At 65.6% G+C, this 56,136-nt stretch carries 54 protein-coding genes and 1 tRNA gene (2 of these 55 only partly in view); 28 read left to right on the plus strand and 27 right to left on the minus strand.

Going from position 1 to position 56,136, the window contains the following annotated elements:
* The 3 genes from ACE10W_RS41445 to ACE10W_RS41455 all read right to left on the minus strand — a co-directional run.
* Window positions 1–373, minus strand: the 5' portion of a protein-coding gene (locus ACE10W_RS41445; protein WP_304549657.1) for a cytochrome b/b6 domain-containing protein. Its footprint begins 257 nt before the window's first position; the window shows 373 of its 630 coding nt (coding positions 1–373); it begins with the start codon at window positions 371–373; the stop codon falls past the left edge of the window.
* A 182-nt stretch (window positions 374–555) separates the two neighbouring features.
* Entirely contained in the window at window positions 556–1,110 is a 555-nt protein-coding gene (locus ACE10W_RS41450; RefSeq protein ID WP_011083338.1) for a fasciclin domain-containing protein, read from the minus strand.
* Window positions 1,111–1,426: 316 nt separating this feature from the next.
* Window positions 1,427–2,188, minus strand: coding sequence for an SDR family oxidoreductase (locus ACE10W_RS41455; protein ID WP_304549661.1), 762 nt, complete (start codon window positions 2,186–2,188; stop codon window positions 1,427–1,429).
* Window positions 2,189–2,288: 100 nt separating this feature from the next.
* Between ACE10W_RS41455 and ACE10W_RS41460 the strand changes: the two genes are divergently transcribed.
* A complete protein-coding gene (locus tag ACE10W_RS41460; RefSeq protein WP_304549662.1) occupies window positions 2,289–3,818 on the plus strand; it encodes a malonyl-CoA synthase in 1,530 nt (509 codons plus the stop codon).
* Between the two features lie 303 nt (window positions 3,819–4,121).
* Here the strand turns inward: ACE10W_RS41460 and ACE10W_RS41465 are convergent, their stop codons facing one another.
* On the minus strand, window positions 4,122–4,982 hold the full coding sequence (locus ACE10W_RS41465) for a sulfite exporter TauE/SafE family protein (protein ID WP_304553941.1): 861 nt from the start codon (window positions 4,980–4,982) through the stop codon (window positions 4,122–4,124).
* 102 nt (window positions 4,983–5,084) lie between these two features.
* Between ACE10W_RS41465 and ACE10W_RS41470 the strand changes: the two genes are divergently transcribed.
* The 11 genes from ACE10W_RS41470 (at window position 5,085) to ACE10W_RS41520 (ending at window position 18,507) form a co-directional block, all read left to right on the plus strand.
* Complete coding sequence (locus tag ACE10W_RS41470) at window positions 5,085–5,990, plus strand: LysR family transcriptional regulator (RefSeq protein WP_304549664.1); 906 nt, start codon at window positions 5,085–5,087, stop codon at window positions 5,988–5,990.
* Window positions 5,991–6,407: 417 nt separating this feature from the next.
* Window positions 6,408–6,806, plus strand: a complete 399-nt coding sequence (sdhC, locus tag ACE10W_RS41475) for a succinate dehydrogenase, cytochrome b556 subunit (RefSeq protein ID WP_011083343.1) — start codon at window positions 6,408–6,410, stop codon at window positions 6,804–6,806.
* Window positions 6,803–7,207, plus strand: coding sequence for a succinate dehydrogenase, hydrophobic membrane anchor protein (gene sdhD, locus ACE10W_RS41480; RefSeq protein ID WP_011083344.1), 405 nt, complete (start codon window positions 6,803–6,805; stop codon window positions 7,205–7,207). Before sdhC ends, sdhD begins: the two co-directional genes overlap by 4 nt.
* A gap of 3 nt (window positions 7,208–7,210) precedes the next feature.
* Window positions 7,211–9,046, plus strand: coding sequence for a succinate dehydrogenase flavoprotein subunit (gene sdhA, locus ACE10W_RS41485; protein WP_011083345.1), 1,836 nt, complete (start codon window positions 7,211–7,213; stop codon window positions 9,044–9,046).
* A gap of 102 nt (window positions 9,047–9,148) precedes the next feature.
* A complete protein-coding gene (locus tag ACE10W_RS41490; protein ID WP_011083346.1) occupies window positions 9,149–9,931 on the plus strand; it encodes a succinate dehydrogenase iron-sulfur subunit in 783 nt (260 codons plus the stop codon).
* A gap of 191 nt (window positions 9,932–10,122) precedes the next feature.
* Window positions 10,123–12,276 carry a hybrid sensor histidine kinase/response regulator gene (locus ACE10W_RS41495; RefSeq protein ID WP_304549667.1) on the plus strand — a complete coding sequence of 718 codons (2,154 nt, stop codon included), beginning with the start codon at window positions 10,123–10,125 and terminating at the stop codon, window positions 12,274–12,276.
* 52 nt (window positions 12,277–12,328) lie between these two features.
* Window positions 12,329–14,287: an ABC transporter ATP-binding protein/permease gene (locus ACE10W_RS41500; protein WP_028174915.1), complete on the plus strand. Its 1,959-nt coding sequence runs from the start codon at window positions 12,329–12,331 to the stop codon at window positions 14,285–14,287.
* 240 nt (window positions 14,288–14,527) lie between these two features.
* Entirely contained in the window at window positions 14,528–15,352 is an 825-nt protein-coding gene (locus ACE10W_RS41505; RefSeq protein ID WP_038965090.1) for an FkbM family methyltransferase, read from the plus strand.
* A gap of 24 nt (window positions 15,353–15,376) precedes the next feature.
* Window positions 15,377–15,763, plus strand: coding sequence for a VOC family protein (locus ACE10W_RS41510; protein WP_304549669.1), 387 nt, complete (start codon window positions 15,377–15,379; stop codon window positions 15,761–15,763).
* 83 nt (window positions 15,764–15,846) lie between these two features.
* The gene (locus ACE10W_RS41515; protein ID WP_162494189.1) at window positions 15,847–16,089 is read left to right on the plus strand and encodes a hypothetical protein; all 243 of its coding nucleotides are present in this window, start codon (window positions 15,847–15,849) and stop codon (window positions 16,087–16,089) included.
* Between the two features lie 186 nt (window positions 16,090–16,275).
* Complete coding sequence (locus ACE10W_RS41520; protein ID WP_304549672.1) at window positions 16,276–18,507, plus strand: OmpA family protein; 2,232 nt, start codon at window positions 16,276–16,278, stop codon at window positions 18,505–18,507.
* A 191-nt stretch (window positions 18,508–18,698) separates the two neighbouring features.
* Here ACE10W_RS41520 and argG read toward each other — a convergent pair whose 3' ends face one another.
* The 6 genes from argG to ACE10W_RS41550 form a co-directional block, all read right to left on the minus strand.
* A complete protein-coding gene (gene argG / locus ACE10W_RS41525; protein ID WP_304549673.1) occupies window positions 18,699–20,036 on the minus strand; it encodes an argininosuccinate synthase in 1,338 nt (445 codons plus the stop codon).
* A gap of 94 nt (window positions 20,037–20,130) precedes the next feature.
* Window positions 20,131–20,907, minus strand: a complete 777-nt coding sequence (locus ACE10W_RS41530; protein ID WP_304549675.1) for a phosphatase PAP2 family protein — start codon at window positions 20,905–20,907, stop codon at window positions 20,131–20,133.
* 156 nt (window positions 20,908–21,063) lie between these two features.
* Window positions 21,064–21,558 (minus strand): hypothetical protein, encoded by a 495-nt coding sequence (locus ACE10W_RS41535; RefSeq protein ID WP_011083355.1) that lies wholly within the window; start codon window positions 21,556–21,558, stop codon window positions 21,064–21,066.
* 166 nt (window positions 21,559–21,724) lie between these two features.
* Window positions 21,725–22,927, minus strand: a complete 1,203-nt coding sequence (gene rlmN / locus ACE10W_RS41540; RefSeq protein ID WP_304549677.1) for a 23S rRNA (adenine(2503)-C(2))-methyltransferase RlmN — start codon at window positions 22,925–22,927, stop codon at window positions 21,725–21,727.
* A 165-nt stretch (window positions 22,928–23,092) separates the two neighbouring features.
* The gene (locus ACE10W_RS41545; protein WP_011083357.1) at window positions 23,093–23,755 is read right to left on the minus strand and encodes an invasion associated locus B family protein; all 663 of its coding nucleotides are present in this window, start codon (window positions 23,753–23,755) and stop codon (window positions 23,093–23,095) included.
* A 116-nt stretch (window positions 23,756–23,871) separates the two neighbouring features.
* The gene (locus ACE10W_RS41550; RefSeq protein WP_011083358.1) at window positions 23,872–24,711 is read right to left on the minus strand and encodes an SDR family oxidoreductase; all 840 of its coding nucleotides are present in this window, start codon (window positions 24,709–24,711) and stop codon (window positions 23,872–23,874) included.
* Window positions 24,712–24,952: 241 nt separating this feature from the next.
* Between ACE10W_RS41550 and ACE10W_RS41555 the strand changes: the two genes are divergently transcribed.
* From ACE10W_RS41555 to ACE10W_RS41565, 3 genes are all read left to right on the plus strand, one after another.
* Window positions 24,953–25,927, plus strand: a complete 975-nt coding sequence (locus ACE10W_RS41555) for an NADPH:quinone oxidoreductase family protein (RefSeq protein ID WP_028174923.1) — start codon at window positions 24,953–24,955, stop codon at window positions 25,925–25,927.
* Window positions 25,928–26,558: 631 nt separating this feature from the next.
* Window positions 26,559–27,281, plus strand: coding sequence for a hypothetical protein (locus ACE10W_RS41560; RefSeq protein WP_304549681.1), 723 nt, complete (start codon window positions 26,559–26,561; stop codon window positions 27,279–27,281).
* Between the two features lie 18 nt (window positions 27,282–27,299).
* Complete coding sequence (locus ACE10W_RS41565) at window positions 27,300–28,460, plus strand: TAXI family TRAP transporter solute-binding subunit (protein ID WP_011083361.1); 1,161 nt, start codon at window positions 27,300–27,302, stop codon at window positions 28,458–28,460.
* Between the two features lie 69 nt (window positions 28,461–28,529).
* Here the strand turns inward: ACE10W_RS41565 and ACE10W_RS41570 are convergent, their stop codons facing one another.
* Window positions 28,530–28,913, minus strand: coding sequence for a YkvA family protein (locus ACE10W_RS41570; RefSeq protein ID WP_092189425.1), 384 nt, complete (start codon window positions 28,911–28,913; stop codon window positions 28,530–28,532).
* 96 nt (window positions 28,914–29,009) lie between these two features.
* Window positions 29,010–29,312, minus strand: coding sequence for a 4a-hydroxytetrahydrobiopterin dehydratase (locus ACE10W_RS41575; protein WP_011083363.1), 303 nt, complete (start codon window positions 29,310–29,312; stop codon window positions 29,010–29,012).
* A gap of 151 nt (window positions 29,313–29,463) precedes the next feature.
* Here ACE10W_RS41575 and ACE10W_RS41580 point away from each other — a divergent pair, with 151 nt between their 5' ends.
* Both ACE10W_RS41580 and ACE10W_RS41585 read left to right on the plus strand, forming a co-directional pair.
* On the plus strand, window positions 29,464–30,909 hold the full coding sequence (locus ACE10W_RS41580; protein WP_304549689.1) for a TAXI family TRAP transporter solute-binding subunit: 1,446 nt from the start codon (window positions 29,464–29,466) through the stop codon (window positions 30,907–30,909).
* 166 nt (window positions 30,910–31,075) lie between these two features.
* Entirely contained in the window at window positions 31,076–32,617 is a 1,542-nt protein-coding gene (locus ACE10W_RS41585; protein ID WP_304549691.1) for an alkaline phosphatase, read from the plus strand.
* A 23-nt stretch (window positions 32,618–32,640) separates the two neighbouring features.
* Here the strand turns inward: ACE10W_RS41585 and ACE10W_RS41590 are convergent, their stop codons facing one another.
* Window positions 32,641–33,024, minus strand: a complete 384-nt coding sequence (locus ACE10W_RS41590; protein WP_171901168.1) for a response regulator — start codon at window positions 33,022–33,024, stop codon at window positions 32,641–32,643.
* A 186-nt stretch (window positions 33,025–33,210) separates the two neighbouring features.
* Here ACE10W_RS41590 and ACE10W_RS41595 point away from each other — a divergent pair, with 186 nt between their 5' ends.
* The 7 genes from ACE10W_RS41595 to ACE10W_RS41625 all read left to right on the plus strand — a co-directional run bounded on the left by ACE10W_RS41595 (window position 33,211) and on the right by ACE10W_RS41625 (window position 40,574).
* The gene (locus ACE10W_RS41595) at window positions 33,211–33,978 is read left to right on the plus strand and encodes a Crp/Fnr family transcriptional regulator (RefSeq protein WP_161532755.1); all 768 of its coding nucleotides are present in this window, start codon (window positions 33,211–33,213) and stop codon (window positions 33,976–33,978) included.
* A 369-nt stretch (window positions 33,979–34,347) separates the two neighbouring features.
* A complete protein-coding gene (locus ACE10W_RS41600) occupies window positions 34,348–35,064 on the plus strand; it encodes a prolipoprotein diacylglyceryl transferase (RefSeq protein WP_060912813.1) in 717 nt (238 codons plus the stop codon).
* Entirely contained in the window at window positions 35,045–36,490 is a 1,446-nt protein-coding gene (locus tag ACE10W_RS41605) for a radical SAM protein (RefSeq protein WP_304549695.1), read from the plus strand. The genes ACE10W_RS41600 and ACE10W_RS41605 overlap by 20 nt, the downstream gene beginning before the upstream one ends.
* Window positions 36,487–36,732 (plus strand): hypothetical protein, encoded by a 246-nt coding sequence (locus tag ACE10W_RS41610; protein WP_028174932.1) that lies wholly within the window; start codon window positions 36,487–36,489, stop codon window positions 36,730–36,732. The genes ACE10W_RS41605 and ACE10W_RS41610 overlap by 4 nt, the downstream gene beginning before the upstream one ends.
* An 18-nt stretch (window positions 36,733–36,750) precedes the next feature.
* On the plus strand, window positions 36,751–37,026 hold the full coding sequence (locus tag ACE10W_RS41615; RefSeq protein ID WP_304549696.1) for a hypothetical protein: 276 nt from the start codon (window positions 36,751–36,753) through the stop codon (window positions 37,024–37,026).
* 237 nt (window positions 37,027–37,263) lie between these two features.
* On the plus strand, window positions 37,264–39,090 hold the full coding sequence (gene typA / locus ACE10W_RS41620; protein WP_304549698.1) for a translational GTPase TypA: 1,827 nt from the start codon (window positions 37,264–37,266) through the stop codon (window positions 39,088–39,090).
* A gap of 236 nt (window positions 39,091–39,326) precedes the next feature.
* Window positions 39,327–40,574, plus strand: a complete 1,248-nt coding sequence (locus tag ACE10W_RS41625) for an NAD(P)/FAD-dependent oxidoreductase (protein WP_304549700.1) — start codon at window positions 39,327–39,329, stop codon at window positions 40,572–40,574.
* Between the two features lie 42 nt (window positions 40,575–40,616).
* Here the strand turns inward: ACE10W_RS41625 and ACE10W_RS41630 are convergent, their stop codons facing one another.
* Genes ACE10W_RS41630 through ACE10W_RS41645 form a run of 4 tightly spaced genes read right to left on the minus strand, consistent with a single transcriptional unit; the run spans window position 40,617 to window position 43,693 of the window.
* Window positions 40,617–41,024: a thiol-disulfide oxidoreductase DCC family protein gene (locus ACE10W_RS41630; protein WP_304549702.1), complete on the minus strand. Its 408-nt coding sequence runs from the start codon at window positions 41,022–41,024 to the stop codon at window positions 40,617–40,619.
* Window positions 41,024–42,343 (minus strand): SDR family oxidoreductase, encoded by a 1,320-nt coding sequence (locus ACE10W_RS41635; RefSeq protein WP_304549704.1) that lies wholly within the window; start codon window positions 42,341–42,343, stop codon window positions 41,024–41,026. The genes ACE10W_RS41630 and ACE10W_RS41635 overlap by 1 nt, the downstream gene beginning before the upstream one ends.
* A 7-nt stretch (window positions 42,344–42,350) precedes the next feature.
* A complete protein-coding gene (locus tag ACE10W_RS41640; RefSeq protein WP_304549706.1) occupies window positions 42,351–42,818 on the minus strand; it encodes a DUF2269 domain-containing protein in 468 nt (155 codons plus the stop codon).
* Window positions 42,815–43,693 (minus strand): S9 family peptidase, encoded by an 879-nt coding sequence (locus ACE10W_RS41645; protein WP_304549708.1) that lies wholly within the window; start codon window positions 43,691–43,693, stop codon window positions 42,815–42,817. Before ACE10W_RS41645 ends, ACE10W_RS41640 begins: the two co-directional genes overlap by 4 nt.
* Before the next feature lie 266 nt (window positions 43,694–43,959).
* Between ACE10W_RS41645 and ACE10W_RS41650 the strand changes: the two genes are divergently transcribed.
* Entirely contained in the window at window positions 43,960–44,469 is a 510-nt protein-coding gene (locus tag ACE10W_RS41650) for a GNAT family N-acetyltransferase (protein ID WP_008136728.1), read from the plus strand.
* A 179-nt stretch (window positions 44,470–44,648) separates the two neighbouring features.
* Window positions 44,649–45,185 (plus strand): inorganic diphosphatase, encoded by a 537-nt coding sequence (gene ppa / locus ACE10W_RS41655; RefSeq protein ID WP_011083378.1) that lies wholly within the window; start codon window positions 44,649–44,651, stop codon window positions 45,183–45,185.
* 133 nt (window positions 45,186–45,318) lie between these two features.
* Here ppa and ACE10W_RS41660 read toward each other — a convergent pair whose 3' ends face one another.
* From ACE10W_RS41660 to ACE10W_RS41670, 3 genes are read right to left on the minus strand one after another with little or no spacing between them, the layout of a single operon-like run.
* Window positions 45,319–46,203 (minus strand): bifunctional methylenetetrahydrofolate dehydrogenase/methenyltetrahydrofolate cyclohydrolase, encoded by an 885-nt coding sequence (locus ACE10W_RS41660; RefSeq protein WP_011083379.1) that lies wholly within the window; start codon window positions 46,201–46,203, stop codon window positions 45,319–45,321.
* A 1-nt stretch (window position 46,204) separates the two neighbouring features.
* Window positions 46,205–46,558 carry a DUF167 domain-containing protein gene (locus ACE10W_RS41665; protein ID WP_060909667.1) on the minus strand — a complete coding sequence of 118 codons (354 nt, stop codon included), beginning with the start codon at window positions 46,556–46,558 and terminating at the stop codon, window positions 46,205–46,207.
* A gap of 15 nt (window positions 46,559–46,573) precedes the next feature.
* Window positions 46,574–46,864 carry a YggT family protein gene (locus ACE10W_RS41670; protein ID WP_007598721.1) on the minus strand — a complete coding sequence of 97 codons (291 nt, stop codon included), beginning with the start codon at window positions 46,862–46,864 and terminating at the stop codon, window positions 46,574–46,576.
* A 206-nt stretch (window positions 46,865–47,070) separates the two neighbouring features.
* Between ACE10W_RS41670 and ACE10W_RS41675 the strand changes: the two genes are divergently transcribed.
* Window positions 47,071–47,146 (plus strand) — tRNA-Ala (locus ACE10W_RS41675).
* 108 nt (window positions 47,147–47,254) lie between these two features.
* Here the strand turns inward: ACE10W_RS41675 and ACE10W_RS41680 are convergent.
* The 7 genes from ACE10W_RS41680 to ACE10W_RS41710 all read right to left on the minus strand — a co-directional run bounded on the left by ACE10W_RS41680 (window position 47,255) and on the right by ACE10W_RS41710 (window position 55,051).
* Window positions 47,255–48,067, minus strand: a complete 813-nt coding sequence (locus ACE10W_RS41680) for an enoyl-CoA hydratase (protein ID WP_011083381.1) — start codon at window positions 48,065–48,067, stop codon at window positions 47,255–47,257.
* Between the two features lie 99 nt (window positions 48,068–48,166).
* Window positions 48,167–48,970 (minus strand): glutamine amidotransferase, encoded by an 804-nt coding sequence (locus tag ACE10W_RS41685; RefSeq protein WP_060909665.1) that lies wholly within the window; start codon window positions 48,968–48,970, stop codon window positions 48,167–48,169.
* Window positions 48,971–49,099: 129 nt separating this feature from the next.
* Entirely contained in the window at window positions 49,100–49,879 is a 780-nt protein-coding gene (locus ACE10W_RS41690) for an SDR family oxidoreductase (protein WP_304549735.1), read from the minus strand.
* Between the two features lie 227 nt (window positions 49,880–50,106).
* Window positions 50,107–50,595 (minus strand): TerB family tellurite resistance protein, encoded by a 489-nt coding sequence (locus tag ACE10W_RS41695; RefSeq protein ID WP_011083384.1) that lies wholly within the window; start codon window positions 50,593–50,595, stop codon window positions 50,107–50,109.
* 223 nt (window positions 50,596–50,818) lie between these two features.
* Window positions 50,819–52,228, minus strand: coding sequence for an adenylate/guanylate cyclase domain-containing protein (locus tag ACE10W_RS41700; RefSeq protein WP_304549738.1), 1,410 nt, complete (start codon window positions 52,226–52,228; stop codon window positions 50,819–50,821).
* A 50-nt stretch (window positions 52,229–52,278) separates the two neighbouring features.
* A complete protein-coding gene (locus ACE10W_RS41705; protein ID WP_304549740.1) occupies window positions 52,279–53,646 on the minus strand; it encodes a cytochrome P450 in 1,368 nt (455 codons plus the stop codon).
* Between the two features lie 34 nt (window positions 53,647–53,680).
* Complete coding sequence (locus ACE10W_RS41710) at window positions 53,681–55,051, minus strand: hydrolase (RefSeq protein WP_304549742.1); 1,371 nt, start codon at window positions 55,049–55,051, stop codon at window positions 53,681–53,683.
* Between the two features lie 137 nt (window positions 55,052–55,188).
* Here ACE10W_RS41710 and ACE10W_RS41715 point away from each other — a divergent pair, with 137 nt between their 5' ends.
* Window positions 55,189–56,136, plus strand: the 5' portion of a protein-coding gene (locus ACE10W_RS41715) for an MFS transporter (protein ID WP_011083388.1). 741 nt of this gene lie beyond the right edge of the window; the window shows 948 of its 1,689 coding nt (coding positions 1–948); its start codon is at window positions 55,189–55,191; its stop codon lies beyond the right edge, outside the window.

A 56,136-nucleotide genomic window follows, 5' to 3' on the forward strand; every position in this document is an offset into this window, starting at 1 on the left:
CGTCATGGCCGAGCTTGAAGGTCAGCGCCGCCCTGACGTCGTGGAGCACGCCGGACGGGGTGATCGGCAGCAGCTTTTTGCGGAATCGGCCGGTGGCGAAGCCGGTGACGAGATAGGCAAGGCCGTTGATCATCAACAGCCACATCGCCGCAAAATGCCAGAGCAGGCCGCCGCCGAGCCAGCCACCAAGCGTGTACTCGCGCGGAAAACTGAAACCGAACAGCGGCGAGGCGTTGTAGATCTGCCAGCCCGACAGGATCATCAGGATCATGGCAAGAGCGTTGATCCAATGCATGAGGCGGACCCAGGCCGGCTGGACCACTTTGGCCGGGCTGGACCGGACCTGCTCGTCGGTGACTGTAAGGCTCGCCATGGTGGTTCCGTCCTGAACGTCGTGTGACACCGAATATACGCCGATGCGTCCGCTTTCGTTACGCCTGCGCACGACATCGAGTCGATGCCGGCAGGCTATGCTGGTCACAAAAATGCGAGCCGGGTGCCCCCGGCTCGCCGTCTCAAAGCACCCTGTCGGGGATGAAACAGGACGCCGCGGTGTTACGTCGCCGGCATCAGCACCGTGTCGACCACATGGATGACGCCGTTCGACTGGTTGACGTTGGAGATCGTCACCATCGAGGTGCCGCCCTTGGCGTCGACGATCCAGGTCTTGCCGTCCATCTTCTTCACCGTCAGCTCCTCGCCTTCGGCGGTCTTCAGCTTCTTGCCGTCGGTGAGGTCGGAGGCCTCGAGCTTGCCGGGCACGACATGGTAGGTGAGGATCTTGGTCAGCGTCGCCTTGTTCTCGGGCTTGACCAGATTGTCGACGGTGCCGGCCGGCAGCTTGCCGAAGGCCGCGTTGGTCGGCGCGAACACCGTGAACGGACCCTTGCTTTCCAGCGTCGGCACGAGACCGGCCGCCTTCACGGCCGCCACCAGCGTGGTGTGGTCCTTGGAGTTGACCGCGTTCTGGACGATGTTCTTGGACGGGAACATTGCGGCGCCGCCGACCATGACGGTCTTCTCCTCGGCGCGAGCGGGCGCGACGACGGTCGCGGTGATGGCGAGGGCGCTGAAGGCGGCGGCAGCGAGATAGGCAATACGCTTCGACATGGAGGGTCTCCCGATTGAATTGAGACCGGCAATGGCCGGTGCTTGAGTTGGGGCAACGACGGCGGCTGCGGCAGTTTGTCGTGAAGCAGCAGCGCGTCGTTGGACCGAACTACGGGAGGGTTTGCAAAGTGGTTTCGAGGAAAAATTCTTTGTGATGCGTGAAACTATGTGGGGGCGTGTCCGTGTGATGCGCGAACGCGCCACACATCTCAGGAGCCGTAGGGTGGGCAAAGGCGCGCTTGCGCCGCGCCCACCCTCTCGCGCTCGATTGAGATAGGCATGGTGGGCACGCTTCGCTTGGCCCACCCTACAAGACTCAATCCCTGTTGTTCGGCGTCTGGATGAACCCGCGATTATACGTCGGGCTGATCAGGAGCTCGTTGATGCAGACTCGCGCCGGCATCGATGCGATGAAGGCGATGGTGCGGCCGAGGTCTTCGGATTGCAGCATCCTGGCCTGCTCCTCCTCGCTCGGCACCACCGGGCGCTGCTTTAGGATGGGCGTCGCGACCTCACCCGGCATCAGGCAACAGGCGCGCAGGCCGTTGACGCATTCGTCCATGTTGAAGGAATGGGTCAGCGCCAGCACCGCGTGCTTGGTCGTGGTGTAGGCAGGACCCGGCATCTTCGAAACGTGCCGGCCGGCCCAGGACGAGACGTTGATGATCGCGCCGTCCTGCTGCTTGCGCATCGTCGGCAGCACCGCGCGCATGCAATAGAGCACGCCGTTGAGGTTGACCTGGACCAGCTTGTCCCAGCCCTCCAGCTCCATGTCCTTCCAGCTTCGCTTCGGGACATTGATACCGGCATTGTTGACCAGGAGATCGATACGGCCGTGCCTGGCGACGATCTGATCGGCCGTCTTCTGGGCCTCGGCCGCGTTGGACACGTCCAGTGCGATGGCCTCGGCCGCCCCGCCCGCCCCGATGATCTTGGCAACTACGGTATCCAGGGCATCCTTGCGGCGGCCCGAGACCACCACCGTCCAGCCGTCGGCAGCTAACGCCTCGGCGCCGGCCTCCCCGATGCCGCTGCCGCCGCCCGTGACCCAGGCCACGCGTTTCCCATTTTTGGTCATGCAAACTGTCTCCGTTGCTTCATCGGGGCGGTTTTTGCTAATCCAGCCCTCGGTTTTGACCGACCTTGTCTTACAAGCCTTGCGGTCGAGGAAATCTTGCATGAACCGAGCTGCCAACGCCAACCTGTTTTCCCGCCTGTTCGATGGCCTGGACGATCCCAAACGCCTCGCGATCGAGACGCATGACGGCGCCCGTATCAGCTATGGCGATCTGATCGCGCGGGCCGGGCAAATGGCGAACGTGCTGGTCGCGCGCGGCGTGAAGCCTGGCGACCGCGTCGCGGTGCAGGTCGAGAAATCGGTCGCGAACATCGTGCTTTATCTCGCCACGGTGCGGGCCGGCGCGGTCTACCTGCCGCTCAACACCGCCTATACGCTGAACGAGCTCGATTACTTCATCGGCGACGCCGAGCCGTCGCTGGTGGTCTGCGATCCCTCCAAGGCGGAAGGCCTCGCCCCGATCGCCGCGAAGGTGAAGGCCGGGGTCGAGACGCTCGGCCCCGACGGCAAGGGCTCGCTGACGGAGGCCGCCGACAAGGCAAGCAGCGCGTTTACGACGGTGCCGCGCGAAAACGACGATCTGGCCGCGATCCTCTACACGTCGGGCACCACCGGCCGCTCCAAGGGGGCGATGCTCACCCACGACAATCTCGCGTCGAACTCGCTCTCGCTCGTCGGCTACTGGCACTTCACCGACAAGGACGTGCTGATCCACGCGCTGCCGATCTACCATACGCACGGTCTGTTCGTGGCGACCAACGTGACGCTGTTTTCGCGGGCGTCGATGATCTTCCTGCCGAAGCTCGACCCTGACCTGATCATCAAGCTGATGGCGCGCGCCACCGTGCTGATGGGCGTGCCGACCTTCTACACCCGCCTCCTGCAAAATGCCGCGCTGTCGCGCGAGACCACCAGGCACATGCGGCTGTTCATTTCGGGCTCGGCGCCGCTGCTCGCCGAAACCCACCGCGAATGGTCGGCGCGCACCGGCCATGCCGTGCTCGAGCGCTACGGCATGACCGAGACCAACATGAACACGTCGAACCCCTATGACGGCGAGCGCGTGCCCGGCGCGGTCGGTTTTCCCCTCCCCGGCGTCTCCCTGCGCGTGACCGACCCCGAGACCGGCAAGGAGCTGCCGCGCGAGGAGATCGGCATGATCGAGGTCAAGGGCCCGAACGTGTTCAAGGGCTACTGGCGCATGCCGGAGAAGACCAAGGCGGAATTCCGGCCCGACGGCTTCTTCATCACCGGCGACCTCGGCAAGATCGACGGCAAGGGCTACGTCCACATCCTCGGCCGCGGCAAGGATCTCGTGATCTCCGGCGGCTTCAACGTCTATCCGAAGGAAATCGAGAGCGAGATCGACGCGATGCCCGGCGTGGCCGAGTCCGCCGTGATCGGCGTGCCGCATGCCGATTTCGGCGAGGGCGTCACCGCCGTGCTGGTCTGCAACAAGGGTGCCGAGGTCAGCGAAGCCTCCGTGCTGAAAGCACTCGACGGCCGGCTCGCCAAATTCAAGATGCCGAAGCGCGTCTTCGTGGTCGACGAGCTGCCGCGCAACACCATGGGCAAGGTGCAGAAGAACGTGCTGCGGGATACCTACAAGGATATCTACGCGAAGAAATAGACATCGCGTTGCTCCAAAACCGCACCGCACTCTCGCTGTCGTCCTGGCGAAAGCCAGGACCCATTACCCCAGGGAGAAGTTGCGGCACGAAGCTGGCAACCACGAGTCTTCGCCAAACCACTCCTTGGGGTAATGGGTCCCGGATCGGCGCTCGCTGCGCGAGCTTGTCCAGGACGACGCTGGAGTTCGCATAGCGCGCTCTCTCAACAACGTCATTGCGAGCGCAGCGAACCAATCCAGACTGCCGCCGCGGAGAGATTCTGGATTGCTTCGCTGCGCTCGCAATGACGGAGCTCGTGGCGTCTACTGCCCGCCCAACAAGCTCATCACAAACCGGCTGCCGACGATGAACAGGTAACACCCGAACGCTGTCTCCAGCGTGCGCTTCGACATCGCATGCGCGGCTCTCACGCCGAGCGGCGCGGTGACGAGGCTCATCGGCATTACCAGCACGGCACCGATCAGCGAGACATAGCCGAGCGCGAACGGGACTTGCAGCGCTGCGACGGCCGGATAGCTCGCCGCCGCCGGCCAGCCGGCATAGATGTAGCCGAGTGCGCCGGGGATCGAGATCAGCACCGCGAGCGCCGACGACGTCGCGACCGCCTGATGGATCGGCCGGCCGTAGAAGGTCATCAGCAGGTTCGAGAACAAGCCGCCGCCAATGCCCATCAGCGTCGACAGGATACCGACGCAGAAGCCGTAGATCCGCATCACCGGACCTTTCGGCAGATCGTCGCCGAGCTTCCAGGTTTCGCGCGCGAAGATCAGCCGCACGGCGGCCGACCAGGCGACGCAGACGAACACGATCTTGAACAGCCGCTCCGGCGCGTGGCGCGCGACCACGCTGCCGGCGACGACGCCGATCACGATCGGCAGCCACCAGACGCGCAGGATCGCCATGTCGACGGCGCCGCGCTTGTAATGCGCCTGGAACGAGCGGATCGAGGTCGGGATGATCACCGCAAGCGAGGTGCCGACGCAGAGCGGCATGCGCACTTCGAGCGGCACGCCGGCGATGCGGAAGCATTCGTAGAACACCGGCACGAGAATCGCGCCGCCGCCGATTCCGAACACACCGGCCAGAAATCCCGAGAGCGCGCCCGTTGCGATCAGCAGCAACGCGAGCTCCACGATCTCCCTGATATCAAGTCCCGCCATCAGCACGTCCAAAGCCTGTTCTCAACGATAGGGATAGACCCTTTCACATTGCGCTACTATCGGCGAAGCTGGATAGACTATCTTGCTGAAAACGGAAGGATGGCCATGGACCAGCTCGCGGCGATGGCGACCTTTGTCCGGGCTGTCGACAGCGGCAGCCTGTCCGCGGCGGCGCGGTCGTTGCCGAGCTCGCTGACGGCAGTGAGCCGGCAGATTTCGGCGCTCGAACAGCATTTCGGCACGCGCCTGCTGGTGCGTACGACGCGGCAGCTGGCGCTCACGGACGACGGCCGCATGCTGTACGAGCGCGCCAAGTCGATCCTCGGCGAGGTCAAGGAGATCGAGGAGGCGCTGGCGGGAAGCCGCCGCGAGCCGTCGGGGCGCCTGCGCGTGAGTGCGCCGACATTGATGGGGCGCCTGCTGATCGCACCGCTGCTGGGCGACTTTCTGCGCGCCTGTCCCTCGCTGTCAGTCGATCTGCTGCTGGTCGATCGCAACGTCAACCTGATCGAGGAGGACGTCCATCTGGCGCTTCGCGTCGGGCGCATTCCCGATTCCCAGCTCGTGACGCGGAAACTCGCGGAGGTGCAGATGATCCATTGCGCCTCGCCTGGCTACCTCGCGCGCCGCGGCGAGCCGCAGAGCCCGTCCGATCTGCCGCGGCATGATTGCCTGGTGTTCTCCGATGCGCCGGGTGCAGCGACCTGGCGATTCGGCCGCGACGCGAAGGGCGGATCGCGAATCAGGATAGCGGGACGGCTCTGGGTCAACAGTCTCGACGCGCTCGCCAGCGCCGCGGAGAACGGCGCCGGCATCGTCCGCGTGCCGTCATGGCAGGTGGAAAGGCAACTTGTTGAGGGGCGCCTGCGTCGTCTGTTGCGTGAGCATGAACCTGCTCCGGCTCCGCTCCACACGCTCTATCAGCCGTCGCGCCTGGGGTCGGCGAAGATTCGTGCATTCATCGATTTCCTGGTCGAGCGATGGCGCGGCAGCGATCCCCTCGGGCGCTGATTCCTGCGGCGGGGTGGGATGCAGGCCGCGCATATCCACCCGTCAAACGAAAAATCGGTGCGCGCGGCGGAAATCGAAATTGCCTCGCCGGCGATTCGTGCCGACGTGGGCGTCATGAACTGACTGGTTCGAACTCTGGCTGGCCCGCGGCGGCTTAGAGCCGTTCCAATAGTAATTTCAATGTGCCTCGGCCGTCGCCACAAAGGATGAATATACATTCTATTCTTTGTCGGCACACCATTGCTCTGGTATACCAAGCCCCTGATTGGCCTTGTTTCATCAACGCTGTAGCGCTGAACGGCGGTTCGATTTATGGCGATTTGGTGATTGCGCAGGCCAAATCGACTCCGTAAATAGAGCCGACCTTTCGCGATCCCCGCGCGCCCCCTGCTGGGCCGCTACACAACATCAAAGCCCATGACCGCACGGATCGAACGACCGCTTTCACCACACATGCAAGTCTACCGCTGGACGTTGACGATGGCGCTGTCCATCGTCCATCGCGCCACCGGAATCGCCCTCTATGCCGGAACCCTGCTGCTGGCCTGGTGGCTGATCGCGGCGGCCTCCGGCCCCGCCGCCTATTCCCACGTCCAGGCCTTCACCGGCAGCATCATCGGCCGGCTGATCGTGTTCGGCTACACCTGGGCGCTGATGCACCATATGCTGAGCGGCATCCGGCACTTCGTCTGGGACCTCGGCTACGGCTTCAAGGCCAATGAGCGCGAAGCGCTGACCTGGGGCGCGCTGATCGGCGGCATCGTGCTGACGGTGCTGATCTGGATCGTCGCCTACGCGATCGGAGGTGGACGATGAGCGCAACCGATACGCCGAAGCGCAGCATGCGCACCCCGCTCGGCCGCGTCCGCAATCTCGGCGCGGCGCATTCGGGCACGTCGGACTTCTGGCGCCAGCGCATCACCGGCGTCGCGATGGTGCTGATGATGATCCCGGTGATCGTGATCATCGTGATGCTGTTCGGCCGCAACCAGGCCTTCGTAGCGCAGACCATCGGCTCGCTGCCGATCGCCATCATCATGCTGCTCTTCATCTTCGCCAGCGCCTGGCACATGAAGATCGGCATGCAGGTGGTGATCGAGGACTACGTCCATAACGAGAAGCTGAAGCTCACGGCGATCATGCTCAACAACTTCTTCTCGATCGCCGTGGCACTCGCCTCGACCTACGCGATCCTGAAACTTTCATCCGGAGTGTAACCCATGGCCAACGAGACGAATGGCAAGGGCAACGGCGCTCCCGCCACCAACGGAAAAGCCTATCCCATCGAAGACCACACCTATGACGTCGTCGTGGTCGGCGCCGGCGGCGCGGGACTGCGCGCCGTGGTCGGCTGCAGCGAGGCGGGCCTGCGCACGGCCTGCATCACCAAGGTGTTTCCGACCCGCTCGCACACGGTCGCGGCGCAAGGCGGCATCTCCGCCTCGCTCGGCAACATGCACAAGGACGACTGGCGCTGGCACATGTACGACACCGTGAAGGGGTCGGACTGGCTGGGCGACCAGGACGCGATCGAATACATGGTGCGCAACGCGCCCGACGCGGTCTACGAGCTCGAACATTGGGGCGTGCCGTTCTCGCGCACCGAGGACGGCAAGATCTACCAGCGCCCGTTTGGCGGCATGACGTTGGACTTCGGCAAGGGTCAGGCGCAGCGCACCTGCGCCGCCGCGGACCGCACCGGCCATGCCATGCTGCACACGATGTACGGCCAGTCGCTGCGTCACGCGGCCGAATTCTTCATCGAGTTCTTCGCCATCGACCTGATCATGGACGACCAGGGCACCTGCCGCGGCGTCATCGCGCTCAAGCTCGATGACGGCACGCTGCATCGCTTCCGCGCCCAGACCGTGATTCTCGCGACCGGCGGCTACGGCCGCGCCTATGCCTCCTGCACCTCGGCGCACACCTGCACCGGCGACGGCGGCGGCATGGTGCTGCGCGCCGGCCTGCCGATGCAGGACATGGAGTTTGTGCAGTTCCATCCGACCGGCATCTACGGCTCGGGCTGTCTCGTCACCGAAGGCGCGCGCGGCGAAGGCGGCTATCTCGTCAACTCCGAGGGCGAGCGCTTCATGGAGCGCTACGCGCCGTCGGCCAAGGACCTCGCATCGCGCGACGTCGTCTCGCGCGCAATGACCATCGAGATCCGTGAAGGGCGCGGCGTCGGCAAGAAGAAGGACCACATCTTCCTTCATCTCGACCATCTCGATCCCGCGGTGCTGGCCGAGCGCCTGCCGGGCATCTCCGAATCCGCGAAGATCTTCGCCAATGTCGACGTGACGCGCGAGCCGATCCCGATCGTGCCGACCGTGCACTACAACATGGGCGGCATCCCGACGAACTATCACGGCGAAGTGCTGACCAAGAAGGACGGCGACGACAACGCCGTCATCCCCGGCCTGATGGCGATCGGCGAAGCGGCCTGCGTCTCCGTGCACGGCGCCAACCGTCTCGGCTCCAACTCGCTGATCGACCTCGTGGTGTTCGGCCGCGCCGCCGCGCTGCGGCTGGCCGAGAAGCTCACGCCCAACGCCAAGCAGCCCGAGCTGCCGGCGAACTCCGCCGAGCTCGCGCTCGGCCGCCTCGATCATTACCGCTACGCCTCCGGCGGCACGCCGACCGCAAAGCTGCGCGAAGGCATGCAGCACGTGATGCAGAGCAACTGCGCCGTGTTCCGCACCGGCGAAGTCCTGAGCGAAGGCCAGAACCTGATCGAGAAGGTCCACAGCGGCATCACCGACATCGCCGTGTCCGACCGCTCGCTGGTGTGGAATTCGGACCTCGTCGAGACGCTGGAGTTCGACAATCTGATCGCGCAGGCGGTGGTGACGATGAACTCGGCCGCCAACCGCACCGAGAGCCGCGGCGCCCACGCCCGCGAGGATTTTTCCGAGCGCGACGACAAGAACTGGATGAAGCACACGCTGGCCTGGCTGGACGATGCCGGCAAGGTCAAGATCGAGTATCGCCCGGTTCACGACTACACCATGACCAACGACGTGCAGTACATCCCGCCCAAGGCGCGCGTGTACTGATCGAACAGTAGCCGTCATTCCGGGGCGATGCATCGACCCCGGAATCTCGAGATTCCGGGTCTGGTCCTTTGGACCATCCCGGAATGACGAAAGGTTAGAGCAATGGTTGAATTCGCACTTCCGAAGAACTCCAAGATCACCGGCGGCAAGACCTGGCCGAAGCCCGCGGGCGCGACTGACGTTCGCGAATTCCGCGTCTATCGCTGGAATCCGGACGACGGCAAGAATCCGAGCGTCGACACCTACTACGTCGACACCAATGATTGCGGTCCGATGGTGCTGGACGGCCTGATCTGGATCAAGAACAACATCGACCCGTCGCTGACCTTCCGCCGCTCCTGCCGCGAAGGCGTCTGCGGCTCCTGCGCCATGAACATCGACGGCCAGAACACGCTGGCCTGCACCCGCTCGATGCACGACGTGAAGGACGGCGCGGTGAAGATCAATCCGCTGCCGCACCAGCCGGTCGTCAAGGACCTCGTCCCCGACCTCACCAATTTCTACGCGCAGTATGCCTCGGTCGAGCCGTGGCTGAAGACGACCTCGCCGACACCGCAGAAGGAATGGCGCCAGAGCCACGAGGACCGCGAGAAGCTCGACGGCCTCTACGAGTGCATCCTCTGCGCCTGCTGCTCGACCTCGTGCCCGAGCTATTGGTGGAACAGCGACCGCTATCTCGGCCCCGCCGCGCTGCTGCAGGCCAACCGCTGGGTCTCCGATTCGCGGGACGAGGCGACCGGCGAGCGGCTCGACAATCTCGAGGACCCGTTCCGGCTCTACCGCTGCCACACCATCATGAACTGCGCCAAGGCGTGCCCGAAAGGCCTCAACCCGGCGGAAGCCATCGCCGAGCTCAAGCTCAAGATGGTCGAGCGGCAGATCTAGACCTGATCCATGCTTCGATCCCCGGCCGAGATGGCCGGGGCCTGCTACGGCCGGCGTCAATTTGAGTAGATTTTTCCGCCAACCCGCGCCGCGGGCGATTATCTGGAATTGCAACCACCGGTTCCGGTCATAAGCGGCTTCCTTCCCAGCGGGAAATTCAGTTAAGCTCGGGTCCAGGGACCGGAGCGACTGTGCAGGGTGCGCAACGCAATTCGCTGAAGCTGTTGCAGTGGATGATGGCGGCATCCCTGGCATTGCCGATTGCCCTGTTCGCGATCGCCGCCACGATCTCCTACACATCGACCAAAGATATCGCCGACCGCGAGATCGAGCGCACCCTCGACGTCGCGCATGAGCACGCGCTCAAGGTGTTCGAGACCATCGACCGCAGCCTTGCCGAGCTCAACGAGGTCGTGCGCGGCCTCCCCGACGACCTCATCCGCGCGCGCGAACCGGCGCTGCACCGCCGCCTGAAGCGGCTGGCCGATTCGCTGCCGCAGCTCAAATCGGCCTGGATCTTCGATGCGAACGGAAAGGCGCTGGTCAACAGCCTCGCCTCGCCGCCGCCGGAGCTGAGCTTCGCGGACCGCGACTACTTCTACGCCCATGTCGACCAGGCCATCGGCACGTTCATCGGCATGCCCCTGACGCCGCGTCCGCCCTATCAGGGTGCGCGCTTCTTCGGGATGAGCCGCCGCCGCGACTCCGACGACGGCAGCTTCATCGGCGTGATCCAGGCCTCCGTCCTGCCGGAATATTTCGAGAGCTTTTACGCCAGGATCGGCTCCGATCCCGGCAGCTTCTTCGCGATGGGTCGCGCCGACGGCGTGGTGCTGGCGCATTTTCCGCGGCTCGACCGCGACCTCCGGCTCGATCCAGGCGGGCCGGTCGGCCGCCAGATCGCCGCGCGCCCCGCGCACGGGCTCATGACCATCGCCTGGCCGTCAGACGGGATCGAGCGCCGGCTCGGCTACAGGCGCATCGCCGAGTATCCGATCTATGTCAGCGCGGGGCTCGAGACCTCGGCGATCCGCGCGCGCTGGCTCGCCACAATGGGCCAGCATCTGGTGTTCGGCGTTCCCGCGACCGCACTGCTGTTCCTGCTGCTCGCGTTCGCCTTCCGGCGCACCCAGCATCTCCAGACCGAAGCCGCAAAGCGGCGCGAGGCCGAGGAGGCGCTCAAGCACAGCCAGCGCCTGGAGGCGCTGGGCCAGCTCACCGGCGGCGTCGCACACGACTTCAACAATCTGCTGACCGTGATCCGCGCCTCCGTCGACCTCTTGAACCGGCCGCAACTGACGGAGGAGCGGCGGCAGCGCTACATGACCGCGATCGCGGATGCGGTCGCGCGCGCCGCCAGGCTGACGTCGCAGCTCCTCGCCTTCGCGCGGCGCCAGACCCTGAAACCGGAGGTGTTCGACGTCGGCGAGCGGATGCAGTCGCTGCACGACATGCTCGCTACCCTGCTGGGACCCGCGATCGAGATCGCGACACAGCTGCCGGCCGAGCCGTGCCTCGTCAATGCCGATGCCAGCCAGTTCGAGACGGCGCTGATCAACATGGCGACCAATGCGCGCGATGCCATGCAGGGCAAGGGCCGGATCAGCTTCAAGGTCGAGGTGGCGACGACCGTTCCGGACACGCTGGCGCATCTTCCGGGCGGTCATATCCCTGACAGCAATGGCTTCGTCTGCGTCGTCGTTAGCGATACCGGAATCGGCATTCCGGCCGCGCGCCTCGGGCGCATCTTCGAGCCGTTCTTCACCACCAAGCAGGTCGGCCACGGCACGGGTCTTGGCCTTTCCCAGGTGTTTGGCTTTGCCCGGCAATCCGGCGGCGAGGTGACGGTCACGAGCGAAGTCGGCCAGGGCAGCACCTTCTCGCTCTATTTGCCGCGCGTGCCGGCGGACCTGCTGCCGCAGCAGCAGGCGCCCAACACGGCGCCGGCGCAGCCGGGCAGCGGCATGTCGGTGCTGGTGGTCGAGGACAATATCGAGCTCGCCAATTTCGCCGCCGATGGGCTGACCGAGCTCGGCTACAGCATCACCCTGGTCGACAACGCCGCCGACGCGCTCGCCGAGCTGGTCGTGGACACGGATCGTTTCGACGTCGTGTTCTCGGATGTGGTCATGCCCGGCATGACCGGGCTCGAACTGGCGCGGGCGATCCGCGATCGCGGCATCGGCGCACCGGTCGTGCTGACCACCGGCTACAGCGAGGCGCTGGCGCAGGACGGCAGCGACGGTTTCGAACTCGTGCAAAAGCCCTATTCGATCGAGGAGCTGTCGCAGATCCTCCACAGAGCCGCGCGGCTGCGGCGGGTACGCGGTGGCGCGGCCGAATAGCCCGGCCTCGGAACCGCAGGGAACCGACTGATTTCCCTTGCGTTGTCCGGCCATGCAAAAACCGGCCGGGAAGCGCGAACAGGGCAAGAAGCCGCCCATCATCGAAATCGAGGGCGAGACTGGCGAGGACGTGGCTCCGCCCCCGCCCGAGGAGCTCGAACCCGATCCCGAGCTGTCACCTGAGGAGGCCGAGCAGGCGCGCAAGGATTATCTGCTGACCCGCTTCTGGATCAGCGCGCGCGGCTTCTGGGGCCGCAACGGCGATCGCCTCGCCTGGCCGTTCTCGATCGGCCTCGGCATGCTGATCGTCCTCACCGTCGCCTTCCAGTACGGCATCAATGTCTGGAATCGCGCGATCTTCGACGCCATCGAGAAGCGCGATGCGACCAGCGTGTTTCATCTCACCGCGGTGTTCGTGCCGCTCGCGATCGGCAGCATCGTGCTCGGCGTGGCCCAGGTGTTCGCGCGGATGGGCATCCAGCGGCGCTGGCGCGCCTGGCTCACGGCGAGCGTGCTGACGCGGTGGCTCGCCAACGGGCGTTACTACCAGCTCAACCTCGTCGGCGGCGACCACAAGAATCCCGAATACCGGATCGCGGAGGATCTGCGCATCGCGACCGATTCGCCGGTCGATTTCCTCGCCGGCGTCACCTCGGCACTGCTGTCGGCGGTGACCTTCATCGTCGTGCTCTGGACCATCGGCGGCGCGCTCACGATCGCGCTGGGTGGATCGACCATCACCATTCCCGGCTTCCTCGTGATCGCCGCGATCCTCTACGCCGCGATCGCATCGAGCTCGATCGTGGTGATCGGCCGCCGCTTCGTGCAGATCTCCGAAGACAAGAACCAGGCCGAGGCCGATTTCCGCTACACCCTGACGCGGGTGCGCGAGAACGGCGAGAGCATCGCGCTGCTCGGCGGCGAGGAGGAGGAGCGCGGCGGCATCGACCGCAATTTCACCAACGTGCTGCGGCAATGGGCGCGGCTCGCCGGCCAGCACATGCGCACCACGCTGGTGTCACAGGGATCGAACCTCGTTGCACCGGTGGTGCCTCTGCTGCTCTGCGCACCCAAATTCCTCGACGGCAGCATGACGCTCGGACAGGTGATGCAGGCGGCCTCCGCCTTCACCATCGTGCAGGGCGCGTTCGGCTGGCTGGTCGACAATTATCCGCGGCTGGCCGACTGGAACGCCTGCGCGCGCCGCATCGCCTCGCTGATGATGTCGCTGGACGGCCTCGAGCGCGCCGAGCAGGGCGACGGCATCGGCCGCATCAAGCGCGGCGAGACCAGCAACGAGGCGATGCTGGAGCTGAACGACCTCTCGGTCACGCTCGACGACGGCACCGCCGTGGTCGGCGAGACCGAGGTGGTGATCGAGCCCGGCGAGCGCCTGCTGGTCGCCGGCGAATCCGGCACCGGCAAGAGCACGCTGGTGCGCGCCATTGCGGGGCTGTGGCCGTGGGGCGGCGGCAGCGTCAATTTCCATCCCGACCGGCGGCTGTTCATGCTGCCGCAGCGGCCTTACGTGCCCTCCGGATCCCTGCGCCGCGCGGTCGCCTATCCCGGGGCCGAAGACGACTGGACCGTCGACGAAATCGGAGAAGCCCTGCACAAGGTCGGCCTCGACCATCTCAAGGAGAAGATCGAGGAGGAAGGACCGTGGGATCAGACGCTGTCCGGCGGCGAGAAGCAGCGCCTCGCCTTCGCTCGGCTCCTGCTGCACAACCCCGACATCGTCGTCCTTGACGAGGCGACCTCGGCGCTCGACGAGAAGAGCCAGGACAAGATGATGAAGATGGTCACCGACGCGCTGCCGAAGGCGACCATCGTCAGCGTCGCGCACCGCGTCGAGCTGGAGGCCTTCCACAGCCGCAAGATCGTGCTGGAGCGGCGCAAGGGCGGCGCCAAGCTCGTCAGCGACATCGACCTGATCCCGCGCAAGGGCCGGCGCAGGCTGCTCGGCCGCTTCCTGCGCCCGCGCAAGCCAGCGCCGACAAGGGCGGCGTGAAGCGCTTCTCTCTCCCTCGTCGTCCCGGACAAGCGCAGCGAAGCGGAGCGCCGATCCGGGACCCATACCCACAGGGAGAGACTTGGCGAAGACTCGGAGTGGGAGTTTGGCGTCACGACTCCTCCCTGGGGTTACGGGTCCCGGGCTCGCTTCGCGCCCCGGGACGACACCGGTGATCGAGCGTTGGAGTCCCCGGCAAAACCGGCTATGCATGCGCCGCTTGCAACGAGGACCACCTGCTTGACGACCGACAACGCCCCTTCGTCCGCGCCGTTCGGCACGTTTGCGCCGAATGCGGCGCAGGCCGCGATCATTCGCCTCGCGACGCAATCGGGGCTGAAGCGCGGCGCGTTCCGGCCCTGGCTGTCGCGGCTGGTCAATCTGCTGCGCGGCGGTCCGGTCGACGTGCAGTATCAGGGCGCCTCGTTCCGCTTCTACCACCAGGGCAGCGCGACCGAGCGCGGCGCGCTGTTCAACCCCGACTACAATCTCGACGAGCTCGACTTCCTGCGCCAGCATACCCCGGCGGGCGGCGTGTTCGTGGACGTCGGCGCCAATGTCGGCACGTTTGCCCTGGTGATGGCGCGGCAGGTCGGGCCCGCAGGCAAGGTGATCGCGATCGAGCCGCATCCGCTGACCTTCGGACGTCTCTCCTTCAACCACGCCGCCTCGAAAGCGACGCAGGTCCGCCTGGTGCAGGCCGCAGCAGGCGACAGCGACGGCGAGCTGATGATCGAGAGCGGCGGCGGCAATCTCGGTGCCACCCACGTCGTCACCGGCACGGCCAGCGCCGATGCGATCAAGGTCCCGTCGCTGCGCTTGATGCGCATTCTCGACGAGGCCGGCGTCACGCAGGTCGACGCGCTCAAGATCGACGTCGAAGGCTTCGAGGACCGCGTGCTGACCGGCTTCTTCCGCGACGCGCCGCAAGCGCTGTGGCCACGCGCGGTGGTGATCGAGCATCTGTCACAAAAGGAATGGCAGCAGGATTGTATTGCCGACATGGTCGCGCGCGGCTTTGCGATCGCACGCAAGACACGAAGCAATACGTTCCTGTCACGCTGACAGGGGCGAACAACGGAGGTTGCGATGATCGACCATTTGGGTTTCTCCGTCTCCGACTATGAGCGCGCGAAAGCGTTCTATGCCAAGGCGCTGGCGCCGCTCGGCTACAGCCTCATCATGGAGGTCACGGCGGAGCAGACCGGCCACGATCCGGCCGCCGGCTTCGGTGCCGACGGCAAGCCGGATTTCTGGATTGGCGGCGAAGGCGCCATGAACAAGCCGGTGCATGTCGCGATCGCGGCAAAGGACCGCGCCACGGTCGACGCCTTCTACAAGGCGGCAATCGCGGCCGGTGGTCGCGACAACGGACCGCCCGGCATCCGTCCGCACTATCATCCGAACTATTACGGCGCCTTCGTGCGGGACACCGACGGCCATAACATCGAAGCCGTCTGTCACGCGCCCGAATAGGCGCGCCCCGCGACGACGCGGCAAGGAACATCGGCGCGGCATCGCCGTTGTTGTCCTCTGGACAACCGAACTCGATGATGCCGATGCCGATCGAACCGCCCGAGATTCCACCGGCAACACCGGGGACTCCCACCGAGCCGCCGCCTGGAATTCCGCCGGGCAATCCTCAGCCCGAAATCACGCCGCCGGTGCACGAGCCCGGCGAATCACCGCGGCCCGACGAATTGCCGGGCCGCATGCCTGAAGAGATTCCAACGCGCGGGCCGAACGGGCCGCTCACTCCCGGTCCTGCGACGGACGCAACTCCGCGGCGGGATCACATATGAGGCGAACCATCGCATGTGAGGCGATTGCAACCCACGCCTGAATGCGCAATGAACGTCGGCATAATGAGGTGATTTGCGTGCAGAAATAAATCGGGCCGCGCCCGCTTTGCTCGCCACAATGCGGCCTAACGCGTAGCTGTTCATCCCACCACTTCGTCAAAGAACCTTCCGGGGAAGTTCACCACTATGACCAATCTTCGTTTCGTGCTGCTTGCCACCACGGCTCTGACCGCGATGCAATTGGCAAACACCGCATCGCATGCGCAAGGCGCTTCGCCGCTCGTGGTCGCGCAGGCCCAGCCTCAAGAGACGGGCCCTGACGGAAAACCGAAGCAGCCGCCGAAGGGACCGCCAGGGGCTGCGCCGCCTGCTGCGCCCGCGCGCCCGGCCGCTCCGCCGCCCGCCGCTGCGCCGCCGCACCCGCCCGCTGCGCCTCCGCCGGCCGCCGCGCCGCCGCGCCCCGCGGCGCCGCCTCCGCCTCCGCCTGCGGCACGTCCGGCTCCGCCGCCCCCGCCACCGCCGCCTGCAGCTCCGAAGCAGCCTTCGCCGCCTCCGGCCGCGGCCCCGCAGCAGCACGCCCCGACACCGCCGCCTCCGGCTCCGCCCGCAGCACGTCCGGCGCCCACGCCACCCGCGCCGCCGCCCGCCGCAGCTCCACAGCACGCGCCGCCGACTCCGCCTCCTCCCGCGGCACGTCCGACTCCGACACCTCCGCCGCCGCCTCCTGCAGGCCCCGCGGCGCGGCCCACGCCTGCGCCCACAGCGACGCCGACGCCCGCGGCTCCTCCGCCCGCAGCGCCGACGGCCCGCCCCGGCTCGCCTGCGCCGGCAGCCACTCCCGCTCCGACGCCGACACCCGCACCGACAGCAACACCTGCGCCGACCGCGACGCCGGCTCCGGGCAGCACGCCCGGCGCTCCGCCGGCCGGACGCCCCGGTGCACCGCCGCCCGGCGTACGGCCCGGTTCGCCCCCGGCTGCAGGATCACCGCCAGCTCCAGGCGCTACGCCCGCTCCAACGACCACGCCGGCACCCGGCGGCACCGCGACGCCGCCATCCGGACGTCCGGGTCCTGCACCGACGCCCGCGCCCGGCGCGGCGACCCCGGCTCCGACGGCAACGCCGGCCCCCGGCGGCGCTCTGACGCCGCCGCCCGGACGTCCCGGTGCGGGACCGACGCCAGGACCTCAGGGTGGAACGCCGCCCGCCGGCGCGCCCGCTGCCGGAACTCCGGCTGCGCCGCCCCAGGCCGGCGGCCTCCCGGCCCGGCCCGCGGCTCCTGCCGGTGCCGCAGCGCCGAGCACAGTCCCGGGCTCGGCGGCCGCAACGCCGCCGCCCAACAGGGCGCAATTCGCTCCGCCGACGGTTACGCCTGCCTTCCAGGCCGCGCCGACAGTCGTCGCACCGCTGCCACCTCCGCCGCGTCCGCCGCAGCGTGACCTGACGCCGCTCGCGATCGGTGCGGGCGTCGTGGCCGGCGCCGTGATCGGTGCGACCATCGCCGACCTGCACAACCAGCGACGCGAGTCCATCGAAGGCGGCCGCACCGTCTACACCGAGCCGGATCGCATCATCATCCGCGATCCCGGCGGGCAGGCCTACGTCCGCGGCAACGATCTCTATCGCTTCCGCTATGGCGCCCGCGACATCCGCACCGACACCGTCGGCGGCGATACTCGCACCGTCGTGATCCGTCCCGACGGCAGCGAGATCATCACCGTGGTCGCTCCCGACGGTCGGTTGCTGCGGCGAATTCGCAGGGACCCCGGCGGGCGCGAGCTCATCATCATCGACAACAGCTACCGCGATCCGCAGTCGGTCGGCGGCTTCTATGTCGACGCGCCGCCGCCGGTCGTGAACATTCCCTACGATCGCTACATCGTCGACGCGGAGGAGGCGTCGCCGGACGTGATCTACCAGACCATGGAGGCACCGCCGGTGCAGCGGATCAATCGGCGCTACACGCTCGACGAGATCCGCTACAGCCCGAATATTCGCATGCAGATGCCGAGCATCGACGTCAACACGATCACCTTCGAGACGGGTTCGTGGACGATCCCACCGGATCAGGCGGCGAAGCTGCAAGTGATCGCCGACGGCCTCAACCGTGCGATCCAGGCCAACCCGCGCGTGGTGTTCCTGATCGAGGGACATACCGACGCGGTCGGCAACGAGGTCGACAATCTGTCGCTGTCGGACCGCCGCGCGCAGTCCGCGGCCGAATTGCTGACCCAGCAGTTCGGTGTGCCTGCGGAGAACCTGACGTCGCAGGGCTATGGCGAGCAGTACCTGAAGGAGCAGACGCAGGGGCCGAGCGCGATCAACCGGCGCGTCACCGTCCGCAACATCACGCCGCTGCTCAACGGCGGTCAGGCCTCGCTGCCACCGCCCCCGCCCGGCACCGCGCCGCCGCGGTAACGGCACACACAAACGCAAAATGGCCGGGTGAAATCCCGGCCATTTTTGTTTTCGTTGTTGCGCGCGACGTTGCGGCACATCGCGCAATCGTAGGGTGGGCAAAGGCGCGCGAGCGCCGTGCCCACCACTATCTCGGACGTGGAAGGATGGTGGGCACGCTTCGCCTTGCTCACCCTACGGCTACGAAAATCTCAGCCCTTGTCGTTCTCCAGCCGGAAGATCTGCGCGCCTTCGCTGCCCGAAAGCAGGCCGGTGTCCGTATAGAGCTTCAGCTTGGTGCGCGTGTCGGCGATGTCGAGGTTGCGCATGGTGAGCTGACCGATGCGATCGGCCGGCGTGAACGCCGCGTCCTCGACCTTCTCCATGCTGAGCCGCTCCGGCGCATAGGTGAGGTTCGGGCTTTCCGTGTTCAAAATCGAATAATCGTTGCCGCGGCGCAGCTCGAGCGTCACCTCGCCGGTGACGGCGCGCGCGACCCAGCGCTGCGCGGTCTCGCGCAGCATCAGGGCCTGCGAATCGAACCAGCGGCCCTGATAGAGCAGGCGCCCGAGACGCATGCCGCTGATGCGGTACTGCTCGATGGTGTCCTCGTTGTGAATGCCGGTGACGAGGCGCTCATAGGCGATGTGCAAGAGCGCCATGCCGGGCGCCTCATAGATGCCGCGGCTCTTGGCCTCGATGATGCGGTTCTCGATCTGGTCGCTCATGCCGAGGCCGTGGCGGCCGCCGATCGCGTTGGCTTCGAGGAACAGCGCGACGGGATCGGTGAAGGTCTGGCCGTTCAGCGCGGTGGGCTGGCCTTCCTCGAAACGCACGACGACCTTCTCGGCCTTGACGTTGCAGTCCTCGCGCCAGAACGGCACGCCCATGATCGGGTTGACGATCTTGATGCCGCTGTCGAGGCTCTCGAGATCCTTGGCTTCATGCGTGGCGCCGAGCAGATTGCTGTCGGTCGAATACGCCTTCTCGGCGCTCATCTTGTAGGCGAAACCCTGGGCAGTCATGAACGCCGACATCTCGGCGCGGCCGCCGAGCTCGTCGATGAACTGCTGGTCGAGCCAGGGCTTGTAGATGCGCAGGCTCGGATTGGTGAGCAGGCCGTAGCGATAGAAGCGCTCGATGTCGTTGCCCTTGAAGGTCGAGCCGTCGCCCCAGATGTTGACGCCGTCCTCCTTCATCGCCGCAACCAGCATCGTGCCGGTGACGGCACGGCCGAGCGGCGTGGTGTTGAAATAGGTGATGCCGCCGGTCGAGATGTGGAAGGCGCCGGACTGGATCGCGGCGATGCCTTCGTGGACGAGCTGCGTGCGGCAATCGACCAGCACGGCCTTCTCGGCACCGAATTCCTGCGCCTTGCGCGGGATCTCGTTGTAGTCGGCTTCATCGGGCTGGCCGAGATTGGCGGTATAGGCGTAGCAGCGCGCGCCCTTCTGCTTCATCCAGAGCAGCGCCGCGCTGGTGTCGAGCCCGCCCGAAAACGCGATGCCGACTTTCTCGCCCTTGGGCAGGCTTTTCAGGATCGTGGTCATGGGGCTTCCAATCGGGTCTCAAAGGGTCTGATTTCGGGGCGAACTTGACCGGGCGAATATCAAATTTCGCGGGGCTGGGCACGCATTTAATGGCTCAAACCGAGGGTTCGGCGCCCGTCTTGCGGCCGAACAGGCGCTGGCGGAGCCGGTAGGCGGGCATGTTCAGCCGGGTCAGGGCGGCGTCGACCGCCTGGTCCGAAAACCGCGTCCGCGGCCAGCGGTAAATCATCGCGTAGGCGAACCAGATCACGACGAAGGTGACGAGGCCGGCGATCGACACGTCGGTGAAGAAGTGCCCGCCGAAGGCCATGCGGAGCCCGCTGGTCACAAGGCCGAAGACGACCGCGCCGGCATAGGCGAGCGGGCGCCACGCCGGCGGCGCCAGCGCAGCCGGCGCCAGCGTCCAGAACGCAGTCGCGCCCTCGCCCGAGAAGAACGAGCAGTTGCGCACGCAGCCGCCGCGCGGATCCCACCACGGCACGAACTGCTGGTCGCCGGCAAACTGCGTCACCACCACCGGGCGCGGCCGGCCCCAATAGGTCTTGAAGGTGAGGTTGGTGAGGATTCCGGCCGACAGGATGATCGTCACCAGAAGGAACACGATCGCGCGCCCCGACACCATCAGCGGCCGATCGGGCCGGATCATCTTGACCACAAGCGCCGCCAGCGAGGGCAGCGCGAACGCCCAGGCGATCCACATCGCCGCATCACGCGCGACGCCGGCCCAGCCGCTCGATTTGAGCGGAAACGTCTTCGTCTCGGGATCGAAGAACAGCGCGGCGAGCTTGAGATCGAGTTCGGGATAGAGGCCGAAAACGACACCGATCACGAGCCACAGCGCCAGGGCGATGAAAAGTCCAGTCCGGTTCATGCCGCGCGGTTTAGCGGAGTGGGGCGGGGATGAAAACCCTTTCACCGTCATTCCGGGGCGGCTCGCAGAGCCGAACCCGGAATCTCGAGATTCCCCGGTGCGCAATTGCGCACCTGAGGTCTGGTCCTTCGGACCATCCCGGAATGACAGCGCCAGTCACCGCGCATCGGGCCTCGACTGCGACGGCAGCGGCGGAGGCGGCTTGCGCGGGGGTGGCGGATTGCGCCAGGCGCCGGCGTTGCGGCCGGCGATCAGCCAGTAGACCACGCCGGCCACGATGCCGGCGCCGGTCATGATCTCGAGGTGACGCCGCACGACGCCTTCGAACTGCAACGTGTCGGAGTGAAAGGGAACGAGGCCGAGGTAGCAGGCGAGCCCCACAACGCCGCCGCCGACGGCGTAGGCCAGTGCGCTGCGGATGTAGAGCGCTTCAGTGATCGCGACGATCACCGCCGCCGGCACCAGCGCAAAGCCGGAGACGAAGATGAAACCGAATCCGAGCAGGATGTCGATCGCGCCTTCATCGACGGGGCCTGCGCCGAGATCGGCGAATTCCGGAAACAGCAGCGCGACGACGACGATCATGCCGCCGACGAAGCAGGCGGCGAGAAAGCCCATGAAGATGACGACGAGGCGGCCGATCAGGGACATCTGATGGCCCTGTTGAGTGTCATCGTCATTCCGGAGCGGTGCGCAGCACCGAATCCGGAATCTCGAGATTCCGGGTTCGCGCTACGCGCGCCCCGGAATGACGGCTCATAAACGCAGATGGTCGGATCAAGCCCAGGCATGACGAGAGTGCACGAGGCACGCATCCTCAATCCGTCATCGCCATGGCGCGCAGCGTCTGGCGTTCGCGGGCCGAGAGCTTTTCGGTTTCCGACTTGAGCTGGCCGCAGGCGGCGAGGATGTCGCGGCCGCGCGGGGTGCGCACCGGCGAGGAATACCCGGCGTTGAAGATGTATTCGGAGAATTTCTCGATCTGGTCCCAGTCCGAGCATTCATAGGCGGTGCCGGGCCAGGGATTGAACGGGATCAGGTTGATCTTGGCGTGAATGCCCTTGAGCAGCTTCACCAGCAGCTTCGCATCGTCGAGCGAATCGTTGACGCCCTTGAGCATCACATATTCGAAGGTGATGCGGCGTGCGTTCGAGGCGCCGGGATAGTCGCGGCAGGCCTGCAGCAGCTCCTTGATCGGATATTTGCGGTTGAGCGGCACCAGCTCGTTGCGCAATTCGTCGCGCACCGCGTGCAGCGAGATCGCGAGCATCACACCGATCTCCTCGCCCGCGCGCACGATGTTCGGCACAACGCCCGAAGTCGACAGCGTGATGCGGCGGCGGGAGATGCCGATGCCTTCGTTGTCGCCGACGATGAGCAGCGCATCGCGCACCGCATCGAAATTGTAGAGCGGCTCGCCCATGCCCATCATCACGATGTTGGTGACGCGGCGCGTGCCGTCCTCGCGATCGGCCCAGTCATTGAGGCGATCGCGTGCGACCATCACCTGTCCCACGATCTCGCCGGCGGTGAGGTTGCGCACCAGGCGCTGCGTGCCGGTGTGGCAGAACGAGCAATTCAGGGTGCAGCCGACCTGCGAGGAGACGCAGAGCGTGCCGCGATCGGTCTCGGGGATGTAGACGCACTCGACTTCATGCGCCTTCTCGACATTGTCGCCGCTCGGCAGCCGCAGCAGCCATTTGCGGGTGCCGTCGTTGGAGATCTGCTCGGCCACGACTTCGGGCCGGTCGACGGTGAAATGCTGCGCGAGCTCGGCGCGAATGCCCTTCGAGACCGAGGTCATCTCGTCGAAATTCTGGGCGCCACGGAAATACATCCAGTGCCACAGCTGCTGCACGCGCATCTTGCGCTGCGCAGGCGCGACGCCGATCTCGCCGAGGCGATCGGCAAGCTCGTTGCGCGACAGGCCGATCAGCGACGGTTTTGCCGGCGGCACATAGGTTTCGAGTGGAGTCTTCTCCACCAATATTGCGTTGTGCGGCTCGGTCGTCGGTTGCATGGAATGGACCTAATGGCTTGGTCGTTCCGGGATGGTCCGAAGGACCAGACCCGGAACCTCGAGATTCCGGGTTCGCGCTTCGCGCGCCCCGGAATGACGGAAAAACTTGGAACCGCCCCTATATAGCAACCGGAACCGCCGATTGCGACCTTATCGCCCGCAGCCTTAACGCCGGCAGTCCTGGGCGATCTTGTCGAGCGCCTGGGCGAGGCCCTTCAGCGAAAACGTGTCGGTCGTCTCCGTCCCCTTGGCCGAGATGCCTTTGACCACGAGATCGGCGGATTTGCGCATGGCTTCGACCATCCGCTCCTCCTCGGCCGCGTTCTTGATCCAGAGGCCGTCGCCCTGCGTGTACATGGCGAAAGCGGCGCCGCCGACCTCGACCGAGGATTCCGATCCCGGCTTCAGCGCGTAGCCGATCATGACAGAGACTTCGTTGTTCACCTTCTCGGCCGGTCGGGTCGAGACGAAGGCATAGGCAGGATCACGCGGCCGATTCGGCGGATTGGTCTTCGACGACGACGGCTTGGCCAGCGCAAAGCAGACCTTCTTGCCGTTGGGCGTGGCCGAATAGGCGCCCCAGGTGCCGAACTGGCCGATCAGGGTGGGCTCCGCGCCGCCCGCAACCGCCGCAGCCGGGCCCGCCGGCTTGCTCTCGGGCTTTGCAGCCGTCTTTGCTGTCGTATTGGCCGCCGGCGCAGCCGCTTTCGGTGCGGCCTCTTTGGGTGCGGACTTGGGCGCCGGTTGCGCCGTCTGAGCCCGCGCGGAATCAGTGATTCCCCACGCAGTCACGCCGGCCGTCAAAGCCAAAAATAGCACCCGCCACATGCTGGAGTGGTTCCCTCAATATTGTGACTGGAAGATGGCCCGGCCGCGCTTTGTCCCCGCGGCAGGGATAACCGGGAAAGTTCAATTTGGGAAGGCAGTTAGCGGGTTGGCAATAGCTAGCCCCGGGATCGCGCGGCACGCTGGTCGGCCCATTGCGCGTCGGTCCAGCCGAGCAGGTCTTCGGCGCCGGAACTGCGCAAATGCGCGCCGCCGTCAATCACCACCATCTCGCCGTTGATGTAGCCGGCGCGATCGGAGACCAGGAAGCTAGCGAGATCGGCAAGCTCGCTGTGGTCCCCGGTACGGCCAAGCGGGTTGCGCGCGGTCCAGCCGTCGTCGCGGCCTTCGGGGCGGAGCTGCCCCGATGCGCCGGCGGTCGGGAACGGACCCGGCGCGATCGCGACGGTACGGATGCCCTTCGGACCCCACTCCACTGCAAGGCTTTTGGTCATCGCCAGCAGCGCCGACTTCGCCATCGCCGACGGCACGGTGAAGGCGCGGCCGGTGATGGTCGAGGTCGAGAGGATCGAGAGCACGACGCCGCCATGCCTGCCGTCGATCCAGCGTTTGCCGGCGGCGAGCGTGCAATACATCGCGCCATGCAGCGTCGGCGCCAGGATCGCATCCGCGGCGCGGAAGGACAGACGCTCGCTCTGGGCAATGAAGGTCGCCGCGGCATTGTTGACGAGAATGTCGAGCGGCGCCTCGCGCCAGATCGCGTCCATCATGCTCTCGACGGCGGCGCCGTCGCGGATATCGCAGGCGATCGTGGTGACCTTGCCGCCGCTCTGCGCGCGCATCTCGGCTGCAGTCGTTTCAAGCCGGTCGAACTTGCGGCCGCAGATCACGAGCTCGGCGCCGAGCGCGAGGAAACGTCGCCCCATCGCGGCGCCGAGGCCCGAGCCGCCACCGGTGACGAGAATGCGCTTGCCTCTGAGCAGACCCGTTTCAAACATCGTTTGAATCCTTCATTTCCTTCTTGCTCCGTCATTGCGAGCGCAGCGAAGCAATCCAGACTATTTCCGCGGGACGGATTCTGGATTGCTTCGCTGCGCTCGCAATGACGCAAGGATAGGCCTGCGCGCTCCCTTAGACAAAGAATCCGGATTGTAGGGCCGCGCTAAATCCGGCAGAAACGGGCCAACTATAATTCCACCTCGAAACGCCCAAGACTTCGCTTCTCAAGAAGGTGTCGCCATGAAAGCCATTCTCTGCACGCAATATTGCCAGCCCGACGATCTCGTGCTCGCCGAGGTGCCGGATCCGGTGGCAGGTCCCGGCGAGGCCGTGATCGCGATCAAGGCGGCGGCGCTGAACTTCTTCGACATCCTGATGATCCAGGGCAAGTACCAGATCAAGCCGCCGTTCCCGTTCTCGCCGGCCGCCGAAGTCGCGGGCGTAATCGAGAGCATCGGCCCCGGCGTGACCGACCTGAAGGTCGGCGATCGCGTGGTCGCCTCCTGCGGCCACAACGGCGCGCGCGAGAAGATCGCGCTGCCGGCGGCGTCGATCGTGAAGATCCCTGACAATCTCGACTATGACCGCGCGGCCGGCATCATCATCATCTATGGCACCGCGCTGCATGCGCTGGAAGATCGCGCCAGCCCCAAGCCTGGTGAGACGCTCGCGGTGCTCGGCGCGGCCGGCGGCACGGGCCTCGCCGCCTGCGAGCTCGGCAAGCTGATGGGCCTGAAGGTGATCGCCTGCGCCTCGTCGGACGAGAAGCTCGAATTCGCGAAAGCCCATGGTGCCGAGCTCACGCTGAACTACGGCAAGGAAGATTTGAAGGAAGGCCTGCGCAAGCTCACCGGCGGCAAGGGCGTCGACATCATCTTCGATCCGGTTGGCGGCGCCTATGCCGAGCAGGCGCTGCGCTCGATCGCCTGGGAAGGCCGCTTCCTCGTGATCGGCTTTGCCGCCGGCGACATTCCGAAGATGCCGCTGAACCTCGCGCTGCTGAAAGGCTGCGACATCCGCGGCGTGTTCTGGGGCGCCTGGACCCGGCTCAACCCGGCGAAGAACCGCGCCAATCTCGAGAAGCTCGTGAAGTGGACCGCGGAAGGCAAGATCTCATCGCACGTCGATCGCACCTTCCCGCTGGCACAGACCGCGGACGCGCTGAAGGTGCTCGCGGGACGCCAGGCCATGGGCAAGGTGATCTTGCATCCGTGACGGTGCAGGCGACGGCGCGACGCCGTCGCTACGCACACACCTGTCATCGCATGTGAATTTCACGAGGATTGTCCGCGGGCTTGCTTCGCCTCTCCCGCTTGCGGGAGAGGCCGACGCGCCCCGGGCGATGCGAAGCATCGTCCCGAGCGCGGCGGGTGAGGGCTCTCGCCACACAGGGACATCCTCCGTATTCCCTGGCAATCCCGCCGCGGAGACACCCCAACCCAAGCCCTCCCCCGCAAGCGGGAGAGGGAGCCCAGCGCCGATGCCGCCGCACGGTAGCGCCTTCGCAACCACCATCGCCAAAATTGCGGTGCACTCCGCCGCGCCGCCCGAATCAAACCTAAATTTTTCCCGATTCGCCCCAACCGTTGTCGCTTTTTGGGCTGATTCAAATTGCGATTTACCGGTTCCAGTCTGCAGGGCGCTCCTGGACAAAAACAAGAAAACTAAAACCGGCACTGCCCCGCGTTGTGTCAGTATTGGGGGAAGCATCACCATGGAGACGACGGCATTCCGTCCGTCCTGGGGGTCGAGAGCGCTCGACTCCGAACAAGCGGCATCACATACGTCCACCGCATCCTACATTCGTGCGCGCGCTGAACGGACCGATCCTTCATCGCACGATCCTATGCCACTGTTCTTGTCCGATCCGCTCAGCGCGCCGGATCCACGGGAATTCGCGCCATTGGCCGTGCGCACCAGGACCAGAATCGTCCGGCGCATTCTCGCTGCCGTCCTGGCCGCGTCGGTCATCGCGGTCCCGATTGCGCTGTTTTGGTCCGACATCAACCGGCTGCTCACCGTCAACGGCGCGTCGTGGATCGGCGCGGCCGCGAACGAGGCCGCGGCTCCCGCCAATCCGCCCGCCGCACGGCAGGGTCCGGTCGAGGATGCCGCGCGTGTGACCAACACGATGCTGGCGAGCGGAGACGCACAGGATATTGCTGCACCGGCGACGCCGAGCCGCGAGGCGATCGCAACCGCCTATCAGAGCGCGCTACAGGCTCAGGCACCCGCGCCCGTACCGACACAAGTCGCCGCACAGCCCGCGCCACCGCCGCCAGCCAAGAGCCTCGACGCCGACACGTTGGCCGGCTTGATGGCGCGCGCCAAGAGCCTGATGACCATCGGCGACATCGCCGCGGCGCGTCTGCTGCTCGAGCGCGCGGCGAATGCGCAGGATGCGACGGCGGCGTTCCTGCTGGCGCAGACCTACGATCCAGCCGTCCTGGGCACCAAGGACACGCGGAGCATCACCGCCGACGCCGTCGCTGCACGCGACTGGTACCAGCGGGCCGCCAGCCTCGGATCGGCGGAGGCGCGACGGCGCCTCACCCAGCTCTCGAACTAGAACTCTTCAGGGGACATCATGCGTAACGTTTTGGGAATGGCGCTTGCCGCCATCATGACCATCTGTGCCTTCGCAGCGCGCGCCGATCAGACCGAATACGATCCGGCCAAGGTCTCGGACAGTCTGAAGGCCATCTTCCAGTTCGGCTCGACCTCGACCAAGCAAGCGCTCAACGCCAACACCGTCACGCTGATAACAGGCACGATCGGCGGCACCTATGTGCAGTTCGGCGCCGACCTCGCCTCCGTGCTCGACGACGGCAACAAGATCCGCGTGCTGCCGATCGTCGGCCGCGGCTCGGTGCAGAGCGTCGCCGACATCCTGTTCCTGCAAGGCGTCGATCTCGGCGTCGTGCGGGCCGACACGCTCGACTATCTCGAGCGCAAGGGCTTTGCCAAGGACATCAAGAAGCAGTTCACCTATGTCACCAAGCTCTACAATGAAGAGATGCAGGTGATCGCGCCGCGGTCGATCGCAACGCTGAAGGACCTCGAGGGCAAGAAGGTCAGCGTCGACCTGCCGAACGGCGGCACCTTCGTCACCGCGCTCACCGTGTTCGAGCGGCTCGGGATCAAGGCGAACTTCGTCTATGTCGAGCAGCGCATCGCGATGGAAAAGCTGAAGGCCGGCGAGATCGACGCCGTGATCGTGGTCGGCGGCAAGCCGTACAAATCGGTCTCGACCTTCGGCAATGACGGCCGCTTCCATCTCGCGAAGGTCGACTATGCAAAGCCGCTCCAGAGCGACTATCTGCCGGCGACGCTGACCGCGAAGGACTATCCGAACCTGATCAAGGAGGGCGAGAGCGTGGACACGATCGCCGTGCCTGCGGTGCTCGCGGCCTACAACTGGGCGCCCAACACCGAGCGTTATCGCAAGCTCGCACTGTTCGTGGACGCGTTCTTCACGAAATTCCCCTCGCTCCAGAACCCACCCTTCCATCCCAAGTGGAAGGAGGTCTCGCTCGCCGCGCCCCTGTCAGGCTGGAGCAGGCTGCCGGTGGCGCAGCAATGGCTCGACAAGCACGGCGTCGAGCCGGTGACGCGCCAGCGCTTCGAGGCGTTCCTGAAGCAGAGCCCCGCGGCCGCACAGGTGTCCGACGCGGACAAGGAGACCTTGTTCAAGCAATTCCAGGCGTGGGATGCGGAGAAGGCGCGGGCGCAGGCGGAGAAGAAGTAGCTCCCTCGGCGTCGTCCTGGCGAAAGCCAGGACGACACGGAGGATGTGGCGACGAGGCGTTGCCAGCAACTACTCTCCGGCCTCCGCCTCGTCCACGCCCCGCTTCAGCGCGGCGCGGGCGGCTTCGCGGTGCTCCGTCGTGATGTGGCTGGCGACCATGCGGATGGCGGTGGCGAGCACGGCGGCGTCGTCGGTGAAGCCGAGGATCGGCATCACGTCGGGGACGAAATCGAACGGCAGGATGAAATAGGCGATCGCCCCCAGCAGCGACGCCTGGACATGGCGCGGCGTCTGCCGGTCGAACGCGCAGTAGTAGGCGGCCAGCAGGTCTTCGGCGAACGGCAGATGCGCGGCGACGCGCTTCAGCTTGCGCCAGAAGCGGCGGCGAACGCTTTCACGATCTTCCGCGAGCCGATCGGCCGGCTCGAAGCCGACGCTGTGTTCGGCAGCCATGCTCCAAAACTCCCCGTTCAGCCCGGAGCGGCGGATCGCCGCATCCCCTGCTGATCACAATCACAAGATGGGGATGCAGCCGGTCGCTGCAAGACGTCAGCCCGGTGTAAGCTTGGCGATGGCGTTCATCGCCCTGGCGAGCTCGATGTCGAGCGCTGTGACGCCGCCGGCGTCATGGGTCGATAGCACCACCTCCACGGTCTTGTAGACATTGCGCCATTCGGGGTGATGATCCATCTTCTCGGCAACCAGCGCTGCACGGGTCATGAAGCCGAAGGCTTCGTTGAAATCCTTGAAGACAAAGGTTTTCCCGATGGCGTCGCGGCCCGAAACCTCGGTCCAGTCAGGGATTCCGCCCAGCGCCTGCTTGCGCGCCTCCGTCGTCAGCCGTTCTGCCATGATCGTCTCCGTGCTTCAGGGGAACTTTACCCTAACACCGTGCTTACGCCCGGGTTCACGCGGGATATGCCCCATCCGCTAACCATGACGGAGATGTAACCCCGCCGGACAAGAAATTTGCTACAATTGCGGGCGTAAATCGCCGGCGAAGATGAAACTGAGCCTCAAGCGCCTGTTCGGGAGATCGATGACCGGGGGATCGGACCTGGCCGAAACGCCCTCTCCGCCTTCGCCGCGATCAGCGGCGCGGAAGACGGCGCTCGTGTCTCTGGCGCTGGTGCTCGCAATCGTCGGCGCGCTTGCCGGCGGCTATTATTTCGCGATGCGGCCGGTGGCGCTGAAGATCGCGGTCGGTCCCCCCAATAGCGACGACATCAAGGTCGTGCAGGCGCTGACGCAGGCCTTCTCGCAAAACAAGAGCTATGTGCGGCTACGTCCGATCCAGACCGACGGTGCCACGGCCAGCGCCGAAGCGCTTGCGGAGGGCAAGGTCGATCTTGCCATCGTGCGCGGCGATGTCGACGTGCCGAAGAACGCGCAAGCGGTCGCGACCCTGCGCAAGAACGTCGTGGTGCTGTGGTCCGTCCCCGGCAAGGGCAAGAAGAAGGGCGCCAAGATCACCAAGATCGCGCAGCTCGCCGGCCATCGCGTCGGCGTGGTCGGCCGCACGCAGGCCAACGTCAACCTGCTCAAGGTGATCCTCCAGCAATACGGCGTCGATCCCGCCAAGGTCGAGATCATACAATTCCCGGCCAATGAGGCCGCCGAGGCAATCAAGGCCCAGAAGGCCGATGCCTATCTCGCGGCCGGCCCCGTCAACAGCAAGATCACGTCGGATGCGATCGCCGCCTCCACCAAGGATTTCGGCGCGCCGACTTTCCTCGCGATCGATTCGGCGGATGCGATCGCGCAGAATCATCCGGTCTATGAAGCGGCGGAGATTCCCGCCGGCACCTATGGCGGCTCGCCTGACCGACCGGAGGACGAGGTCAAGACCATCAGCTTCGCGCACCACATCGTGGCGCGCAAAGGCGTGTCCGAAACCACCATCGCGGCGTTCACGCGCCAGCTCTTCGCCGTGCGCCAGCAACTGGTGACGGAATTCCCGCTCGCCGCCAAGATCGAAACGCCCGACACCGACAAGGATGCCGTGATCCCCGTGCATCCCGGTGCCGCGGCCTTCGTCGACGGCGAGGAAAAGACCTTCCTCGACAGATACAGCGATTACATCTGGTGGACCCTGATGGCGCTCTCCGCCATGGGTTCGATCGGCGCGTGGTTTGCGGGCTATCTGAAGAAGGACGAGCGCGACAACAACAGCCATCTGCGCGATCGCCTCCTCGACATGATCGCGGCGGCGCGCAAGAGCGAGACCATGGACGAGCTCGACCAGATGCAGACCGAGGCCGACGAGATCCTGCGTGACACGCTGCACTGCTACGACCACGGGGCGATCGAGGAAGGTGCGCTCACCGCGTTCAACATCGTGCTCGACCAGTTCCACGCCGCGATTGCCGACCGCAAGGCCGTGCTGTTCAGCATGCCGCAAAACCCGCCGCGCGCCGGCGCGCAATTCCGGGCCGCCGGCAACGCGTAAACGGTTGCGCGCGTAATCGCTGCGTCACATTGTCTCAATATAGACTTTACCGTCATTCCGGAGCGCGCGAAGCGCGAATCCGGAATCTCGAGATTCCGGGTCCGGTCCTTCGGACCGTCCCGGAATGACAGCGCCAGATGCGCCTAAGACAACCAGCGAATCCACCATGAACATCAAATTCTCCCGCCGCCGTTTCCTCGCCACCAGCACCGGTGCGCTTGGCGCAATCGCAATGCCCTATCTGTCGCGCGCTGCCGACCGGCCGGCCGTCACCCATGGCGTGCAGTCGGGCGACGTCACGGTCGACGGCGGCGTGGTCTGGGCGCGCGCCGATCGCCCCTCGCAGATGCTGGTCGAGGTGGCGACGACGGAGTCGTTCAAGGACGCGCGCGCGCTGCCACCGATCGCGGCGCTGCCCGAAAGCGATTTCACCGCGAAGATGCTGATCGAAAATCAGCCGGGCGGGCAGGACATCTTCTATCGCGTCCGCTTCCGCGATCTCTCGCACGGCGCGATCGAGGGCGAGCCGGTGGTCGGCCGCTTCCGCACCGCGCCGGCCGACCGCCGCGACGTCAGCTTCGTCTGGGGCGGCGACGTCGCAGGTCAAGGCTGGGGCATCAATCCCGATGACGGCGGCATGTTCACCTTCTCCGCGATGCGCAAGCATCGTCCGGATTTCTTCCTGCACTCGGGCGATACGATCTATGCCGACGGCCCGATTGAATCCGAGGTGAAGCTCGCCGACGGCAAGACCTGGAAGAACGTCACCATCCCCGAGAAGGCCAAGGTGGCCGAGACGCTGGACGAGTACCGCGCCGCGCACAAATACAATCTCACCGACGCGAACCTCCGCGCCTTCAATGCCGAAGTACCGATCTTCGTGCAATGGGATGACCACGAGGTGACCAACAACTGGTCGCTGTCAAAGGAGCTCCCGGCGACCTACAAGGTGCGCGACATCGCGCTGCTCGCAGCGCGCGCGGGCCGCGCCTTCCACGAGATGTATCCGATGCGCGAGAGCATCAATGAGCCGGGCCGCGTCTATCGGCAGATCTCCTACGGCCCGCATCTCGACGTGTTCGTGCTCGACGAGCGCAGCTATCGCGGCCCCAACGGCGCCAATCTCGAAACCGCATACGGCCCCGCCAGCTATTTCCTCGGCCCGGACCAGATCGCCTGGCTCAAGCGCGGTCTCCTCAACTCGCGTGCGACCTGGAAGGTGATCGCCTCCGACATGCCGCTCAGCCTCGTCGTCTCGGACACGCCGAAGGGCGGATCGGAAGCGATCGCTCAGGGCGACGGCCCGGTGCGTGGCCGCGAGTTCGAGATCGCCGACATCCTGCGCTTCATCAAGATGGCGCCGATCAGCAACACGGTGTGGCTGACCGCGGACGTACATTACGCCGCCGCGCATTACTACGACCCGAACAAGGCGCAATTCCAGGATTTCGAGCCGTTCTGGGAATTCGTCTCCGGCCCGCTGCACGCAGGCACCTTCGGTCCGAACGCGCTCGACAACACGTTTGGGCCTGAGGTGCGCTTCGTCAAGGCGCCGGGCAAGGACAGCCAGAACCTGCCGCCGTCGGCCGGCATGCAGTTCTTCGGTCACGTCAAGATCGACGGCGCCTCCGGCCAGATGACGGTGACCCTGCGCGACCGCACCGACGTCGCGCTGTGGTCGACGACGCTGGATCCGAAGCTCGCTTGAGTCGCTTCAGCCAGAGCGGAGCGTCATGAGCCGCGCGACCGTAGCGCGGCCTCGAGCGCATCGCTCGAGCACGGCTTTTGCAAACGCGGCCGGTTGACGAAATCCGAAGCGATCCGTGTCTCGGCGCCATAGCCGGTGACGAAGACGAAGGGAATCTTCAGGGCCGCCAGCCGCTCGGCGACGGCAAAGCTGTTCTCGCGGCTGAGCTCGACGTCGAGCAGCGCGAAGTCGGGCGCGCGCGCCGCGATCGCGGCCAGCGCCTGCGCCACCGAACCCACGGTGCGCACGCTCGTCACGCCAAATCCGAGCAGGCGGTCCTCGAAGTCGATCGCGATGATCGGATCGTCCTCGACGATCAGGACATCGGCGGGGACGTCGGACGAACCGTCCGGGGAAGCAGGTATCATGATCCTGGCTATCGAGGGCTGCATGTTCTTACCGATCAAGGACAGCCGCATTCCGACGCCTGCGCCCAGCGCATCGGAGGGTTCCCGGAACGAAACTCACCACAGAACAGTTTTGACGTCTGTCCACTTGTGCACACGGCCAGCGATCGAGACTCGCTCGTGCTGAAAGGAGAGCAGGGATTTACGATGGACGCGCGTATCGGGAAGGCGACGGAGGTCGGCAGCCGGCCGGCCAACAATCTGCTGCGACGCTTGAGTCCGGCCGACTATGCGCTGCTCGCGCCACACGTCATCGTTGACGATGCCGCGGCCAACGAGCTGCTCTACAGTCCCGGAGACGATGTCCAGGTCGTGCACTTTCCGTGCGGGCCGTCGCTTGCGACCTTTCTCGTTCCCAACGAAGACGGCCGCGACGTCGAGACCATCCTGGTCGGCCGCGAAGGCGCGGTCGGCGGCATCGTCAGCGAGGGATTTCTGCCGGCCTACACCCGCATCTGCGTGAAATTCGGCGGGCCGTTTGCGCGCATCCACGTCGGCAAATTGGAGGCGGCCAAGCTGCGCTCGCCCACGCTGCGCAACATCTTCGCCCGCTACGCCGATTGCATGCTAGCGCAGATCTTCCAGTCCACCGCCTGCAACGCCATCCACTCGATCGAGCAGCGCACGGCGAAATGGATCCTGGCGGCGATGGAGCGCACCGGCGACGAGAGCAGCGTGCCGCTGACGCATGAGCAGCTTGCGACGCTGCTCGGGGTGGGGCGCAGCTATGCGAGCCGCGTGCTCCAGTCGTTCAGGGCCGACGGCATCCTCGACACGCGGCGCGGCTCGATCCTGGTCCGCGACCGCGACCGCCTGCGCCTGCGCGCCTGCCTCTGCAACGAGGCGGTGAAGACCCATTTCGAGGAAGTGCTGCGCGGCGTCTACCCGACGGAGGAGGCGAGCAGCACGGGCTGACCCTCTCCGGCGCGCTCCCGATCCCCCTGACCTCCCGCTCCATGCAGAGCAATCGCATGTGGATTTCACGAGGATAGTCCGCGGGCTTGCTTCGCCTCTCCCGCTTGCGGGAGAGGCCGACGCGCCCCGGGCGATGCGAAGCATCGTCCCGAGCGCGGCGGGTGAGGGCTCTCACCACGCAGGGACGTCCTCCGCAATCCCAGGCAATCCCGACGCGGAGACACCCCACCCCAGCCCTCCCCCGCAAGCGGGGGAGGGAGCCGAGCGCCGGTGCCGCCGCATCGTGCACACCACATGCGATAGCCCTGCGCTCCATGAAAGGATGCCGGCGTGCGACACCGCACGTCCGCCGTGCTATACTCGCTCCGCATGAGCGGGGCATTCCTTCACACTGTCTTCGATGTTGCGGCGTGGCTGGCGGCGGGTGCGGCGGTTTACTGGCTGTCGCGACAAGGCTTGCGGTTTCCGGCGCAATCCTTCGAGCTGCCCTACATCGCCGCGCTGGTGTTCGGCGCCGGCATTGGCGCCTATCTGTTCGGGTCCGCCAATCTGTGGCTGTCGGGCGAGAGCGGCATTGCGCGCTCGGTCGAGGGCGCGCTTGCCGGCGGCATCGTGGCGGTCGAGCTCTACAAAAGGACCGCAGGCATCGCCCTGCGCACGGGCGCGCGGTTTGCGCTGCCGCTGGCCCTCGGCATCGCGATCGGGCGGCTCGGCTGCTATTTCGCGGGCCTCGACGATTTCACCTACGGCACGCCGACGGCATTGCCCTGGGGCCATGATTTCGGCGACGGCATTCTCCGCCATCCCGTGCAGCTCTACGAGAGCGCCGCGATGGGCGTGTTCGCGCTGCTCTATGTGCTGGCGGTCTTGAACCGGAACGCATTCGCGATCACCAATGGTTTCTACCTGGTTCTGCTCTACTATGGAGCGCAGCGCTTCCTGTGGGAATTCCTCAAGCCCTACGGCACGCTGATCGGCCCCCTCACGCTGTTTCACCTGCTGTCGCTGTCCATCCTCCTCTACGCCGCAATCATGCTGGCGACGGCGCCCAAAGCGAGACCTGTGCATGAACGCGCCGTTGCGTAAGTCGCGTCCCTACATCTTCTGGGGCCAGACCCAGTCCCTCTGCGAGACCTGCCTGAAGCTGGTGCCGACCAAGATCCAGATCCTCGACAACGAGGTCTGGTACGAAAAGCGGTGCAAGGAGCATGGTGTTCAGTCGACGCTCGTGTCCACCGACGCGGCCTATTGGCGTCTGTGCAAGGATTTCATCAAGCCGGGCGACCGCCCGCTGCAATTCCAGCACCGCACCGAATTCGGCTGCCCCTATGATTGCGGCCTCTGCCCGGATCACGAGCAGCATTCCTGCCTCGCGCTGATCGAGATCACCGAGCACTGCAATCTCACCTGCCCGGTCTGCTTCGCCGAATCCGCGCCAACGCGGACCAAATTCACCCCGCTCGCGACGGTGGAGAAGATGCTCGACGCGCTGGTTGCCAGCGAGGGCGAACCCGACCTCGTGCAGATCTCCGGCGGCGAGCCGACATTGCACCCGGACTTCTTCGCGATCCTGGACGCCGTGCGCGCCCGCCCGATCCGCCATGTCATGATCAACACCAACGGCCTGCGCATTGCCCGCGAAAAGGATTTCGTGGCGCGGCTCGCCGAGAACAAGCGCGGGCTGGAGGTCTATCTCCAGTTCGATTCGCTGCAGCGCGATCCACTGATCAATCTGCGCGGCGCGGATTTGCGCAAGATCCGCCAGCAGGCGCTGGAGAACCTCGAGCATTACGGCGTATCGACCACGCTGGTGGCGACCATCAAGCGCGGCGTCAATGATGCCGAGATCGGCGACATCGTGCGTCACGCGCTGACCTGGAAATGCGTGCGCGGCGTCACGCTCCAGCCGGTGCAGGATGCCGGCCGCAACGAGAACTTCGACAAGAATACCGACCGCATCATGCTGTCGGAGATTCGCAACCGCGTGGTCGAGACCGGCGTGTTCGGCGACAAGGACATGATCCCGCTGCCCTGCAACCCCGAAAGCATCTCGATCGGCTACGGCCTGCGCAAAGGCGAGAAGGTGCTGCCGCTGACCTCGCTGATCCCGCAGGAGCAGCTGGTTGCGGTGATGCCCAACACCATCAGCCCGGAGAAATATCCGATGCTGCGGGAGAAATTCGTCGATTTGTTCTCACTGTCGTCGGGCCCGCTCAACACCTCCGAGCGCGTTTGCGAGCTCTTGTGCTGCCTGCCGAGCTTCGAGGTGCCGGAAGGACTTTCTTACGAGAACGTGTTCCGCGTCACCATCGTGCAGTTTCTCGACCGCTTCAATTTCTGCGTCGGCGACGTCAAGCGGTCCTGCATCCATTTCGTCACGGAGCAGGGCGCGATCATTCCGTTCGACACCTACAATCTGTTCTATCGCAACGGAAAGATCGACGGCATCCGCGCTGCACTGGCTGGCGAGACGTATCGCGAGGCACGCCAAAGCGAGGAGGTGCCGCGATGAGCGACACCGGCACGCCTCCTCCGACTCCGACGCCGCAAGGGGACGCGCCTCCGATGGCGCCGCCACGGCGCGACGGGCGCCTGACCGCTTTCATGGTGATCGCCGGCGTGGTGCTGCTTTTCCCCGGCCTGTGCTTCCTGGCATTCGGCGGCCAAGGTGCCCCCTTTGTCCTGATTGGATTGGTCCTGGTCGGATTTGCGATCTTCCTGTTCATCCGCGCGGCGAGCCCGCCCAAGCCCTGACAAGAGTGTCGCCTCCTCATGAGCAACATCGCCCCCCCGCCTCCTCCGGCCGCCCCGCCGCAGCGCGGCGGCTGCCTGACCGCGCTCATGGCGATCTCCGGGGTCATCCTGCTGCTTCCGGGTCTCTGCGCACTCCTGTTCGGCGGAATCTCCATATCCGAGGGGGGCAAGATCGATTCCGACATCGCCCCGCTGGTCTTCCTGGGGCTGGTCGTCGGCATCGGGGGCGTCGTCCTGATCTGGGCGGCGATCAAGGGGCGAAAGGCCCCCGCCCATCCCGGAACCCAGCCCTAAGCCCCGGGAATTCCCGGACAAAATTCAGTCAACCAACCGGCAAAGAACACATTGTTTTTTGGCGGTTTTTGCATATATTGCGCCGCAACGCGCAGGGTGCCCGGTCGATAGACCGGGCTTCCCTTTTTGGGCGGAAAGCGCCCGTTTCCAGTCTTCCAGCGTTGTTTCGAGAAGAGGTCCCGGTCTGGCCGGCGAGATCGCGCTTAACCCATTGTTCGAACGCAAAGAAGCTCACTCATGAACCTCCGCAACGTCGCCATCATCGCCCACGTCGACCACGGCAAGACGACCCTGGTCGACAAACTCCTCCAGCAGTCCGGCACGTTCCGCGAGAACCAGAAGGTGACGGATCGCGCCATGGACTCCAACGATCTGGAGCGTGAGCGCGGCATCACCATTCTGGCCAAGGCGGCCTCGGTGCAGTGGAAGGACACCCGAGTCAACATCGTCGACACCCCCGGCCACGCCGATTTCGGCGGCGAGGTCGAGCGCATCCTCAACATGGTGGACGGCGCGCTGGTGCTGGTGGACGCCGCAGAAGGCCCGCTGCCGCAGACCAAGTTCGTGGTCTCCAAGGCGCTGAAGGTCGGCCTCAAGCCGATCGTCGTCATCAACAAGGTCGACCGCCCCGACGCGCGCCCGACCGAAGTCATCAACGAGGTGTTCGACCTGTTCGCGGCGCTCGACGCCAGCGAGGAGCAGCTCGACTTCCCGATCCTCTACGGATCGGCCAAGCAGGGCTGGATGGCCGAGAGCCCCGAGGGTCCGCAGGACAAGGGCATGGAGCCGCTGTTCGACCTGATCCTGCGCCACGTCGCGCCGCCGACGGTCGAGGAAGGTCCGTTCAGGATGATCGGCACCATCCTGGAGGCCAACCCCTATCTCGGCCGCATCATCACCGGCCGCATCTCCTCCGGCGTGCTCAAACCGAACCAGCAGGTCAAGGTGCTGCATGCCGACGGCAAGCTGGTCGAGACCGGGCGCATCACCAAGATCCTGGCGTTTCGCGGCCTTGAGCGCACGCCGCTCGATGAAGCCGAAGCCGGCGACATCGTCGCCATCGCGGGCCTGACCAAGGGCACCGTCGCCGACACCTTCTGCGATCCGACCGTCGAGGTGCCGCTGCCGGCACAGCCGATCGATCCGCCGACCGTGTCGATGTCCTTCATCGTCAACAATTCCCCGCTCGCCGGCACCGAAGGCGACAAGGTGACGAGCCGCATGATCCGCGACCGTCTGCTCCGTGAAGCCGAAGGCAACGTCGCGCTGCGCGTCGTCGAGGCCGCCGACAAGGACGCGATGGAAGTCTCGGGCCGCGGCGAATTGCAGCTCGCGATCCTGATCGAGACCATGCGCCGTGAGGGCTTCGAGCTCTCGGTGTCGCGCCCGCGCGTCGTGTACCAGAAGGATGAGGCCACCGGCGCCACCATGGAGCCGATCGAGGAAGTCGTGATCGACGTCGACGAGGAGCACTCCGGCGTCGTCGTGCAGAAGATGAGCGAGCGCAAGGCCGAGCTGATCGAGATGAAGCCGTCCGGCGGCAACCGCCTGCGCCTGGTGTTCTACGCGCCGACCCGCGGCCTGATCGGCTACCAGGGCGAGCTGCTCACCGACACCCGCGGCACCGCGATCATGAACCGCCTGTTCCACGGCTACGCCCCGTACAAGGGCGAGATCCAGGGCCGCCGCAACGGCGTGCTGATCTCCAACGACCAGGGCGAGGCCGTGGCCTACGCCATGTTCAAGCTGGAAGACCGCGGCCCGATGATGATCGAGCCGGGCTGGAAGGTCTACAAGGGCATGATCGTCGGCGAGCACACCCGCGACAACGATCTCGAGATCAACGTGCTCAAGGGCAAGCAGCTCACCAACATCCGCACGACGTCGAAGGACGAAGCCGTGCGCCTGACCCCGCCGATCCGCATGACCCTGGAAAAGGCGCTCGCCTATATCGAGGACGACGAGCTCGTCGAGGTCACCCCGAAGTCGATCCGCCTGCGCAAGAAGCACCTCGACCCGAACGAGCGCAAGCGCGCGGAGAAGTCCAAGGAAGCGGTGGCGTAAGCTACCGCACGCCGTTGTGCCGTAGGGTGGGCAAAGCGTAGCGTGCCCACCACTTGAAGTCCCGGTCGGCAATGGTGGGCACGGCGCAAGAGCGCCTTTGCCCACCCTACGGAGCGTCACTCCCGCCTCTGGAATACTGGGTCACCCGCTCCAGTGCGCAAGCGCGCACAGGGCGGGTGATGACAGCTGACTTGTGGCGGCTTCAGCACATCCAGCGAACGTGCTAGAGCCCGCCCATGAGCTCCCTTCCCTCCTCCGTTGATGTCGCGATCATCGGCGCCGGTGCTGCCGGGCTCGGCGCAGCGCACGCGCTGGCGGGCTCCGGCCTCTCCGCCATCGTGCTGGAGGCCCGCGACCGGCTCGGCGGCCGGGCGTGGACCGTGCAGGCCTCGCCCGAGGTGACGTTCGACGTCGGCTGCGGCTGGCTGCATTCGGCGGACCAAAACTCCTTCGTCGCAATCGCAAGGCAGCTCGATTTCGAGGTCAACAAGGACCTGCCGCCCTGGCGCGAGCGCGCCTTCGGCAACGCGTTTCCGCAAAGCCAGCGCGACGAGTTCATGCAGGCGATGGACGCGTTCTACGAGCGCCTCTGGCAGGCCGCGCAAAAGGGCAAGGACGAGCCCGCGAGCCTGAGCCTCGAGCCCGGCAATCGCTGGAATCCCATGATCGACGCGATCTCGACCTATATCAACGGCTGCGAACTCAAGGACATGTCAACGCTGGACTGGGACGCCTATGAGGACACCAACCTCAACTGGCGCGTCCGCCGCGGCTATGGCGCCCTGGTTGTGGCGTATGGCGCGCCCTGCCCGGTGGCACTGAACTGCATGGTCACGCTGATCGATCATTCCGGCCCGCGCATCCGCCTCGAGACGTCGCGGGGCACGCTGACCGCCGGCAAGGTGATCGTGACCGTGCCGACCAATCTGATCGCCGATGAGGCGATCCGCTTCTCGCCACTGCTCCCGGCCAAGGTCGATGCCGCCGCCGGCCTGCCGCTCGGCGTCGACGACAAGGTGACGCTGGCGCTTGGCGATGCCGAAGCGTTCCCTAGGGAAGGCAACCTGCGCGGCGCCACCATGCGCACCGCGATGGGCACCTACCACATCCGCCCGTTCGGCCAGCCCTGCATCGAAGGCTTTTTCGGCGGCAGCTTTGCGAGAGAACTGGAAGACGCCGGCGAAGGCGCCATCGCCGCGCAGAGCATCGACGAGATCGCCAGCTTCCTCGGCAACGACATCCGCCACAAGCTGAAGCCGCTGTGCGAATCGCGCTGGGCGCATGATCCGTTCGCGCGGGGATCGTATTCGCACGCGCTGCCCGGACATGCAGGTGACCGCGCGGTGCTGGCCGCGCCGGTGGATGGCCGGTTGTTCTTCGCCGGAGAGGCGACGTCGCCGACTTTCTTCACCACGGCGCATGGGGCGCGGGACGGCGGGGAACGGGCGGCGAAGGAAGTGCTGGCGGCTCTGCGCAAGCCATAACCGCAAACTCCGTCATTGCGAGCGCAGCGAAGCAATGACGAATTACTCAATCACCCGTGCTCGCAAATCTGCATCCGGCACAAAGCACGCCTCATACTTCCCAAAAATGCGGTAGCGGTTGCGCGCGATGAGGCTGTAGACGGGATCCCGCAGCGGCTTCGGTACCGCGAACAACGCGCGTACCCAGCCCCAATCGGGAAGCTGCGACAGCACCGTCAGCGCTGCATCCGACTTCATGAACACCTCGCCGCCGTGGATCACGGCGTTGGTGTCGGGATCCCCAGGGTCGATGCCGAACGTGCGCGCCAAGCGCGCCCCATAGTCCGACTGGATCGGCGTGAAACGAAACCTCTTCGCCGTGTCGCGCTTGGCGACGAAGCGCACCCAGCGCGAGCAGAAGATGCAGACGCCGTCGAACAGGATCACATCGTCGTCGGGCCATTTTGGCATCAGCGGTTATCCAGCATCAGCAGTGCGACGAGCATCAGCACGATCGCCGGCCCCGTCTTCACAAGCGCACCGAGCGGCTCGATCCAGAGATCTGGCGTCAGGATCGCGGCACCGAACATATAGCCGAGCGAGGCGACGATGCCCGCGACCAACCCGACCGCAGCCGTACGTCGGAACGCGATCAGCACGCCGATGCTCATGTCCATCAGGCTGGTGCCGATGGTGATGGGATCGACCAGCGCAGGCGCAAAATTGTGCGCGCTCAGGATGCCGGCGGCGGCGCGGTAGGAGACGAACAGCGCGATGAAGCCGGAGACGACCCAGAACGCGACCAGGCTCGCGAAGATCAGCGCCTTGATCAGAAACAGCCGCGCGAACCATTTGTCCTGGATGGTGGCGGGATGACGTCCGATCACTTCAGCCAGCGTTTTCGGCACGATGCCCGTGGCGGCGATCCAGGCCGAGGGATCGCCTCGCACGCCGCGGCGCAGCTCGGCTATGGCGGTGGAGCGCATCGGCGGCATCCAGCCGAGATAATTGGCGAGATCGCCGATTTTCGCGCCGAGATCGAGCATCAAGGTCGGCATCGCGACCCGCGGCCAACCGGCCGTGCCGAACGCGATCCGAAACTGCTTGATGATTCCGGCCATAGTGACCGGCTCCGATAGCATCAGGTCCCAGCACACTGATATCACGGATGCATCGTCGATATCACGCGCGGCGAGCCAGGCGATGGTGGCAGCGATATCCTCGACGGCGACGGGCTGGAACGGCGTCGCCATCTCCGCACCCGGCAAGTCGAGCGGGAAGGCGGCGAGCGCGCGCAGCATGGCGCTGCCGCCATAGGCTGACGGCGCGACCACGAAGCCGGGCCGCAGGATGGCATGGGCGATGCCGGAGGCCGCGATCAATCGCTCGGCCTCGCGCTTGGTTGTCGCGAAAGCGGTGCGGTCGGCTTCGGCCATTCCCGGAATCGAGATGTGCACCAGCCGGATCGCGCGGCCGCTGTCGCCGATCGCCTGAAGCAGACGCGCGACGAAATCCCGGTGCACGGCGCTTGTGTCGCTGCCGGGCCCATCCTGGAGCACGCCGAGGCAATTCACGACGACATCCGCCGCATGCTCGCGCAGCAGGCGCGTCAGCGCGGCCGCATCGAGCGATAGGATCGGAAGCTCGATATCGAGCGCGCCCATCTTCTGCGCCGGCGACAGGCTGCGCGCCACGCCGACGGCGCGAAAGCCCCGCGCGCGCAGATCGTCGGTGACGAAGCGGCCGATCAGGCCGGAGGCGCCGAGCACCAGGATGGTTCGCTGGTTCATCATTCCCTCAAAACGGCTTGGCGACCATCAGCCAGAGGATGAGCATCGTCGCGCCGAAGCCGGGGAAGCCGAACGCGAACCAGCGGCGGAACAGGACGAAGTAACGCTCCGGCAGCGCGGCGTGCTGCTCGGAAGCCTTGCGCGCGAGATCGCGCATCTCGATCTGCATGAAGACGACAGGGATCCAGAACAGGCCCGCGATGGCATAGAGTGCGAGCGACGCGAGCAGCCAACGCTCCGTGAACGACGTCGCCGAGAGCATCATCAGCAGGCCACCGCTGACCGGCTGCAGGATCACGGCCGACAGCGTGAAGATCGCGTCGGCAATCACCACCACCGAGGCGGTGCGCGCAATGAAGTCTGCGTCGTGCGTTCGATGCGCCATCAGCATGAAGAAGGCGATGCCGGTTCCGGTGCCGAGGATGACGATGGCGCCGAGCACGTGCAGGTATTTGACCAGGAAATACAACGTCATGGTTTCGTCTTCAGCGCATGCTCGAGCTCGCCGCCGGCGGCTTTGACGCCGGCTTCGGTCTCGATCATCCAGTGCCCCTCGCCGCCCACCGCGGGCAGTGCGCGGAAATCGACCTTGCCGCCACCGCCGCGAAATGCATCTGCCAGCGACTTCGAAAATACCGGCGGAAAATAGCTGTCATTGCTCGCAACGAGCCATGTGACGGGAATGCGCGCCGCCTTGCCGAATTCAGCGGCGGCCGCGAGAAGCGCATGGGGCGCACAGATCCGGTTCGGTTCGTCATTGGCATGGCCGCCGCGCCCCGGCGCAATCACTGTGATCGCCGAGATCGTCTTGGGCTCGGCATTGGCGAGCGCCAGCGCGCCCCAGCCGCCGGCGGAATGGCCGATCACGATCGCGGCATCCTTGCGAATGAAATCCTGCTTCCGCAAATGGTCCAGTGCCAGCGAAATTTCTTCGGCGGTCGCACGACCCGCGCGCGCGTAATCCGCTTCGTCACAGCCACCCTGGTCTTCGACATAGCGGCCACCGGTCGCACCATGGCCGAGCCGTTCCGGCACCAGCACGGCAAAGCCGCGCGCGACGAGGAACGCTGCGAGCGCGCGGTATTCCGGCTGCGGCATTTGTGCACGACGCAAGCCGTTCTGCGTCGAAGCATGCGCGACGACCGCGAGTCGAAATGGACCGGCACCGAACGGGCGAAACAGCAGCGCATGCGCGGCGATGCCGGCATCCGGCGAGGGTACACGCCATTCCTGCCGGCGAAACGGCTCGCCTTCCTCGCCCGACGCACCGAACGTGACCTGGGCGCACAGAGGCGGCGCGGTCAGCAAAGCCAGCAGAGGCAGGAGCGCAAGGATGTTGAAGAGCCGCATGAATTGCCGGAGGCGAGCACGGACAACGAAGGCCAGACTAACGGGAACGAATCATCCTGGGCGGACTTTCTGCGTTGCCATCGCCGTTCATTGGTTGCCGCAACCGAGTTTTGCACCGACGCTTGGCACTCCGTTGCCGTTCAGGGCAGCGCCTTGTCCTCTTTCGGTACAACACAGTTGAAATACTGATGCAGAAAGTCCACAGGTTAACCGATAATTAACGATAGGTCTTGCCGCCGACGCGGCGACTTGGTTTGATCGTGTCCATGAGCACAACCCTGATCGAGGTCCGGCCGGCCAAAGCTGCAGATGCAACTGCGGTGGCGTCAACCCATGACGAAGCTTGGCGCTCGGCCTATCAGGGCATCATTCCCGGCGCCGAGCTGGAGAAGCTGATCAACCGCCGCGGTCCGCAGTGGTGGGACAGCGCGATCCGCAAGGGCAGCCGCGTCAGCGTACTGGTGTTCGGCGACAAGATCGCAGGCTATGCCAATTACGGCCGTAACCGTGCCCGCAGCCTGCACTTCGACGGCGAGATCTACGAGCTCTATCTGCGCCCCGAATTCCAGGGCCTCGGCTTTGGCCGTCGCCTGTTCGCCGCCGCTCGCCGCGACCTGATGCAGAGCGGGCTGAAGAGCATGGTCGTGTGGGCGCTCTCGGACAACGATCCGGCGACCGAGTTCTACCGGGCCCTGGGCGGCCGCATGGTGGCGCGTTCTTCGGAACGATTCGGGCCGAAGTCGCTCGACAAGGTTGCCTTCGCTTGGACCAATTGAGCTGCTGAAAGCCTAGCCGGCAGCGTTTCCCATCCGTCGATACCGTTTGCCGCTTGAGCCGGTGTTCGCCGGATTCATTATTTCAAAAAAACACGATGGATTGGGGGGCCAAGCCCGCGTATGACAGCGCCAAAATCGCTGCCGGGCGCGATTTAACCTCGGCAACAACGGAGCCTTGAATGCGTATCGATGCTATCTCGATCGGGAAAAACGTCCCACAGGACGTCAATGTCATCATCGAAGTCCCCGTGGGCGGCGAACCGATCAAATACGAGATGGACAAGGAGGCCGGCACGCTGGTGGTCGACCGCTTCCTGTACACGCCGATGCGTTACCCCGGTAACTACGGCTTCATCCCGCACACGTTGTCGGACGACGGCGACCCCTGCGACGTGCTGATCATCAACACCCGCGCCATCATCCCCGGCGCCGTCATGAGCGTACGCCCGGTCGGCGTGCTGTTCATGGAAGACGAAGCCGGCGGCGACGAGAAGATCCTGGCGGTGCCGTCGTCGAAGCTGACGCAGCGCTACGACAAGGTGAAGTCGTACTCCGACCTGCCCGACATCACGCTGCAGCAGATCCAGCACTTCTTCGAGCACTACAAGGATCTCGAGAAGGGCAAGTGGGTGAAGATCCTGCGCTGGGGCGGCCCGGAGGACGCGCACAAGCTGATCCTCGAGGGCATCGAGCGCGAGAAGAAGAAGAAGGGCTGAGCTTCTGTGTCCCGGACGCGGCGCGGCATGAAATGACGCGACGCTGAGCCGGGACCCATGCCGCCACTGGGCCCCGGCTCAGCAGCGCACCGCTGAAGAAGCGCTGCGCTGCGTCCGGGGCACGAGAGTTTACCTACACCGCCGGCTTCGGCAGCCCGGCGATTGCGCAGGCCGCGCGCAGCGTGTTCACGAGCAGGCACGCCACCGTCATCTGGCCGACGCCGCCGGGCACCGGCGTGATGGCACCGGCAACGCCGAGCGCTTCCTGATAGGCGACGTCGCCGACAAGGCGCGTCTTGCCGTCCTCCTTCGGAATCCGGCTGATGCCGATGTCGATCACGGTCGCGCCGGGCTTCAGCCAGTCGCCGCGCACCATCTCCGGCTTGCCGACGGCGGCGTAGACGAGATCGGCGCGCTTCACGAGGCCCGGCAAATCGCGCGAGCGCGAATGCGCGATGGTCACCGTGGCGTTCTCGTTCAGCAGCAATTGCACCAGCGGCCGGCCGACCAGGTTGGAGCGGCCGATGACGATGGCGTTCAAGCCCTCGAGCGAGGGATGGACGCTCTTGGTCAAAATGATGGAGCCGAGCGGCGTGCAGGGCGACAGCGCTTCGAAACCGCCAGCGAGACGACCGGCATTGTTCGGATGCAGGCCGTCGACATCCTTGGCGGGATCGATGGCGTTGATGACGGCCTCGGTGTTGAGGCCCTTCGGCAGCGGCAGCTGGACAAGAATACCGTGCACGGCGGGATCGCGGTTGAGCTTTGCGACGACGGCCAGCAAGTCCGCTTGCGAGACGTCAGCCGGCAGCTTGTGCTCGAACGAGGCCATGCCGGCCGCCTGCGTCTGGGTGCCCTTGGAGCGGACATAGACCTCGCTCGCCGGGTCGTTGCCGACCAGGACCACCGCAAGGCCCGGCACCAGATTGTGCTCGCGCTTGACGCGGGCAACCTCGTCGGCCACGCGCGCCCGGAGGTCCGCGGCAATGACTTTTCCATCGATGATCTTGGCCGTCATGTCAGTTCCCTTGGTCTTTCGATTTGGCGGATGCGAGTTGGCGCAAGGTCTCGCCGAGCCGCGCCGGATCGCCGTCGACCGCGATCTGCTTCAGCCGCGAGGTTGCTCCGGACAGGAGTCTTACGCTGGCCTTGGGGACACCAAGCGATTTCGCCAGCAGGACCAAAACGGCCTTGTTGGCCTCGCCGCCATCGGCGATCGCGCGCACCCGCACCTTGAGCACGCTGCGGCCATCGGCCAGCTGCTCGATCCCGTCGATGTCGTCGCGGCCGCCGCGCGGCGTCACCCGCAGCGCGATGCTGATTCCTGCAGCCGAGTAACGCCAGGGTTCCTTGAAGGCCTCTTTCGCGACCAAGGCGCTCCTGCCTGCTTAGATGACGTTCGGGTAGATGTAATACAGGATCACCCGCTCGATGAACATGATGAGCAGGATCAGGATGATCGGCGAGATGTCGAGGCCGCCGAGGCTGGGCAGGAAATTGCGAATCGGCGCCAGCACCGGCTCGGTGATCCGGTAGAGGAACTCCGCAACCGCCGAAACGAACTGGTTGCGGGTGTTCACCACGTTGAAAGCGATCAGCCAGGACAGGATCGCGGAGGCGATCAGCAGCCAGACGTAGAGGTCGAGCACGATGATGACGATGTCGAGAACGGCACGCATGGCTTTTGAAGACTCTGGCTTTTGAAAACTCTGGCTGCGGTCGGGATTGACGCCTTTTGCTAGATATCGGTTCCCCCCGGCCCAAACAAGGGAAGTTCGGACGCAGGAATGGCTAAAACCGGGTTACGCCCGTCCTTGACTTGACCTTGGCAGGGACTTAAATGGCGCCCGGTTGTCGGCCGCGTTTACCAGGGCGGCCAACAAACGGGGCCATAGCTCAGCTGGGAGAGCGCGTCGTTCGCAATGACGAGGTCGGCGGTTCGATCCCGCCTGGCTCCACCAGCCTTCGCAGGCTGCGCCTGCTTCGGCTCGGCAAGCCCGCTCGTAGCGAAGGCTGCCACGCCATAGCCCACGGGGCGACGGCGGGCTCCATCCGAAGACCTCTCCCCCCTACCTCCCCGTAAACCTCGGCGGCCGCTTCTCCATGAAGCTTGCCACGCCCTCCCGGAAATCGCTGCCGCCGAGCGCCACCATCATCTCCCGGTTGGCCTCGATCGTTGCCTCGGCCAGCGTCTGGAACGGCACCTCGTAGAGCTGGCGCTTGATCACGGCCATCGCGCTCGGCGAGACGAAGTCGGCGAGGTCGCGCGCATAGGCGTAGGTTTCCTCGCGGAGCTTCTCCGGCGAGCACAGGCGGTTGACCAGCCCGATCCGCAGCGCCTCGTCGCTCGAAACACGGCGCGCCGAGAGCAACAGATCCATCGCGTTGGCATGGCCGACGATGCGCGGCAGCATCCAGCTGATGCCGTGCTCGGCGATGAGTCCGCGCCGCGCGAAGGCGGTGGTGAACACGGTGTTGTCGGCGGCGAAGCGCAGGTCGCAATAGAGCGCGTGGACGAGGCCGATGCCCGCGGTCGCGCCGTTGAGCATGGCGATGACGGGCTTGCCGATCGACGGATAGAAGCCGTAGCGCGTCTGCCAGTCGGGCCGACGATTCATGTCGAAGGGCGGCAGGCTCGATGCGCGCCTGACGTCATCGGGGTCGAGCCCTTTCAGCGCATCCATGTCGGCGCCGGCGCAGAAGGCGCGGCCCGCGCCGGTGAGCACGATGACGCGGACATTGTCGTCGGCGCTTGATGCTTCCATCGCATGGCGCACGTCGCGCTCCATTGTCGGCGTCCACGCGTTCATGCGGTCCGGGCGATTGAGCGTGATGGTCGCGACCTTGTCGCGCACCTCATAGAGAATGTGTTCATAGGCCATGACGCTCTCCCTTTGTCTGCCGGCACGCGTTCGCGCGCGCTCGTTGTCAGCGAGCCTAGCATATCCAGGGATGAGGCAAGGGCTTGCGCGAAGGCGCGATCACTCGGCGGCTTGCGCCAGCAGCGGCCGGCGCGCCAGCCAGCCATTGATGAAGTGATCGAGCCAGGCGCGTTCCGCGGCATCGTACACGGCACGGTCCGCGAAATGATGATGCCGCTCGCGCGCACCGGGCGCGCTGAACCCGTCATAGCCGCGCGTGGTCCAGCGATGCATCATGGCGTAGGTCACGTCAGGATGAAACTGCACGCCGAAGGCATGGCCCGCACGGAACGCCTGCACCGGAAAATCGTCGCCTTCCGCAAGCAGCTCAGTGCCGGCCGGCAGCTCGAAACCCTCGCGGTGCCAGTGATAGACCTGCGCCGGCCAGGCCGGACAGAGCGCGTAGCCCGCGGCCGTCGGGCGGATCGGATAGTAGCCGATCTGGGTCAGTGCCTCCGCATGCGGCGCGACGCGGGCGCCGAGCTGCATCGCCAGCATCTGCGCACCGAGACAGATGCCGAGGAACGGCCGCTGTTCGCGAAGCGGAATTTCGATCCAGTCGATCTCGCGGCGGATGTAGTCGTCGGGATCGTTGGCGCTCATGGGGCCGCCAAAGACTACGGCGCCGGCATGCTGATCGAGCGTCTCCGGAAGCGGATCGCCAAAGCGGGGACGGCGGATGTCGAGACGATGGCCGAGCGCGCGCAGCGCATTGCCGACCCGGCCGGGCGTCGAGGATTCCTGGTGCAGGACAATCAGAACCGGCAACCGGGCTTCGGGACGAGCAGCAGATGCGCCAAGGGCCCTTCTCTTCGGGAAGGGCACCAATTCCGCGCCACCAAACCTGTCCGTCCGGAACGACATTGCCTTTCCAAATGCTATCGGTTCAGACCGCCAGCATAGCTAAGCGATGGTTAACATCGTGTGAGTTTGCGCACACGCGACACCGATCAGGAAAGCAAGCTCCGGGCCACGACAGGCTTCGAGCGTTCTTCAGCGTCTCTGCCGCTGGAATCGGCTGGTGGCGGACAGGATGAAGCCGCGCGGGAAGAAACGCAGCGCGAACGGCACAATCTTGATGCCGAGACCCGGCAGCACTGCCCGTTTATTTGCCATCAGCCCACGATAGGCCTCCCGTGCAACATCGGAGGCAGGAACATTGAGAAGGGCCGTATTGTGTCCGGAGCCGACGCCGGCGCGCGCCTGGAATTCGGTAGGCACCGGACCCGGGCAAAGTACGGTGACGCGGACGCCGCGCGGCGCGAGCTCCGCCCGCAAGGCCTCGGTGAGAGAAATCACATAGGCCTTGGACGCGTAATAGACCGCCATGCCGGGGCCGGGCAGAAAGCCGGCGACCGAGCCGACATTGAGAAGACCGCCCTTGTTCCTGATGAGCTGATCGGCAAATCGCAGCGACAGATCGGTCAGGGCCCGGACGTTGACATCGACGATGCGAACCTGCTCGTCGCGATCGCACTCGATGGCATCGCCGAACACGCCGAAGCCGGCATTGTTGACGAGATGGTCGAGCTCGACATCTTCGGCGGCGAGCGCGGCCGCGATCTTCTCGCCGGCATCAGCTTCCTGGAGGTCGCAGGCGATTACGATCGGCTTCTTGCCGCCCTTGGCGGCGAGCTCGTTCGCGAGCGCCTCGAGCCGGTCCGCGCGCCGCGCCGTCAGCGCCAGACGGTGTCCATTCGCGGCGAACACCCGCGCCAGCTCCGTGCCGATGCCCGCCGAGGCACCGGTGATCAACGTTACCCGCTCAGTCACGATCGAAGTCTCTTGAATTGAAGTTTTTAGTCCCGCAATGGCGGAACGAGAGCATAGGCCGTACGCGACAGGCAAGCGGCGCTGACAGCATGGCCGCCTGAGCGGGCATCAGGGAGAGCAGAAAACCCGGGGATTTACGGATGAATCCGGGATAACCGCAGCCGGGGTCTACATTAAAGTTTCGTCATGTAGCCTGTACAACCGGCAATCCCCCGTGTTGGACGAAATCAGCCGCCTACGGCGCCGTCCTTCACCTGGTTACCGGCACGGTCCGCCACGGCATGCTTCAGGTCGATCCGGTCGCGCTGGGAAATCCCGAGCAGGTCGGAGGCGCGCCAGACCACGTTGTCCTCGAACTCGGAGACCTGGCCGTCGGCATAGACCAGCTCCCACATCATCTGGACGATGCGCTTGCGGCCCGCTTCGTCGAGCGAGCGCATGATGACGCTGGTGAAGTGATAGAGGTCGACCGCCTCGCCCTCGACCTGGGTCGCGTCGGCGATCAAACGATCGGCAGTGCCGCGATCGAGCCCAAAATGGCTTTCGATCAGGCTGTGCAGCTTGCGCTGCTCGGTCGCCGTCGGCTGGCCGTCCAGCGAGACCACGTGAACCAGCAACGCGGTCGCCGCCAGCCGATAATCGCTGTCGCCGAATGCGCGATCCCCGGCATGGGGAGCAACAATGTCGGCGATGAATTGACGCAGGCCGTCGAGCATGGGGTCCTACCGAAAACGATGACGCCGCGGGGGCGCGGCGTTACCAGCATTATATGTGCGGGAAACTCAACCGGCGCAACGTGCGTCAGTTCCCCGCGCTGCATTACGTTTCGGCAATCTGTTCGCTGTCATTCCGGGGCGCGCGAAGCGCGACCCCGGAATCTCGCGCTACAATCTCGAGATTCCGGTCTGGCCCTTCGGGCCATCCCGGAATGACGGTGGCTCACGGTATCTCGTACACCACCATCTTGTCGGCGATGCCGCGCAATGCGGCCTGCTTCTGGATCGGCCTGATCTCACGCTGCTTCAGCACTTCCGCTACGGCTGGCGCGTCCAGCACTGCCCCCGTGATGTGCATCTCCTGCGCGGTCGACAGGCTCTGCACGCGGGCGGCGATGTTGACTGTCTGGCCGAAATAATCCTGCCGCTCGTTGAGCATCACCGCGAGGCACGGACCTTCATGGATGCCGATCTTGACGATGAGATCGGCGGTGCCGCGCTGCTTGTTGAGCACGTCCATCGCCGCACGCATCCGCAGGCCCGCGACGATCGCGTGCTCGGGACGGACGAAGGTCGCCATCACGGCGTCGCCGATGGTCTTCACCACCGCGCCCTTCTCGGAGGAGATGATCTCGAGCAGCGCATGGAAATGCGCGCGCACGAGATCGAAGGCGGCGAGATCGCCGACCCGATCGTAGAGCGCGGTCGATCCTTTCAGATCCGTGAACAGAAATGTCAGGGACGTGATCTGGAGCCGCTGATCGACACTGAGATTGTCCGCCTTGAACACATCGCGGAACGTCTGGTTCGACAGCATCCGCTTGGCGGTGAGGAACGGCTTGCGCTTGCCGATGAGGTGATGAAGCGCCTCGGCCGCGATGAACACCGACGGCAGCACGCGTACGCCGGCCTGGTTCTCCAGCGACAGCCGCAGCGGACCCGGCCGCATGGTCGTGGTGCCCGTCGGCGCCTGCACCCTGTTGTACATGATGGCGAGCTGCTGGCGGTCCTTGGTCGGCTCGCCCTGGACGTCGATGAAATGAGCGGCGTGCGTCACCGGCTCGAAGATGATGATGAAGTCGTTCGGCAGCTGCAGCGACATGGTCGCCTTCTCGCCGGCCGGCAGCTCCATCGTATCCAGTGTGACCTCATTGGCCAGCGTCGCAAACGATTCCTTGTTGAAGTCGACGCCGGAGCTCCAGAACACCTGCTTGAAATACTCCCATACCGGAAGCGTATCCGGGTCGTGCGCCGCGATGCGCCGGACGCGCGGGTTCACGGTGAAGGAGACCTCGACCTGGTCGTCGACGGAGGCCTTGTAACCGCAGGCACAGAGCGCACAGTGATAGTCGTCGGGCTTGAGCGCCTTCAGCGTCGCGTGAGCGCCAAGCACACCGCCGCAGCCCGGACACAGCACGTTCCAGCCGAGATCGAACAGCCCGAGCCGCGCCGAATGCAGGAAGGCGGAGATCGCGCGCTCTTCGTCGACACCATGCTGCCTGGCGAAATCGAGGACATTGACGCGGTTGAGCTCGTGATCCTCGCCGTCCTCGATGAGGCGCGCAATCTCATCGACCGCCTTCGGATCGGCGGTCTGCTTCAGAACGGAAAACTGGGCCTGGATGTCGCTCATGGCGTAACTCTATCTAGGGTGGATCACGCCATCGGCCAGGCGAGCGCCTGTCACCGACGCGTGATTCGGAACATGGGTGAGCGGTCCGGCTGGGTCGTGACGACGCCATGCGGGATCACGGGAACCGTATCGACCAGCTCGACGCGAAACGCACCGATCAGCCGGGCCAGCGCCAGCACGGATTCGGCTTGCGCAAACGGCGCGCCGACGCACACGCGCGGACCCGCGCCGAACGGCAAATAGGCAAAACGGTCGGGTGCTTCGGTCGACATGAAACGCTTTGGAACGAACGCGTTCGGCTGATCCCACAGCTTTTCGTGCCGGTGCAGCAGCCAGGGCGCGATCATGATGATGTCGCCCCTGCCGATCTCGATTCCAGCCGCATTGTCCTTCGCGCGCGCGGCACGCGCGATCAGGAAGGCGGGCGGATAGAGCCGCATGGTTTCTTCGATCACCGCACGGGTGAATTTCTTGCGATCGATGTCGGCCATGCTGTCGAGATGTTCGCCGCGGGTCTCGGACGCCACCTCCTCCTGCGTATCAGGATCGAGCGCGAGCAGATAGAGCGCCCAGAACAGCGCGGTCGCCGTGGTTTCGTGACCGGCGAGAATCATGGTCGCGACTTCGTCGATAAGCTGCTCGTCCGAAAAGCCCTTGCCCGTTTCAGGATCGCGCGCCTCGTCCATGAGATCGAACAGGTCGCGCGGCGGCGCGCCGTCCTTTTTCCCGGCGGCGCGCCGCTCTGCGATCAGCATCGCGACGAATTCGGTCCAGCGCTTGCGGAAACGGGCGCGGGCAAAATCCATCGGGCTCGGCCAGGACACCGGCAGCAGCATGTCGAGGAAATAGGGCCGTCCCAGCCGCTCGCCATATTCCACGACGAAGTTGCGCAAGGTGGCGCCATGCCGGTCCATGCCGAACGAGAACATCGTGCGCCCGGCGATCTCGAGCGTCATGCGCTGCATGGCCTCGCGCAGATCGACGGTCTCGCCGCTGCGCGCATCCAGCTTCGCGATGGTCTCGTCGAGCACCGCCGTCATGTGCGGAACGAGATTTGCGGTGGCGCGCGGCGTGAAGGCCGGCGCAAGCGTGCGGCGCTGAAACGTCCAGGCATGACCTTCCGCAATCAGGAGGCCTTCGCCGAGCACGGGACGCAGCATGCGAATGCCGGCCGGCGTGCGCGTGTAGTTCTCGTAATTGCTGAGCAGGACATGCCGGATCGCGTCCGGGCGGTTCAGGATGAAGCTCTTATGGAGGAAGAAGCGGCCCTCGAGAACGTCTTCCTCATAGGCGCGCTGTCCCCAGGTTGCGATCATGTTCTGCCTGATCACAGCGACCCGTCCGAGGAACGACATGTCGTCGGGGGCACGCGGCGGCGTCGGGGGGATGATGGGCCGCCGCACGCTGGCGATGTTCATGGCTCTCTCCCGCAGATGTGACGCAGGCAAATAGCTAGTAAGTCAGCTCGGCAACCGCAATCCTGTTCTCGGCGGCAGGCCAGAGGCGTGCCACGATCCGTTCTTCGCCGAACTGGGCCACGATGTTACGCCCGATCTCGCCGGCCGGAAGCCGCAATGTTGCTGTCGCATCCGTGGGTACGCCCGGTTTGACGTCGGCCGGCTCCTTGCCGTCGAGCAGAACCACGTCCCGCGGCAGGCCGAAATAGCCGCGCGGACGTGACATGATCACGACTGCGCCGGCGTCCTTGTCCGCCGGCCCGAGCGGACGCGCGGCGCGCAGGTGGACGACATCGGACGAGCGCGGGAAGGGCGAGCGATAGATATGCGTGGTCGGCGCATCCGGCGACGCGAGGACGAATTCGAGCGGCCAGGAGGGTTCGACCTGCGCCGGCCCCCAGCGGCCGTCAGCACCGGTCTTCGCGCTGTGCACGGCATTGCCGTTGCGCTCACCGGTATCCGGATCGACGCGGAAGATATCGACGGTTGCGCCCGCCACCGGCCGATTGGTGGACACGCCGCCCGGCGTTCCCGTGACGAGGCCACTCAGCCTGACGCTCGGTTCCGGCACGATCGCGATGCGCGCGGGCTCGCGGCCGGCGATGAACTTGTAGATCTCGCGGAACGCGCGCGGGTGAAACGCCACCTCGCGATGATCGAGCGCACCGAGCACGAGATTGGTGGCCCCCCGCAGCTCCGGCCCCTCGGCGGTGACACCGGTCGGCGTGCCGGGCTTGCCGATGAAGCGGCCGTCGGCTTGCGCGTATTTGTCCATGCCATCGCTGCGCAAGGTGAGGAAAGCCGCGCCCGGCGTCACCTCGCTCTCGCCCCCGTTCAGCCCGCGCAGGAAAACGCCGCGGCCGTTGAACTCGTTGTTGGGCTGGTCGTCGCTCGCGAACACGCCGTGATTGGGCGTGCCGCACAGGACAGCGTGGCTGACGTCAGCCACACCGCCGTTCCTGACGACATTGCGGATCGCATAGCCGCCGCGAGAGCTGCCGACCAGTGCCACGCGCGCCGCACCGGTACGGCGCTTCAGCTCGGCGATGGCGGCGGCAAGCTCACGGCGCTGGTCCTCGGTCGAGGAGCGGTTCGCCTGCTCGACCGTGTCGTCGCTCCGCGCATTGGGATCGGTGAAGTTGATCGCCAGCATGCGATCGCGCGCGATGCCATTGGATTCCATCCGCCACATCGTGGTCATCCAGAGCGCGTCGTAGTCGCCATTGCCGTGGACGAACAGGATCGGCGGCACCTCGGCGCCCTGCGCCGCGGGTGCGGTTTGAGCGAAAGCGTCCATCCGGACGCTCGCAAGCGCAAAGGGCAATGTGCCGGCACCTTGCAGGATCGTCCGTCGCGACAGCTTCATCTGTTCCTCCCCGGCAAAACCGCCTCTTTGCACCGCTTATAGCGTCCTAACCACTGGACAGCGAAGGACTTTCGCGGGCATCACTGAATCCGCCGGAATCGCCTGGACCACTTCTGCCAGCCCATATGGAAGGGGATATGACCGAGCAGCCGAACCGTCAGAGAATCGCAGCCGACGGCATCGCCGCGCCGCTGCGATACACCGTGTTCCGGCGCATCTGGCTCGCCAGCCTACTCTCCAATCTCGGCCTGCTGATCCAGGGCGTCGGCGCCGCCTGGGCGATGACGCAGATGGCGGCCTCGGCCGACAAGGTGGCGCTGGTGCAGACCGCGCTGATGCTGCCGATCATGCTGATCTCGATGCCGGCTGGCGCCATCGCCGACATGTATGACCGCCGCATCGTCACCCTGGTCTCGCTCATGATCGCGCTGACGGGCGCGACTGCGCTCACGATCCTGGCCGGGCTCAAGCTGATCACGCCGGAAGCGCTGCTCGCCTTCTGCTTCGTCGTGGGCAGCGGCAACGCGCTGTTCGGCCCGGCCTGGCAATCCTCGGTCAGCGAGCAGGTGCCGCCCGAAGCACTGCCGTCGGCCGTCGCGCTGAACGGCATCAGCTACAACATCGCGCGCAGCTTCGGTCCCGCGGTCGGCGGTGTCATCGTCGCCGCGCTCGGCGCGGTGGCGGCGTTTGCCTGCAACGCGATCCTCTATCTGCCGCTGCTGGTCGTGCTGCTGCTGTGGCGGCGCAGCACCGAGCCCTCGCGCCTGCCCCGCGAGAAGCTCAACCGCGCCATGGTTTCGGGCTTCCGCTACATCACCAATTCGCCGCCGATCAAGATCGTCCTGCTGCGCACGCTGGTGATGGGCCTGATCGGCGGCGCCATCATGGCGCTGATGCCGCTGGTCGCGCGCGACCTGCTGCATGGCGGCGCGCAGACCTACGGCATCATGCTCGGCGCCTTCGGCATGGGCGCGGTCATCGGCGCGCTCAACATCCACGAATTGCGCAAGCGCATGAGCGGCGAGTCCGCGATCCGCGCCTGCACCATCTCGATGGCCTTTGCGATGGCCGCCCTTGCCGTGAGC

Origin of the sequence: Bradyrhizobium sp. B025 (genome assembly GCF_042257955.1) — a bacterium.
GTDB lineage: Bacteria > Pseudomonadota > Alphaproteobacteria > Rhizobiales > Xanthobacteraceae > Bradyrhizobium > Bradyrhizobium diazoefficiens.

What these genes read in the sequence shown, in the direction of transcription:
- ACE10W_RS41590 (WP_171901168.1), bottom strand. Translation starts at nt 33,024, where the DNA reads ATGATACCTGCTTCCCCGGACGGTTCGTCCGACGTCCCCGCCGATGTC.
- ACE10W_RS41580 (WP_304549689.1), top strand. Translation starts at nt 29,464, where the DNA reads ATGAAACTGAGCCTCAAGCGCCTGTTCGGGAGATCGATGACCGGGGGA.
- ACE10W_RS41670 (WP_007598721.1), bottom strand. Translation starts at nt 46,864, where the DNA reads ATGCGTGCCGTTCTCGACATCGTCATCATCGTGCTCGACCTCTACGTC.
- ACE10W_RS41555 (WP_028174923.1), top strand. Translation starts at nt 24,953, where the DNA reads ATGAAAGCCATTCTCTGCACGCAATATTGCCAGCCCGACGATCTCGTG.
- ACE10W_RS41650 (WP_008136728.1), top strand. Translation starts at nt 43,960, where the DNA reads ATGAGCACAACCCTGATCGAGGTCCGGCCGGCCAAAGCTGCAGATGCA.
- ACE10W_RS41535 (WP_011083355.1), bottom strand. Translation starts at nt 21,558, where the DNA reads ATGTCCCTGATCGGCCGCCTCGTCGTCATCTTCATGGGCTTTCTCGCC.
- ACE10W_RS41635 (WP_304549704.1), bottom strand. Translation starts at nt 42,343, where the DNA reads ATGAACCAGCGAACCATCCTGGTGCTCGGCGCCTCCGGCCTGATCGGC.
- ACE10W_RS41530 (WP_304549675.1), bottom strand. Translation starts at nt 20,907, where the DNA reads ATGAACCGGACTGGACTTTTCATCGCCCTGGCGCTGTGGCTCGTGATC.
- ACE10W_RS41610 (WP_028174932.1), top strand. Translation starts at nt 36,487, where the DNA reads ATGAGCGACACCGGCACGCCTCCTCCGACTCCGACGCCGCAAGGGGAC.
- sdhA (WP_011083345.1), top strand. Translation starts at nt 7,211, where the DNA reads ATGGCCAACGAGACGAATGGCAAGGGCAACGGCGCTCCCGCCACCAAC.
- ACE10W_RS41545 (WP_011083357.1), bottom strand. Translation starts at nt 23,755, where the DNA reads ATGTGGCGGGTGCTATTTTTGGCTTTGACGGCCGGCGTGACTGCGTGG.
- ACE10W_RS41625 (WP_304549700.1), top strand. Translation starts at nt 39,327, where the DNA reads ATGAGCTCCCTTCCCTCCTCCGTTGATGTCGCGATCATCGGCGCCGGT.
- ACE10W_RS41680 (WP_011083381.1), bottom strand. Translation starts at nt 48,067, where the DNA reads ATGGCCTATGAACACATTCTCTATGAGGTGCGCGACAAGGTCGCGACC.
- ACE10W_RS41685 (WP_060909665.1), bottom strand. Translation starts at nt 48,970, where the DNA reads ATGTCGTTCCGGACGGACAGGTTTGGTGGCGCGGAATTGGTGCCCTTC.
- ACE10W_RS41705 (WP_304549740.1), bottom strand. Translation starts at nt 53,646, where the DNA reads ATGAACATCGCCAGCGTGCGGCGGCCCATCATCCCCCCGACGCCGCCG.
- ACE10W_RS41520 (WP_304549672.1), top strand. Translation starts at nt 16,276, where the DNA reads ATGACCAATCTTCGTTTCGTGCTGCTTGCCACCACGGCTCTGACCGCG.
- sdhD (WP_011083344.1), top strand. Translation starts at nt 6,803, where the DNA reads ATGAGCGCAACCGATACGCCGAAGCGCAGCATGCGCACCCCGCTCGGC.
- sdhC (WP_011083343.1), top strand. Translation starts at nt 6,408, where the DNA reads ATGACCGCACGGATCGAACGACCGCTTTCACCACACATGCAAGTCTAC.
- ACE10W_RS41570 (WP_092189425.1), bottom strand. Translation starts at nt 28,913, where the DNA reads ATGGCTGCCGAACACAGCGTCGGCTTCGAGCCGGCCGATCGGCTCGCG.
- ACE10W_RS41460 (WP_304549662.1), top strand. Translation starts at nt 2,289, where the DNA reads ATGAACCGAGCTGCCAACGCCAACCTGTTTTCCCGCCTGTTCGATGGC.
- ACE10W_RS41710 (WP_304549742.1), bottom strand. Translation starts at nt 55,051, where the DNA reads ATGAAGCTGTCGCGACGGACGATCCTGCAAGGTGCCGGCACATTGCCC.
- ACE10W_RS41455 (WP_304549661.1), bottom strand. Translation starts at nt 2,188, where the DNA reads ATGACCAAAAATGGGAAACGCGTGGCCTGGGTCACGGGCGGCGGCAGC.
- ACE10W_RS41615 (WP_304549696.1), top strand. Translation starts at nt 36,751, where the DNA reads ATGAGCAACATCGCCCCCCCGCCTCCTCCGGCCGCCCCGCCGCAGCGC.
- ACE10W_RS41470 (WP_304549664.1), top strand. Translation starts at nt 5,085, where the DNA reads ATGGACCAGCTCGCGGCGATGGCGACCTTTGTCCGGGCTGTCGACAGC.
- ACE10W_RS41510 (WP_304549669.1), top strand. Translation starts at nt 15,377, where the DNA reads ATGATCGACCATTTGGGTTTCTCCGTCTCCGACTATGAGCGCGCGAAA.
- ACE10W_RS41595 (WP_161532755.1), top strand. Translation starts at nt 33,211, where the DNA reads ATGGACGCGCGTATCGGGAAGGCGACGGAGGTCGGCAGCCGGCCGGCC.
- ACE10W_RS41605 (WP_304549695.1), top strand. Translation starts at nt 35,045, where the DNA reads ATGAACGCGCCGTTGCGTAAGTCGCGTCCCTACATCTTCTGGGGCCAG.
- ACE10W_RS41640 (WP_304549706.1), bottom strand. Translation starts at nt 42,818, where the DNA reads ATGACGTTGTATTTCCTGGTCAAATACCTGCACGTGCTCGGCGCCATC.
- ACE10W_RS41500 (WP_028174915.1), top strand. Translation starts at nt 12,329, where the DNA reads ATGCAAAAACCGGCCGGGAAGCGCGAACAGGGCAAGAAGCCGCCCATC.
- ACE10W_RS41630 (WP_304549702.1), bottom strand. Translation starts at nt 41,024, where the DNA reads ATGCCAAAATGGCCCGACGACGATGTGATCCTGTTCGACGGCGTCTGC.
- ACE10W_RS41515 (WP_162494189.1), top strand. Translation starts at nt 15,847, where the DNA reads ATGCCGATCGAACCGCCCGAGATTCCACCGGCAACACCGGGGACTCCC.
- rlmN (WP_304549677.1), bottom strand. Translation starts at nt 22,927, where the DNA reads ATGCAACCGACGACCGAGCCGCACAACGCAATATTGGTGGAGAAGACT.
- ACE10W_RS41695 (WP_011083384.1), bottom strand. Translation starts at nt 50,595, where the DNA reads ATGCTCGACGGCCTGCGTCAATTCATCGCCGACATTGTTGCTCCCCAT.
- ACE10W_RS41575 (WP_011083363.1), bottom strand. Translation starts at nt 29,312, where the DNA reads ATGGCAGAACGGCTGACGACGGAGGCGCGCAAGCAGGCGCTGGGCGGA.
- ACE10W_RS41700 (WP_304549738.1), bottom strand. Translation starts at nt 52,228, where the DNA reads ATGAGCGACATCCAGGCCCAGTTTTCCGTTCTGAAGCAGACCGCCGAT.
- ACE10W_RS41585 (WP_304549691.1), top strand. Translation starts at nt 31,076, where the DNA reads ATGAACATCAAATTCTCCCGCCGCCGTTTCCTCGCCACCAGCACCGGT.
- ACE10W_RS41600 (WP_060912813.1), top strand. Translation starts at nt 34,348, where the DNA reads ATGAGCGGGGCATTCCTTCACACTGTCTTCGATGTTGCGGCGTGGCTG.
- ACE10W_RS41450 (WP_011083338.1), bottom strand. Translation starts at nt 1,110, where the DNA reads ATGTCGAAGCGTATTGCCTATCTCGCTGCCGCCGCCTTCAGCGCCCTC.
- typA (WP_304549698.1), top strand. Translation starts at nt 37,264, where the DNA reads ATGAACCTCCGCAACGTCGCCATCATCGCCCACGTCGACCACGGCAAG.
- ACE10W_RS41490 (WP_011083346.1), top strand. Translation starts at nt 9,149, where the DNA reads ATGGTTGAATTCGCACTTCCGAAGAACTCCAAGATCACCGGCGGCAAG.
- ppa (WP_011083378.1), top strand. Translation starts at nt 44,649, where the DNA reads ATGCGTATCGATGCTATCTCGATCGGGAAAAACGTCCCACAGGACGTC.
- ACE10W_RS41565 (WP_011083361.1), top strand. Translation starts at nt 27,300, where the DNA reads ATGCGTAACGTTTTGGGAATGGCGCTTGCCGCCATCATGACCATCTGT.
- ACE10W_RS41560 (WP_304549681.1), top strand. Translation starts at nt 26,559, where the DNA reads ATGCCACTGTTCTTGTCCGATCCGCTCAGCGCGCCGGATCCACGGGAA.
- argG (WP_304549673.1), bottom strand. Translation starts at nt 20,036, where the DNA reads ATGACCACGATCCTGAAAAGCCTGCCCAAGGGCGAGAAAGTCGGCATC.
- ACE10W_RS41645 (WP_304549708.1), bottom strand. Translation starts at nt 43,693, where the DNA reads ATGCGGCTCTTCAACATCCTTGCGCTCCTGCCTCTGCTGGCTTTGCTG.
- ACE10W_RS41660 (WP_011083379.1), bottom strand. Translation starts at nt 46,203, where the DNA reads ATGACGGCCAAGATCATCGATGGAAAAGTCATTGCCGCGGACCTCCGG.
- ACE10W_RS41550 (WP_011083358.1), bottom strand. Translation starts at nt 24,711, where the DNA reads ATGTTTGAAACGGGTCTGCTCAGAGGCAAGCGCATTCTCGTCACCGGT.